We start from the raw sequence: 57671 nt of genomic DNA on the forward strand, positions 1-57671 counted from the left end.
TGCCGAACTGTCGATCAGCCGCGAGCGGACGACCGTCGACCGGATCGCCTTCGATCCCACAGCACCGACCGTCGACAAAGACGTGGCCACTTACCGCATGCTCAAAGGGCAAGGCATGGAGGCTTGGACTCAATACCTGGCTCTGCCCGCCACGTCGACTGAAAGCAGTCTTGCTGCAGCGGTCCGCAAAAGCGAGTCACCGCACGTTTTGCGAGAGCGCGACGGTTGCGCACCACGACAATCACGTCTGCCTCTCCCGCCAGCAGTGGATGTCGCTGCGCGAATCACCGAACGCAGACATATCGGCCAATGAAGAGGGGCTCGTTACGCGCTGAAATAACGGCGAGCACCCTTATGTCCAAGCTTCTCTTCTGCTCGCATCGATTTGTTTTGACGACCCGCACGGGCGCAAACATGGCATTCTCCGGTGGACGGACCGGCCGAGCGCTTTACCACCGTGATACGAGGCGCGCGCTGCGCCTTGCTCCGGCATCTAAAGGTCGATCGCAACCGCAAAGGCAGGCCGGACAGCAGCGCGACCCGATGATCGCGTTCAACCCGGAATGGGCGCCCCGCTCTCAGAGCAGAAATGCTCTGGCGCACGTGCGGCGGAAATGCCGCACGGTCAAACCAACTGCCTTCGCAGTGGAGCATCGCCCGTGCCCGGTTTCAATGACGACGCGTGGGAGACAGACGCCATTTTCCACACTGATTCAGCAGGCTCGGTCGAGCATGACATCAGAGCCCCATGCCGACGAGCGGTAAAGGTAAGTGAACTCTGGTGGTGCCGGGGGCGATGTCCTGGGTTGCGCCTGTCTCGAGTTTCCGGGATGCTCGGGAAAACGGGACCACGCTCCTCAACGGTAGCGGCAAACCGGAATGGCCAAGCTTCGCGATTGATTGGGCAGGAAGCGTCTAAAAAATGCCTCCCATGCATCCAGCCCACCGCTGGTAGCGAACCCAAAGTCAGGACAGCAAAACGGGCAACGGGAACATACGGCGTTCACGACTGCGCAAGGTTTGCATCGGCTCGGCGCCGATACGCCTTGCAAAGGGTAGCGATGCGGCACGCAAAGTGCTCGACTGTTTGCATCGGCTCGGCGCCGATACCGCCTTGCAAAGGGTAGCGATGCGGCACGCAAAGTGCTCGACAACTGGCAACCAGCCCAATCCATTGGAGTCCTCATGTCCCAAGTTCTCAGTATTCAACCTTTGCCGTTCGATCCCGCATTCGAGCAGGTCCCTGACGATGAGCCGGAAACCATCCGTGAACTGGGTGAGGCGATTCGTGTGATTATTGAAACCACGTACAGGGACACCGGTCATGCGATGCGAGGCGTGCATGCAAAAAGCCATGGCCTGCTGCAGGGCGAGATCCAGATTCTCGATAACCTGCCGGCCGAACTGGCGCAAGGTGCATTCGCAAGGCCCGGCGCCTTCCCAGTGATCATGCGCTTCTCCACGAATCCAGGCGACATTCTGGATGACAACGTTTCAACCCCGCGCGGTCTCGGAATAAAAATCATGGGTGTCGAAGGAGCGCGACTGCCGGGCGCCGAGAATCAGGTTACGCAGGACTTTGTGATGCAGAACGCGCCGGCTTTCACTGCGCCGACGCCGAAAGCGTTCCTCAAGAGTCTCAAAATGCTCTCGAAGACAACGGATAAAGCGCCCAGTGTAAAGCGTGCGATGTCGGCGATACTGCGTGGCACTGAAGCTGTCATCGAAGCTGTGGGAGCGGAAAGTCCGACTATCAAAAGTCTCGGAGGGCATCCCGAAACCAACCTTCTCGGCGAAACGTACAGCACGGTGGTTCCATTGCTTTACGGCCTGTACTACTGCAAAGTCACCGTGGTGCCGGTCAGTGCGGAACTCGCCGCGTTGACCGATGCCAAGGTCGACCTGTCCGGCAGGCCCGACGGACTGCGCGAATCGGTCAATGAGTTCTTTGCAACCCATGACGGGGAATGGGAGGTGCGCGTTCAACTCGCCACCGACATTGAAAAAATGCCAGTGGAAGATGCGTCGGCAATATGGCCGGAAGACCTCAGCCCGCCGATTACGGTGGCCCGGATCCGGGTCTCGCCGCAGCCAGCGTGGACCGAGGCGCGGTCCGGCGTAGTTGACGACACTCTGGCGTTTTCCCCGTGGCACGGCCTGGCGGCGCATCGTCCGATTGGCGGTGTGAACCGTTCGCGGAAACCCGTCTATGAAATGTCGGCAGGGTTCCGGGGCACGCGGAACGGCTGCCCGATGCATGAACCGCAAACGCTGGACGGGCTGCTGCCGTAAGCCTGCAACGCGTGGCCGGTTGATCCGGGTACCCTCCTGCTGTTGGGATCGCCGCAGCGATGCGTGTCAGAACATGCTTCGCTGCGGCACGAGGCCGCTGACCGTTGCCAGCCAGCTCGATCAGACGCGATTGTGAGCAAGGGGCATCGACGATACGGCGGGTCAGGTGCTCACACGCCGCTGACCGATGAGCCGGCACCGAGGCCAGCAGCTGGTCGTGCCGCGTGAGGATTCTCGCGAGAATTGGGCTGCTGTGGCGGATGACGGCTATCGCTCGCGGCGTCCAGACCGACGCATGTTGTTACCGGGGCGGCTAGCGGGGCAATGTGCTGACGCGTTATCACCAAACACGCAATTTGAGCACGCCGGCGGACGGGGCGCCCGGAAGGGTGCGTCCGCGACTCATCGCCGGGTGTCGCCACAGCCGGGGTGGGGGTGCGCTCCCTGCCCGCTCCAGCCCCTGCCATGGCGTATCGATGCTACTGCATCAATTGCGCCCGCAGTGGATCCTTCCCGTCGTCCCGGAAACTTGCCGAGACGCGAGGCAAGATCAAAAGGCAGGATCAGCCGGCGGAGGCGCATCGGCCTAGAAAGGCAAAGCGAAACGAGCATCGTGGATCCGGCGGATCATCGGGTCCAATCACTCATGCCAGGCGTGTGCATGATCGCTGGCAAGGATTTCGCGCGCTTTAAGGATTACCGGCGCATCGACCATCTTGCCGTCGATCGCCACCGCGCCGCCCGCGCTTGCATCGATGCCCGCGATGACCCGTCCGGCCCATTCAAGCTCGGCTGCGCTCGGGGCGAACACATCGTGAACGAGTGCGATCTGCTTCGGATGGATGCACAATTTCGCGCGAAAGCCGAAGCGCTTCGCCTGCTCTGTGTCGTGACGTATCTGAGCGACTTCTTCGAAATTCGTCGTGACACCATCGACGGGCGGTGCAAGCCTGGCCGCGCGGGAATGCAGCACGATCATCGAGCGAAAATAGTGAAGCTCCTCGTCATCGGCGCCGATGCGCAGATCGGCTTGCAGATCGAGCGACCCGAAAAGCAGCCGACTCACGCGCGGCGTCTCGCACAATGACCGGATGTTGGCAAAGCCTTGCGCGCTCTCCAGAATCGGCAGGCACTCCGCGCTGCGATGAGCGAACTGGGAGACGAGGTCGATCTGCTCGGGGCGTTCCGCCTTCGGCAAGACGATGCCTCGCACGGTCGCAATGAGTGCGATCTCCCGGACATCGTCCGTGAACCATTCTGTGTCCGACGCGTTGACCCGCACATAAGCGGCACCGCCCCGGGAGAGCCAGTCGTGCACGTGGGCACGGGCGGCCACTTTATCTGCCGGTGGCACCGCGTCTTCGAGGTCGATGACCACTGCGTCGGCGCCGCTGCTGCACGCTTTCTGAAAGCGCTCGGGGCGATTGCCAGGAACAAACAGATACGAACGGGGAAGCGGGAGAGTCATATGATCGCCGGTTGTGCGGTCGCGTGGGATCGAGGACGCCGTGAGGCGCGGTGGTTTTTCTAAATCACGTGATCCGCGCGCATACGCTCGATGTCTGCCGGGGTATAGCCAAGTTCATCGAGAATCGACGCGGTGTGCTCACCGAGCGCCGGCACGCCGTCCATTCTCGGCTGCCAGGCACCCGGTGTGCCCGGCGGCAACAGCGCCGGGATCGGGCCGGCCGGCGTCGCCACTTCGGTCCAGCGTTCGCGGGCAGCCAGTTGAGGATGATTCCATACATCCTTCATCTCGTTCATCTGCGCGCTTGCGATGCCCGTCTGTTCGAGACGCTCGATGACCTGCATCGCCGTCAGCGAAGAGAATGCTTCGGTGACGATGCGGGTTAGCGCGTCGCGATGCTCGACGCGCCGCGGATTCGCGTCGAAGCGCACATCGTTCTCCAGTTCAGGCTGCAGCAGAACGTGTTCGCAGAATGTCTTCCACTCGCGCTCGTTCTGGAGTCCGAGCATGACGGTTTTGCCGTCGCCCGCGCGAAACGGTCCATACGGAAAGATCGTCGCATGCGCGGCTGCGGCGCGGGGCGGCGGCGGCTGATCGTTGATCGCGTAGTAGAGCGGATAACCCATCCACTCGACCATGCTCTCCAGCATCGACACCTCGATTCTCGTGCCGGCGCCCGTGCGTTCGCGTTGCATGAGCGCGGCGAGGATATTCGTATAGGCGTACATGCCGGCTGAGATGTCGGCAATCGAACAGCCCGCTTTCGCTGGAGCGTCAGGGCCGCCCGTCACGGAAAGAAAGCCAGCTTCGCTCTGGATAAGCAGGTCGTAGGCTTTCTTGTCGCGATACGGGCCGTCGTCTCCGTAACCGGAAATGTCGCAGACGATCAGGCGTGGATGATCCGCATGCAACGTTTCGTAAGACAGACCGAGGCGCGCCGCTGCGCCGGGAGCCAGGTTCTGCACGAGAATGTCCGCATCGGCCAGCAACGCCATCAGGACCTCACGCGCCGCCGGCTGCTTGACGTCGAGTGTGATGCTCTCCTTCGAGCGGTTGGTCCACACGAAGTGCGACGCGAGCCCCGATACGCGCCCGTCGTATCCGCGCGCGAAGGCGCCGGTGAGCGGACGCTCCACCTTGATGACTCGCGCGCCGAGGTCGGCGAGTTGCCGCGTGCAAAACGGCGCGGCGATCGCATGTTCGAGCGTAATGACCTTGATTCCATCGAGTGGACGCATCTTCATCTCCGCTCAGAAGGAACGCGGCAAGCCGAGCACGTGCTCGGCCACGTACGACAGGATCAGATTGGTCGAGATCGGTGCGACCTGATAAAGGCGGGTCTCGCGGAACTTGCGTTCCACGTCGTATTCGCACGCGAAGCCGAAGCCGCCGTGAAACTGCAGGCACGCGTTGGCCGCTTCCCACGACGCGTCGGCCGCAAGCAGCTTCGCCATGTTCGCCTGGGCGCCGCAAGGCTTGTGGGCGTCGAAGAGTGCAGTGGCCTGGAAGCGCATCAGGCTTGCCGCTTCGACGTTCACGTAGGCGCGTGCAATCGGAAACTGCACGCCCTGGTTCTGGCCGATCGGGCGGCCGAACACCACGCGTTCATTCACGTAGCGCGATACCTTGTCGATGAACCAGTAGCCGTCGCCGACGCATTCAGCCGCAATCAGTGCGCGTTCGGCGTTCAGGCCGTCCAGAATGTATTTGAATCCCTGACCCTCTTCGCCGATGAGGTTTTCCACGGGAATTTCCAGGTTGTCGAAGAACAGTTCGTTGGTCTCGTGATTGACCATGTTCGTGATCGGCTGAACCGTCAGACCGTTGCCGATCGCTTCGCGAAGATCGACCACGAAAACCGACATCCCTTCGGACTTTCGTTTGCACTGGTCGATGGGCGTCGTGCGCGCGAGCAGGATCATCAGGTCCGAGTGCTGGACGCGCGAGATCCACACCTTCTGTCCGTTCACCACGTAGCGCTCGCCTCTACGCTCGGCGACCGTCTTGATCTTCGTTGTGTCGGTGCCGGTGGTCGGCTCGGTCACGGCCATCGACTGCAGCCGCAGTTCACCACTGGCTATCTTCGGCAGGTACTTATGCTTCTGCGCCTCCGAGCCGTGCCGTAGCAACGTGCCCATGTTGTACATCTGGCCGTGGCAGGCACCCGAATTGCCGCCTGAGCGATTGATCTCTTCCATGATCACGGACGCCTCGGTGAGCGAGAGTCCCGAGCCGCCGTACTCCTGCGGAATCAGCGCGGCAAGCCAGCCAGCCTGCGTCAGCGCATCGACGAATTCGGCCGGGTAGCCCCGTGCTTCGTCAATCTTGCGAAAGTATTCCGCGGAAAACTGGCTGCACAGATCACGTACGGCTTCGCGGATCTCCTGGTATTGATCGTTTGGGTTGTACATCGTGTTATCCATGGTTTCGGCGTTCTAGCGGGAAGAGCGGGAATTGAAAGGTGTTTCGTGCGAGACGCGCGCGGTGGCCTGCATCGTCAACCAGCCTTCGTGATCGCGTGCCCAAAGGTGGATGGTTTCGCCGTCGTCAGCAGGCTTGCCACACACCTCGAATGAGTGACCGACGAACGTCGGCCGTTGTGCCCGGAATTCGAATTCATGCAGCGTTGCGGACGGCATCTCGCGATGCAACAGATCGGCAAGCAGCGTGGCAATCAACGGGCCGTGCACGACCAGACCCGGATAGCCTTCCTCGCGGGTCACATACTGATGGTCGTAGTGGATGCGGTGCCCGTTGAAGGTGACGGCTGAATAGCGGAACAGCATTGTCTCGTCGGGATGAACGGCGTGTCGCCATGCTTCGTCGCGGCGCGCGGCCGTCGGCGGTGGCATCGGGGCATCTGCGGCCTGGGCGTCGCGGTAGACGATGTCCTGCTGCTCGACCATCAGTAGACCCGACGCATCGCGCAGTTCGTGCGTCACTTCGACAAAGATCAGGTGGCCGGAACGGCCCTGCTTCTCGCGCACGTCGGCGATTCTGGACGTCCGCGAAACCTCTGCGCTCACGAGCAGCGGCTGCACAAAGCGCAGACGCCCGCCTGCCCACATGCGGCGCGGCAGCGGCACGGGTGGCAGGAAGCCGCCGCGTGCGGGATGGCCATCCGTGCCGAGTTCGGATTGACGTTGCATCGGATTGAAATAAGCCCAGTGCCACAACGGCGGCAACGCGTCGCCGGGCGCAGGCACCGGACCGGCGCTGTCGAGCGTTGCGCCGAGCGCGGCGGCCTGGCGGGCATCGATGGGTTCGGACACGGTAGACTCCCGCCCGCGCCATTGCTGAAGATGGGACAAATCCACGTATTGCTCCTCAATCGCGATGGGTGTCGTGGGTCGCTAACGCGGTCATCGATGATGCAAGCCGGGAATCAGTCGCGATCCAGCATCGAGTGATCGCGCGTTTCCCGCATGAATCCATAAACCAGCAGCGAACAGAAGATACACCCTGTCACGTACCGGTAGAACCAGCTTTCGTGTCCTGCGTTCTTGAGCCAGAGCGCGAGGTATTCGGTCGTGCCGCCGAACACCGAGACGGCGATTGCATACGGAAAACCTACGCCGAGTGCGCGAATCTCGACAGGGAACATCTCCGCCTTGACGATCGCGTTGATCGACGTATAGCCGCTCACGATGACCAGCGCGGCCATTACGATCCAGAATGCCGTCCAGCACACTTTCAGTCATCGCCGAACGCAGATACAACACGACGACCGAGATGATCGCACCGATGACGAACGGGATCCGCCAGCCCCACGCCTCGAGCTCGGCGGAACTCAGCAGCACCCGTTGCAACAGCACGAGCAACGCGATCGCGACCAACTGGCCCATGATCAGCGTCACGTACTGGAAGCTCGCATAGAAGCCGCGATGCTTCGGCGTGGCCATTTCCGCGAGGTAAGCGGCAGACGTGCCGTATTCGCCGCCGAGGCTCAGGCCCTGCAAAAGGCGCGCGAACACGAGCAGCACGGGCGCGCCGATGCCGATGCTCGCATGCGTGGGACACACTGCGATGATCAGCGAGCCGCCGCACATCATGCACACCGACAGCAGGAGGGCGGCCCTTCTGCCGCGCTTGTCCGCGTAAAGGCCGAACAGCCAGCCACCGATCGGCCGCATCAGAAAGCCGACCGCGAAGATGGCAGCGGTATTCAGCAGCTGTTCGGTGCCACTGCCGCTCGGGAAGAACGACTTCGCGAAGTAGAGGGAAAACGCGGAATAGGCGTACCAGTCGTACCACTCGAGCAGATTGCCGACCGAGCCGCTGAAAATCGACTTGATGCGTTGCGGGAACGTCAGTGTGGATACCGCGGGTCTAGCCGGTACCGCGGGTCTTGCTGCGGTGTCGGTGCTGCTTACGTCCATGTTGCCTGTCTCCTGTGTAACGACCAGCGCGTTTTGCGTCATGGGTCGTGCGTCATCTATCGCGTGTCAGGCGACATTGCCGAGGCAGACGTACTTTCTTTCCGAGTATTCGTCGATCCCGTAGCGCGATCCTTCCTTGCCAAAGCCCGATTCCTTTACGCCGCCAAAAGGGGCGACTTCCGTCGAGATCGCCCCCTCGTTGACGCCGACGATGCCGAAGTCGAGCGCTTCGGTTACACGGATGCTGCGATTCAGATCCGACGTGTAGAAATAAGCGGCAAGCCCATAGCGCGTTGCATTCGCGAGGGTTAGCGCTTCGGCTTCGTCGGTGAACCGGGTGACTGCGACTACCGGGCCAAAAATCTCCTCCTGCGTGATCGACATCGTGTCCGTCACGTCGGTCAGGACCGTCGGCGCGTAGAACGACGGGCCAGCCGGGTGGCGTTCGCCGCCGGCATGGACGCTCGCGCCTTTCGAGCGCGCGTCGGCTACAAGGCGTTCGACCTTGCGAAGCGCGGCATCGTCGATGAGCGGACCGAGCGTCACGCCGTCTTCGGTGCCGTGTCCCATGCGCATTTCGCGCACCGCCTGCGTGAGCCGTTCGACGAAGGCGTCATGAATGCCTGCCTGTACGAGAAAGCGGTTGGCGCACACACAGGTCTGCCCGGCGTTGCGGAACTTGGACGCGATCGCGCCTTGCACGGCCTGGTCGAGATTCGCGTCGTCGAAGACGATGAAGGGCGCGTTGCCGCCCAGTTCCAGCGACACTTTTTTTACCGTCCCGGCGCAGGCGGCCATCAGTTTCTTGCCCACCGCGGTCGAGCCGGTGAACGACAGCTTGCGCACCGTTTCGCTTTCGATCAGTGCTGCGCCGATTTCCACGGCATCGCCGGTGACAACCGACAATGCGCCTTTAGGCAGGCCGGCTTCTTCGGCCAGCACGCACAGCGCGAGCGCGGAGAAGGGCGTTTGCGGAGCCGGCTTGAGCACGACGGTGCAGCCCGCTGCGAGCGCGGGCGCGACCTTGCGCGTGACCATGCCCGAAGGAAAATTCCATGGTGTGATCGCCGCGCATACGCCTACCGGCTGGCGAATCACCGTGATGCGCTGATTGCCGCGCGGCGCCGGGATCGTATCGCCATAGACGCGCTTCGCTTCTTCACCGAACCACTCGAGAAACGACACGGCATAGTCAATTTCTCCCTGGGCCTCGCGAAGCGGCTTGCCCTGCTCGGCGGTCATGATCTGCGCGAGATCGTTCTTGTGTTCGAGCATCAGCGACGCCCACTTGAGCAGCACAGCGCCGCGCGCCTTGCCGGTCCATTGCCGGTATTGCGCAAACGCGGCATTTGCCGAGGCGATCGCTTCCTCGACATTCGCGCGCGTGAGCGACGGCACACGGCCGAGCTGCGCGCCCGTCGCCGGATTGTGTACCGGGACCCACGTGTGACCGTTTCCTGTAGACCATTCGCCGCCGACGTAAGCGGCCTCGCGAAAGAGGTCCGCTCGTTGAAGTTTCAACATATCGGGTTCCTTTTGCGGTTGAGGGTGTCTGGACGCATGCCTCAATCTCCTGAGCGGCCAGCGGCTTGAGCCGGCGCAGCGGGAAGGACGGCCGCGAGGCTTGTCGTCACCTCGATGAAGTACGGCCTCTGCGCGGTGAGGCCGCGTGCGATCGCTGCATCGATTTCATGCGCAGCCGAAATGCGCTCGGCCGTGACGCCGAAGGCGCGTGCGATCTGGATGAAATCGGGGTTGGAGAGTGTGGTGCCGACATGTCTTCCCGGATAGGCGCGCTCCTGGTGGATGCGGATCGAGCCGTAGCAGTTATTGTTCGACACGATGAAAAGGATCGGCAAATCACGCTCGACGGCCGCGATCATTTCGTTGCCTGTCATCAGAAAACCTCCATCGCCGACAAGGCAGATGGTCTTCTGGCGAGGGTTGCGCAACTGTGTCGCGATTGCCGCCGGCGTGCCGTAACCCATCGCGCCGGAGAGCGGCGCCATCAGCCGTTGCGGGTAGCGAAACGGGAAATGCCGGTAGACCGGCGCGGCGAACGTGCCCGCGTCGAGACACACAGCAGCGTCCGCTGGCGCAAGCTTTGCGAGCGAGCGCACGACGTCGGTGAACGGCACGCCATCGTGAGGGTTCTGTTCCGGCCACTGCGCGATGCGCGCTGCGATGGCGCGCACGCTGCGTGACCACTCGGTTCGCTGGGGGGGGGAAGCACGCGATCCTGAGGCTGCAACCAGCGCATCGGCGAGCGCCGCCGGGTCGCACACGGCACCAATATCCGCGGCGAAATGCAGCCCGACGATATGCTCGTCCGGGTAGCAATGCACGAAGGTTTGCGTCGGACGCGGCAGGCGCGGGAAGCGATAGCCTTGCGTCGTGATATCGCCCATGCGCGTCCCGAGCGCGAAGATCAGGTCGCTCGTCTTGAACAGGTTGATCTGGTCCTGCGGGTTGGCGAGGCCGAGGTCGCCGGCATAGAGCGGATGCTGGTTCGGAAAGAGATCCTGCTGCCGGAACGACACAGCAACCGGCACGTGATATTTCTCCGCGAGGCGCAGCAGCGCTTCGCGGCCACCCGGCGCGGCGAGCGCGCCGCCTGCGATAATCAACGGTCGTTCCGCATTGTCGAGGAGCTCCGCGATCCGGTCGACGGTCCCGGGCTGCGGCACGGTCGACGCGAGCGGTACCGCCTGCCATACCTGAGGTTCGACGGCCTGTTGCTGGATGTCTTCGGGAATCACGAGCACCACCGGACCCGGCGTACCACTGGTCGCGATCCGGATGGCCTTGAACGCCGCCGTCGCGAGTTGCTCCGGTTCGGTCACTTCGACGACCCACTTCGCGATCGATCCGTACATCTTCTGATAATCGATTTCCTGGAACGCTTCCTTGCGCAGATCGGCTTTCGGAATCTGCCCAACCACCAGGATCAGCGGAATGGCGTCTTGCTGGGCTGTGTGCACGGCAATCGACGCATTCGTCGCGCCGGGTCCGCGGCTCACCATGACGACACCCGGACGCTGCGTCAGACGCCCATCCGCGCATGCCATAAAGCCCGCGCCTCCTTCATGCCGGCACGTGACGGCGTCGATCTCCGGGAAATCGCCCAGCGCGTCGAGAATGCCGAGATAGCTTTCGCCAGGTACCAGAAAGATCCGGTCAATGCCGTTGGCGGCAAAAACGGACAGAAGTGCGTGTGAAGAGGTAGTCAGTTCGTTGTGCTTCATGACGTGGAGTCGAGGGTTTTGTGCGGCCGGCGCAATTGCAGGGTGGCGGTGAGCTAGCTATGGGGGCATTGTTGTATGATCCCGGATCGATATCAATTAGATAGCTGGCATATCAGCTATGCCGTTCTGGCAGCGGAGGAAAGGTGGATCTACGGCGGCTCGAACTGCTGATGCAGGTGGCGGCGTTCGACAGTTTTTCGAAAGCGGCGACGGTACTGGGCATCGCGCAACCCGCGTTGGGGCGGCAAATCCAGAAGCTCGAAGAGGAGTGCGGCGTACGTCTTTTTTATCGCCACGGGCGGGGCGTGTCGCTGACACCGGAGGGCGAAACGCTGCTCCAGCGGGCGCGCCCGCTCGTGCGCCAGCTCGCGGCGATTCCCGCTGACCTTCAGTCCGAGCGCGACTCTCCATGCGGCCTTGTCACGGTGGGGCTGACGCCGACGGTATGCAACTTGTTCGGCCTCAAGCTCATCACCGCAACACGCGACAAATATCCGCAATTGCGCGTAAACGTCGTGTCCGGGTACAGCGGCTATGTGCACGAATGGCTCGTTGACGGGCGGCTCGATATGGCGGTCCTTCACGATGCACGGCGCTCGTCGACCGTCGCGGTCGATCCGCTCGCGGCGGCCGAACTGTTCTTCATTATGCCGAACGCCGATACGGCCTTCGATCTACCCACCGAGGCGACGCTGTCTGCGCTCAGCGAGGTGCCGCTCGTGTTGCCCACCCGCAATCACGGACTGCGGCGCACCCTCGAATACGCGGCGAGCGACGCGGGCATCGGGCTGAACGTGGAATACGAGGTCGACACACTCGAACTGCTCAAGGAGATCGTGGTCTCCGGGTTGGCGTGCACGGTGCTGGCCAAACCGGCGGTGCTCAAAGAACTGGCGGCGGGTACGCTGGTCGCGCACCGTATCGCCGCGCCGGATCTGCAGACGAAACTGATGCTCGCGACAGCGGTCCGGCGTCCAATCACGCGCGGCATTCGCCTCGTCGAGCAGGAAATCAAGACCCTCGTCACGGAACTCGTCGCGGACAAGGCGGACGGATTCGGGCTCGTCGCGCTGGAGACATAAACGCAAGCTCGATGCCATTTCCGGTTCGCTGGCCGGGCGATGCCATTTTGGCACATCTGCTATAACACCTAAGCCATTGCTGTTTGTCCGGTGTGGGCGAAAGAATACGCTCGCACGAAGACATATCAAAAAAACAGGAGACAGCAATATGGCAACTATCACGACGAGTCGGCCCTCGCTATCGGCGGAGGAGCGCAAAGTCGTTTTCGGGTCCTCGCTGGGGACCGTGTTCGAGTGGTACGACTTCTTCATCTACGGCAGTGTCGCCGCAGTCATCGCGAAGCGCTTCTTTGCAGGCGTCAGTCCCACGTATGGCTTCATCTTCGCGCTGCTAGGCTTTGCGGCGGGTTTCATCGTGCGGCCGCTCGGTGCGATGCTGTTCGGCCGGCTCGGCGACATCGTCGGGCGCAAGCACACGTTCTTGCTGACGATCGTTGTGATGGGCGCCGCCACATTCCTGACGGGCATGCTGCCGACTTACGAGCAGGTGGGTGTGCTCGCTCCGGTGCTGCTGATCGTGCTGCGCATGGTGCAAGGTCTCGCCATCGGCGGCGAATACGGCGGGGCGGCGACCTACGTCGCTGAACACGCACCGAAGGAGCGGCGCGGCTATTTCACGGCGTGGATTCAGACCACCGGCACTGCGGGCATGGTGCTGTCCCTGCTGGTCGTGATGGCGAGCATCAAGCTGAGCGGCCCGGAGTTCGACGTCTGGGGCTGGCGCATTCCGTTTCTCGTATCGGTGATCCTGCTCGGTATTTCGCTCTATATCCGGCTCTCGATGAGTGAGTCGCCGGTATTTGAACAGATGAAGGCGCAAGGCCGCTCGTCGAAAGCGCCGCTCAAGGAGGCGTTCGGCCGCTGGGAAAACCTGCGTGCCGTCCTGCTTGCGCTCTTCGGATTGTGTGCCGGCCAGACGGTCGTGTATTTCACCGGCCAGTTCTTTCCGCTCTTCTTCCTGACGCAGACGCTGAAGGTCGACATCGGCACGGCCAATCTGATGGTGATCGTCGCGCTTGCGGTCGGCTGCCCGTTCTTCCTGTTCTTTGGCTGGCTGTCGGACCGGATTGGACGCAAGCCAATCCTGCTCGTCGGTTTAGTGTTGCCCGCGTTGACGTTCTACCCGATCTACCGCGGTCTCACTCACTTTGCCAACCCGGCGCTTGCCGCGGCGCAAGCCACGGCGCCCGTTTCGGTGCTCGTCGATCCCGATACGTGTTCGTTCCAGATGAATCCGACCGGCACCAAGAAATTTACCAGCTCCTGCGATATCGCCAAGCTCGCACTTGCACAGGCTTCGGCGAATTACTCGACGCAGAGCGCGTCCGCGGGCAGCAATGCGGTGATCGTCATCGGCTCGCAACGTATCGAGTCGTACGACGCCAAGGGGCTGGCGCCTGCCGACGCGAAAGCGAAGGAAGTGGCGCTGAAGTCCGCGCTTGGTGCTGCACTCAAGTCGGCGGGTTATCCGCTGAAGGCCGCGCCAGAGCAGATGAACATTCCTGGCGTGATGACCCTTCTGATCCTGCTGATGATCTACGCGGCCATGAGCTATTCGGTGCTCGGCGCGATGCTGGTAGAAATGTTTCCTGCTCGCATTCGCTATACGTCACTGTCGCTGCCCTATCACATTGCGACTGGCTGGTTCGGCGGCCTGCAGCCTACGGTGTCGTTCGCGCTGATCGCATCGACCGGGAATATCTATAGCGGGCTGTGGTATCCCAGCGTGATTGCCGGGTTCACGTTCATCGTCGCGGCGCTGTTCATCCGCGAGACGAGGGGCGTCGACATCGATGGATGAGCACACGATGACGATGCAGCTCTTCTACAGCCCTGGTTCGCCGTTCGCGAGGAAGGTACGCGTTCTGGCACGGGAGCGCGGACTGCTGAATGTCCTGCGGGAGACGGCGTTGAGTCCGCATGACGATGCGCCCGAATTGTTGGCCGCCAATCCGCTCGGCAAGGTGCCGGCGCTGCGCACGCGTGATACGACGCTCTTCGACAGTCCGCTGATCTGCGAATAGGTGGACATGCTTGGCGGCGGCCCGCGGCTTGTTCCGCCAGACGGCCCGGCGCGGATCGCTGCGCTGCGCGCCCAGGCGCTCGGAGACGGGTTGATGGACGCGGCGGTTGCGTCCGTCCTCGAACTCAGGCGGCCTGAAGCAATGCAGTCGACGCACTGGTTGCGTCGCTGGCGCGCAGTAATCGAACGGGGCGTGACGACGCTGGCGCACGAAGCGCCGCCTTCGGGCTTCGGCATTGGCGCCATATCGATTGCCTGCGCTTTGGCTTACCTCGATTTCCGTTTTCCGGGCATCGCGTGGCGCGCTGCGCAGCCCTCGCTTGCCGCGTGGCTCGACGATGTCTCGGCGCGCGAGAGCATGGTTGCGACCCGGTCGACCGCGTGAACGTCGCTACATCATCCTCTTCTGGTTCAGGCCATGACTGCCACAGACACCACCATGAAAATAGTCGTACTCGATGACTTCCAGGACCTCGTACGCCATCTCGACGCATTTGCGTTGCTGCGCGAACGGCTGCCGCAAGCCGACATCGTTGTTCACCGCGAATGGGCGGACTCCGGCGATGAACTCGTTGCACGCCTCGCGGGCGCCGACATCGCCGTGCTGATCCGCGAGCGGACCCGCCTGACGCGCGAGGTCATCGAACGTTTGCCATGGCTGCGTGTCATTGTGCAGACAGGACGGGTAGCGCGCGACAGCACCGCACATATCGATATCGCCGCATGCACGGAGCGCCGCATTGCGATCATCGAGGGCGAGAGTGACGGCGTCTCGGCTGCCGAACTGACGTGGGCATTGGTTCTCGCGGCTCGTCGACGGCTGCCGCAGTACCTACGATACATGGACCAGGGCCGCTGGCAGTACAGCGGCCTCGAAGATCCTGCGTTTCCACGCGGGTTCGGCATTGGTGTTTCACTGCATGGCGACACGCTGGGCATCTGGGGCTATGGCCGGATCGGCAGGATCCTCGGGCGCTACGGCGCGGCTTTCGGCATGAAGATTCAGGTATGGGGCAGCGACCGATCGCGCGCTGCTGCGCTCGCGGACGGATTCCAGAGCGCGTCTTCGCGCGAAGCGCTGTTCGAACAGTCCGATGTTCTGTCGGTGAATCTGCGGCAAAGCGATTCGACGCTTGCCGCAGTCACGTACGAGGACCTGTCCCGCATGAAGCCGACCAGTCTCTTCGTAAATACGGGCCGTGCGGGCGTCGTTGCGCCAGGGGCGCTCGTGCGCGCGCTCGGGCAGGGTCGTCCGGGCATGGCGGCCCTGGACGTCTACGACACCGAGCCGCTGCCGCAAGACGATCCGCTCCGGCACCTGGAGAACTGTCTGTGTTCGCCGCACCTCGGATACGTGGAGAAGAACAGCTATGAAATCCTGTTCGGCTCGGCGTTCAGAAACCTGCTAACTCATCTGGCCGCCGGTGAGCGAACTGCACCGGAGCGCCTTGATGGAATCACGCCTTGACGGACGCTATACAAGATGCCCGGCTGGCCGTGTTTCGCAGCGACAACCCAATCGCATCACGGATCGAAGCCGGCGAACCGGCTTTCTTCCTGACCAACGAACAGGCGACGCAGCGCATCGTGAACGGCCGAATCCGGATGTTCAGCGGGCATTTGCCGCCGCGCCTCGGCTGGCCGCATAGGGTCGAAATTTGCCTGTCAAGTTGGCTTCCGGGCATTTCACTATTTGAAACCAGCCTCGACATTCGTTTGCGGACACTGGCCCTTATATAAACCGGGTGACGTCGCCGGATCGCACCTGGCGTGACGACGCTGTGCACCGACGGGTAGCCGGCGTGCGCGCAACCGGATCGCCGCGATGCGGCCCGGCCACCGGAGAGCAAGCAGGGCACCGACGCAAAAGGCGCGGACCAGCAGCGGGCGGTCCATCAGACGTACTCGAGGGTGCGCCCGCGCCGGGAGCGGCCGCATTTGCCCGTCGGTGCGTCGCCGGAGTGGGCTGCGCCCGCCTGTTCATCAAATCCATGCCGCTGACACGGGCGATTGGCAGTACCGGAATGAGACCCGATGCGTCGGCCCGGTTTATCGGCGGCGTCATGCACCGCTTACCCATGGGGACATGCGTGCAGGGCATGTGATCGCGGATTAGTCCGGCCGTCGGCTAATTGCGTAAAGGCGCGCGGGTCGGGTAGGGTGGCGACATTCACAACCTTAACGAGGCAAAAACAATGAACAAGCAGGACCTGGTGGATGCGGTCGCCGCGAAGACCGGCGCCAGGAAGGCGGCAACCGGCGAGACGATCGATGCGGTGATCGCGGCCATCATGGGCGAACTGGCGAAGGGCAAGACGGTACAGCTGATCGGCTTCGGTTCGTTTTCGGTGGGCGCGCGCGCGGCGCGGGTCGGCCGCAACCCGGCGACCGGTGCCGAGATCCAGCTCCCGGCCGCAGACCTCGTGCCCGATCATCGGTGCGTTGCTGCGCTACCGGACGCGCATCGGGCGCATCGTGCGCGTCATCGCGGAAGCACGTGGGCAGGGCGCGATGATCGAATCGCTCGACACCGCCGGCAGGACCTTCGTGAGCACCGCGAAGTGGGTCAGCCTGCGTGAGCTGGGTAATCAGCTTTTCTGAGGCTGGCCTCCGTCGCAATGCGACCGGCGACCATTCCGCAATGTCGCGGATCACAACCTGAGCGCCGGCAAGACTGAAAGCGCGGCCCTCGCATGCTGACTGTCGCAGCAAATGTATCTTCCTTATGCACCTATGGCGCCTCAAATTGGCCGCCCTATACTCGCATATTGACCGCAGTCAGGGCAACACAATGCGACGCATTACCGTCCGGAGATCGCCGGTGCACGGCAAGGGTGTATTTGCCATGCGTCCGCTCGCGGCGGGCGAACGCGTGCTTGAGTACAAGGGTGAAATCACGACGTGGCGAAACGCGTTGCGCCGGCACCGGTGTGAAGGCGTCGCAGGACATACGTTCCTGTTCGGCCTCTCGGATGGACGCGTCATTGATGGCAGCCGGGGCGGCAACAGCGCTCGGTGGCTGAACCACGCCTGTACGCCAAACTGCGAAACCATCGAGGATGGCGAGCGGATTTTCATTCACACACTACGGCCGATTGAGACAGGCGAAGAACTGTTCATCGACTATCTGCTGGCCACTGACGATCCTCTGGATGAAGACGTTCGGGGGCAGTACGTGTGTCGATGCGCCGCGGCGGACTGCCGTCAGTCGATGCTGGCGGACGCTGGGTGAACAGGACGCCGCAGGAGGGAAACGGCAGCCTTCCTTTCCCGAGACCCGGCAACGGCCTGGAGCAGGAGAATGATGGCTTTGTCCGGATCGGCGTGGATGTGGTTTTTCATCCCGATGTGCTGAAAACCACCGTTGCCAAAGGGAGATGCACCCGACGGCAATCCTGCGCAAGCACAAAGAAACCGATGTCGCTGGAGCTTGACGATTGGTGGTGACGTCGACGCCAGCGCGCATCTCGACAGATGCGGGGGAGCATCCTTATGCAGAATCGGAAGTTCGCGCGAAAGAGAGCAGGGGAATGAGTCTGCCGGAACTGCTGGACCATTGAACTGGCACTGACGGGGACGCCTGCTCGCATGTCCGTCTGTCGAGCGCTGTCGGATCTGAACCGGCGGCTCGGCCCGACCAGCGAGCAACCTGCTGCACGGCCCAGTAAATCCACGTCCCCCCGCGACGTCGGCACCAAACCGCCGCCGATTTTTTGATGCGATGGCTCAGAAAACGCATCACCGTTTTCAGGAACCACCTCGACAAAGACTAGGAATTTTCAGTAATGGTGCGAAGCGGGAGGTAGCGTGGCATAAGTACCTCGCGACCGTTGGCGCTCGATTCAGCGGTTGGGCGACACGGAACTTCCGTTCTTCTCCTGCTGTGCTGATATGCGGGCTTGTGCGGCGCGCAGTGACTCTGTGTAGTTCGGATCAGAATGGGCAGGGTTGTATCCGGCCTTCTCGAGTTGGGCAAGCTCTTCGCGAACGCTAGCACGTGTAACCGGGCCTGTCGATTCGGCATGGGAAAAGATAGGAGCGCTCAAAATAGATGCGCTGGCGAGCGTAAGAATCACAGATTTCATGGGACATCAAAGATGGAAGGGAGTTGGACGCTAGCGCGTGAACCAACCGGGTCGCAGGACCGTATAGTCCAGGTCCGATTGCTCGATTATTTCCGCGGAGTCCCCATAGGGGGCGAGGATCGCACGATAGCGCTCGCCAGGCACTTCGCCGTAGATACACGCAGTTGGCCGAGCCCGCGGTCTTTGCCCGGTAGCTCGCGCCGCTGCGTGCGTCTGAGTGGGGGGTGTATGCGAAGCGCCCGTTCGCGGGACCGGAAGCGGTGCTCGCGTAGCCACCATATTGATTCGTGGAACCAGTCATGGACGGGCACGACTCAAGTGCGTCAGTTTCGAATTGAGGGCAAGACTCTGTACATAAAGACGCTGCCCGCCAAGAACGCACTCACCGGCAACGCAAGCTCGTCGGTGTTGATCTTGATTGCGGTCGAGTAGACATGTATTCGCGGGGTCTCGTGCATCCACACCTGGTGGAGTGCTTGACCCGCTGTGCCGGAGGTACTTCACTCAGCAGACGACGACTTGCGTCCGATACTGAACGGTGGTTTTGCCGGTTGTGCAGCTTTCTCCCGTTCCTTCGCGACAGTAGCGGAGGGTCAACCGTCGTTTAGTCTTTGTGCTGACCGACGTTCAGGGCAATGTAGCTAATTCACGCGCTGTAATAAATATTTCTCAATGTCGTGCTATAGAGATAGTCATCTCGAAAAAGCACCGACCTATGAATATGATCTTCAAATATAAATTATCCCAATGCAGTCACAATGGATTCGCGACATTAATTAAATTAGTTATTAAAACATCAATATGTATTCCTGATCAATATAAGCCTTTCTGGGCGGGCGTCCCATTGAAATAATCAAAAGATTGAGCGTGTAACGCGTTGCCATCCGATAGGGAATAATCAACAGACAAAACGGCATATACCAAAAAAAGCATCCCACATATTGCATTCGAAAATTGAGCGGTTATGATGGCGTCTCCGTGATTCGATTTCTCGCATGATCGCTTTACGGAGGAGGGGCGGCAGGAATATTTGCCGGGCATTCACGCTGGAGAGGGTCATTAATCCTCTCCGCGCAGACAGACTAAATCGAGGAGACGATATGCTGAGTCCCCATGAATTTGCCACCTTAATGCTCATCAAAGACGCGCCGGACCAGATCGAACTGGGCCGCGCTGAGCTGGACACGCTGTTGGAGCGGCAACTCATATCCCTGGAAAACCTCGCGTCAGGACGCCCACGTCCTCATGTCACAAGCGACGGCGATTCCATTCTCAAGGCCGTCGCCCGGATGCGCTAGACATCTGCGGCGTACACCTCCCGGTCCTGAAGAAATCGCGGCGTTTGCTGTCCCCATGTTCTACATGAGCGCCACTGCATCACACAGCATGCGCGCCGAAGAAACAGCCGTGGCCGAAGCGTCTCAGGGGGTTGGTTTGTAGGTGCTGTTGATGTAACGACCGAGCGAAGTCCTCGCGCCGCGTGTTGCCTGACAGGCGTCCTTGTACTTCGATTTATCCACCATGACGATCCGCCGCAACACACCCGTCCGATCGGGGTTTCGCGCGTTGGACCGAATTTTGAGGAATTCAACAATGGCTCTATTGAGTCCCGAGCAAGTCGCTGCCGCGAAGGTCAACGTCGACGCATTCTTCGGGTTGACCGCGAAGGTCTTTGAAGGCGTCGAAAAACTGGTCGCGCTGAACCTGCAGGTCGTCAGGTCCACGCTGGCCGAGGCGCAGGAGAACATGACGAAGGTGCCCGACACGCCGGATCCGCAGCAGTGGTTCGCGCTGCAAGCGGGTTTCACCGGGCCTTTCTCGGAAAAAACGCTGTCATACGGTCGGCAAGTGTTCGACGTCGCATCGACCACGCAGGCTGAGATAACCCAACTCGCACAGACGCAGTACGAGCGATATAACGCACGCGTGCAGGCCCTCATTGAGGACGCGTCGAAGAGCGCTCCGGCAGGGTCCGAAGCGGCGATCGCTGCGTGGAAATCCGCGATCAGCGCCACCACGACCCTGTACGAAACGCTGCAGAAGACGGGGCAACAGGCCGTGCAGGTTGCCGGGAGCAATCTTGACGCATTCACGGCCACAGCGTCAAAGGCCGCGCGACGCAACGCCGGGCAGGCTCCCGTAGCCGCGGGCGCGAAGGGGTAAGGCCGACGCGGGCAGCGATGCCCGCGTTGCTGTTCTTGTGTTATATGAAGGAATCCTTAAGGGTGGCGGAATCCAGTTTCAAGTACATTTAATTCTTGACTGAAGGCAGCGTTGCTCCAGATGTTTACGAGGCCGATTTTTTTGTGAGGACGATTCGATGGCAAAGCAGATCGCGGTGGTGACGGGTGGTATGGGTGGACTTGGCGAAGCGATCAGCATCAAGCTGCATGACGCCGGGTATGCAGTCGTGGTCACCTGTTCGCCGGGCAACACCGGTGCGAACGAGTGGCTCGCACGGATGGAAGCGCAGAGACGACAATTCCGCGCGTACACGGTCGACGTCGCCGACTACGACTCGTGCGAAAGATGCGCGGCGCAAATCATGACTGAAGTCGGACCGGTCGACATCCTGATCAATAACGCCGGTATCACGCGCGACGCGAGCTTCAGGAAACTGGACAAAGTTAATTGGGACGCGGTAATCCGGACCAACCTCGATTCGGTGTTCAACATGACGAAGCCCATGTGCGACGGCATGGTCGAGCGTGGCTGGGGCCGCATCATCAACGTGTCGTCGATCATCGGCTCCAAGGGTGGGTTCGGCCAGACCAACTATGCGGCGGCGAAGGCCGGTGTGCATGGCTTCACGAAATCGCTGGCGCTTGAGGTGGCGAAGAAAGGCGTCACCGTCAACACGATCTCGCCCGGCTATATCGCGACCAGGATGGTGATGGCAGTGCCTGCGGAAATCCGCGAGACGAAGATCATTCCGCAGATTCCGGTCGGCCGGCTCGGACAGCCCGACGAAGTCGCGGCACTCGTGCTGTACCTGTGCTCGCGCGAAGCGGGCTTCGTGACCGGGGCCAACATTGCGATCAACGGGGGGCAACACCTGCAGTGAACCGGAGAGGTCAGCAATGGAGGTTCCGATGAATGAAGCGGCGGCAATCGTCGTAGGTTCATTCGCGCTCGTGATGGCAGCCGTGTTTGTCGCCGCTCACTATCACCGGGAGCAAATGCGCCGAAAGCGACTCAGACAGATGGTTCGTCTTCACAACGGGCAGGACTGGAGCAGCGCCCGGCATTGAGCTGCTGCGCTCGTTACCCTGTTCTAGCGGTACCGGGGGTGATCGCATCGTTGCCAGAATGGATGTGCACACGCGTTTCATCACGAAACGCACACTGGCAACACCTACGCAATGGTTGCCGCTGCATCGAACGCCGCGGCGGTAAGCATCGATTCGCGCGACGATGAAACGGCGATATTTTTTGATTGGGCTGCTGCATTCTCAGGCGCGGCGGCCGCTCTCGCGCGGCACTGTCACGTTGCGGAGATGGTCGAGTAAGACCGCGTGGTGAAGAATGCAAAATCGCTTGTGCGGCATCGCCTCCATGTTGATCGGCATTCCGACCGGCGTGAAGATCTACGACTGGATGACAACGATGTTTCGCGGCCGGATACGATTTACCGTGTCGACGATCTATTTAATCGGCTTCATGCTTCTCTTCGTGCTGGGCGGCATGAGCGGCATTCCGCTTGCTGACCCCGGGATCGACTATCAGGTGCACAACAGCGTGTTCCTGGTTGCGCACTTTCATAATGTTGCGGTGCCGGGCCTGCTGTTTGGCATGATTGCCGCCTACTACTACTACTACTACTGGTTTCCCAAAGCATTCGGCTCGTCTTAACGAGGTGTTCTGATCTTCGCAATCGCGGGCTCCTGGCGATCGGCTGTGTCCATCGCCTCGAGATACCGGGCGATACTTGACTCAATGTCACACATGCGCCGTTCGAGCTTGGCGCTCGTGAAGTTGCGGTCGCAATGGTTCACCGCCTTGAACTTGCTTCCGTCGATCGCAGCGAGCGCATCTGCGAAGAGGTTCAGACGCTGGCGTAGCATCACGAACTGACGGCAGACGCTGCGGATCGCTTTGCCGTTGTCTTTACGGAACCGCGCAATGGCCTTGAAGCCCGGCGCCAGACGTCCCGTGAGCCACATCAGTTCGACGTTGCGCTGGGCGTCACGTTCAAGGCGACAGCTTGAGTGAATACGGTTCAGGTAACCGTAGCAGATTTTGAGCATCACCTCCGGATGATACGAAGGTCGTCCCGTCAGCCCGGGCTCAACGCCTTAAAACTCGAGCTTCTGAAGATCGAGCTCATCCACAAAAGATGTCCACCACGCGCACAGGATTGGTGTCCGTCACGTAGTCACATCAAGCGCTTCGGGAAGGAGAAAGCTTTGCGTATGTTTATCGCCTTGAACGAATCGCTTCATCTGTCTCATCCTCCGCTATGTGCGCTTGTCTGACCCGAAGACAAACCGCTGCCCGGAAACGCAGCCCGCTCGCGAATCGAAGCTTACATAAGCTCGGCCCCAGGTTCCCTCGATGCGTCAGATAAAAGCGTTGCTGGCGGCGGCCGTGCGGCCGCGCAGCCAGTTAATGCTCGCGAAGAGCAGCAGTGCGAACACAATCAGCATCGTCGCCACGGCGAGAATCGACGGGTCGATCGAGTCGCGAATACCGCTCCACATCTGCCGCGGCACGGTTGTTTGATCCGGGCCGCCGATGAACAGAATGACGATCACTTCGTCGAACGAGGTCGCGAAAGCGAAGACACTGCCGGTCGCGACCGCGGGCGTGATGAGCGGCAAGGTCACGCGCCTGAATGTGACCCAGGGCGGCGCGCCGAGCCCGGAAGCGGCACGCAACAGACTGTGATCGAACGAAAGCAGCGACGCCGTCACGGTAATCACGACGAATGGCGTGCCGAGCGCAGCATGCGCCAGCACCACGCCGGGATATGAGTTCACAAGGCCGAGCGGCGCGAAGATCAGATAGAAGCCCGCCGCGACGACGACGATCGGCACGATCATCGGCGAGATGATGAGCGGCATGATCAGCGAGCGCAGCGGAAACTGCGCGCGCGAGAGGCCCAGCGCGGCGAGCGTGCCGAGACACGTGGCGATCAGCGTCGAAGCCGCGCCGATGCCGATGCTATTCAGCAGCGACCGTTGCCAGTCCGCGCTCGTGAGCGCCTGCTCGTACCAGCGCAGCGAGAAGCCCTGCATCGGGTACGAGAAATACGAGCCCGAATTGAACGAGAGCGGGATGATCGCGAGAATCGGCGCAATCAGGAAAAACAGCACGAGCGCGCTATGCAGCCGAACCCAGCGCGCGGCGATGCGTTCCGTCAGCACCTTGTTGCGTTGAACTTGCATATCCTTCCTTCGTCGTGTGCGTGCTTCGCCCGGGGCTCAACCAAAGCGCAAGCGGTCGATGCCGACGATGCGGTTGAACAGGAAATAAACGATCGCCGTAAAGATCACGAGATAGGCCGAGAGCGCGCCGGCGAGGCCCCAGTTAAGCTGCGTGTTGGTCTGTATCGCGATGAGCTGACTGATCATCTCGTCGCCTGCGCCCCCGAGCAGCGCAGGTGTGATGTAGTAGCCGAGCGCGAGCACGAATACAAGGAAGCAGCCCGCGCCGACGCCCGGCAGCGTCTGCGGCATGTAGATCCGCACGAACGCGGTGAACGGATGCGCCCCGAGCGATTGCGCGGCCCGCACGTACACTGGCGACACGCTCTTCATCACCGAATAGATCGCGAGAATCATGTAAGGCAGGAGCACGTGTGTCATGCCGATCAGTACGCCCGCGCGGTTGAAGATGAGCGGCAGCGGATGCGTGGCGAGACCGAGACCCATCAGCAGGCTATTGATGACGCCGCCCGGTTGCAGCAACACGTACCACGCGGTCGTGCGCACGAGCAGCGAGGTCCAGAACGGCACGATCACCAGGAGCATCAGGCGGTTGCTGCTTTTCGCGGGCAGATTCGCGAGCAGCCATGCGACCGGATAGCCGAGCACGAGGCACAACAACGTGACCGTGGCGCTGATTGAGATCGTGCGCACGAACGCCTGCCGGTAGACGGAAGCGTTGTCCGGGACGAACGCGACCGCGCTTTGCGGCGTCGCTTGCGCATCGACTGCGGCGAGCAGATAGTCCGGCGTCGGCGACGCGGCGGCGCGCTTCAGCAACCGCCAGGTCTCCGGCGAATTCCAGCGTTCGTCGAGTCCGACGAGCGCCGGTTTCCACGCCGGGGGCGCATCGGCGGGCAGTTGGCGTGCGCTGCGCATCAACAGGCTACGAAACTCGGGCTGAGCGAAGTTGAGCCGCCGCGCCACGGTACCGAGCTGTCCGCTCTGCTGAGCCTCTCTGAGCCCAGCAGCGAGCAGGGCGAACGTGTGTTCGTCCGGCACGCCGCGACCGTCCCACGCATTGAGCGCGCGCGTGAGCGCGGGCATGCTGTCGGGCACTTCGGTGTTCTCGACGCTGCGCGCGAGCAACAGCATGATCGGCGCAATGAACGTCGAAAGCAGAAACACGAGCAACGGCAGCGCAAGCAACAGCGCCTGCATCGATGCGCGGCGGCGCGCCTTCTGAAACGACGCGCGGCCGTCGGCTCTCGTCGCAGAGCCCGGGGCCGTGCCTTGGGCGGAAGCGGGCATGCTGGTAGTCAAGTTGGGCTCTCGTCGGATGATGGTGTTACTGCGTCAGCCACACCTGGAAGCGCTTGTTGATCTGGTCCGCGTTGTCGGCCCAGAAGTTCGCGTTGATCTGCAATGCGCGCCTGAAGTTCTCGGGTGCGGTTGGCAGGTCGGCGAGGCGCTGCTTGTCGACGAGCGCGATCGCGTCCTTGCGCGGCGGGGCGTACGCGATGTACTTCGACAAGTCCGCATAGGCCTTCGGCTGCGAAGCGGAGACGATGAATTTCGCGGCGGCGTCGGCGTGCTTGGCGCCCGTCGGAACGCCCCACCAGTCGAAGTCGTAGACTTGCGCGTCCCAGACGGCCTTGAATGGCTTGTTGTCCTTCTTCGCGGCATCGGAAATGCGGCCGTTGTAGGCCTGCGTCATCACGACCGCGCCGTCTGCGAGCAACTGCGGCGCCTGCGCACCTGACTCCCACCACACGATGCTCTGCTTGATCGTGTCGAGCTTCTTAAACGCGCGATCCACGCCAGCGGGTGTAGCGAGTACCTTGTAGACATCCCTCGGATCGACGCCGTCCGCAATCAACGCCCATTCCATCGATACCTTCGGCGACTTGCGCAGGCCACGCTTGCCCGGGAATTTCTGCAGATCGAAGAAGTCGTTGACGGTGGTCGGGGCGGTCTTGAGCTTGCTCGCGTCGTACGCGTAGACCGTGGACCAGACCATGCTCGCGACCGCGCAATCGCTGATCGAGCCGGGGATGAAATCGCTCGTCTTGCCGATCGTCTTCTTGTCGAACTTCTGCAGGAGGCCTTCGTCGCAGGCGGTGATCGCATCGTTGGTTTCGAGGTCGATCAGGTCCCACGTGGTGTTCTTCGCCTGCTCCATCGCGGAGAGTTTCGCGAGGCCGCCGTCATACGATTCGGTCGAGAAGCCGATCCCCGTGGCCTGCGTGAACGGTTCGAAATAGGCCTTTCTGGCCGCCGCTTCGTACGCGCCGCCGAAAGTCACGACGGAGAGCGTCTCCGCTGCCTGGGTGGTCACGGTGGCGAATGCGAGTACGGCGAGTACAGCGCATTGTGCTTTGATGAGAGTGCGCATGTCAGTTGGCTCCTGCTGGTGCGGTCGTGATAATGGAAGGTGAGGGCGGTGTGGATACGTGAATCGCGGGCGCGCTTCGCGGCGCACTCATCGCGAGAATCTTGCAGTCGTCGTGGCGCCATGCGATCTCGATCGCGCTGCCGGGCGAAGGCAGCGCATGGCGCTGCGTGTTGGGCACTTTCACGACGATCGAATCGCGCGAGCCGAGCGTCAGGTGCACACGATGATGATCGCCGCAATACACCAGTTCCTCGACGCGCGCACGCACTACGTTGTTGTGTTCGTCGGCGTGGGTGCCTTCCGCGCCCGGGATATGCGCGCGTTCGGGGCGCAAAGCGAGCATCGCTTCGTCGCCTGCGCGCAGGCCGTGTTCGCAGCGGCCGCGAATGACGCTGCCGTCCGAGAGCGCGAGCGTCGCCCAGCCTTCGCCCGCATTGACGACGCGCCCGGTCAACCCATTGTTCTCGCCGACGAAGTTAGCGACGAACGCGTTCTGCGCGTTCTCATACAGTTCGCTCGGTGTGGCGGCCTGCTGGATACGGCCATCGGAGAACACGGCGACGCGGTCCGACATCGTCAGCGCTTCGGCCTGATCGTGCGTCACATAGACGATCGTGAGCGACAGCTCGCGATGCAGGCGCATGATTTCGTATTGCATGGTTTCGCGCAGGCGCTTGTCGAGCGCGCCGAGCGGCTCATCCATCAGCACGACGCTCGGCTCGAACACGAGCGCGCGTGCGAGCGCCACGCGCTGCTGCTGTCCACCGGAGAGCTGAGCGGGACGCCGGTTCGCCAGATGCGGCAGTTCGATCATCTCGAGCACGCGCTTCACGCGCGTCTTCTGCTCAGCGCGGCTCACGTGCCGCACGGAGAGCGGAAACGCGACGTTCTCCGCAATCGTCAGATGCGGAAAGAGCGCGTAGTTCTGAAACACCATGCCGATGTCGCGTTGATGCGGCGGCTTGTCGTCGAGCCGACCGCCGTCGAGGCGAATCTCGCCCTGGGTGGGCGATTCGAATCCCGCGAGCATCATGAGCGTGGTCGTCTTGCCCGAGCCCGAGGGGCCGAGCAGCGACAGGAATTCTCCCTTGCGCACGTCGAGATTCAAGTCTTCAACGACGTATTGGGCGCCGTCATACGATTTGCTCACGCGCGAGAACGAAATGAAGGAAGGGTTTGACATCGTGATCGCGTCCTGTCGATGGTGCGTCGTAATCAATGTGTGCCGAGCTTCGTCGCGACGATTTTGCCAGCGACATAGCGCGCGAAGTCATAGTTGGGGCGTTCGAGAGGGCTCAGGTGGCCAGGCTTCGCGCGCGGCGCGTGCACGCCGCGAAAGACCGCTTCCACGCCGCGTTTGTCTTCCGCATTCACCTCGTCGAGTAGTTTCTTCAACGTGGTCATGTGCGCGTTCGCCTCGGCGTCCGCGATGAACTCTGGTGCAAGGCCGCCGCCGAAGCGGATATGCACGCGCCCCACACCTTGAGGTTGCAGCACGAGATACCAGAAGTAACCCGGCGTGAGCGTGACGAGATGCGTCGGGTAGATCGCGAGCAGCGCTGTGGTCTTGCGCCAATGTCCCGTGAGACGCGTGTTGTCCGGATGCGCATTGCCGATGGGCAAGGACGCTTCCTTCGTGATCCAGTGATAGTTGAAGGCGGGATAGCCCGGCGGGCATTCCATTTCTTCGAGCCGCGAATGCGGTCCTACCGTCGCGCGATGCAGCATCGGCAGGTGATAGCTTTCCATGAAGTTTTCCGCGAGGATCTTCCAGTTCGTATCCCACACGTGCTCTTCATGGAAGGTTTCGATGTAGTCCGACATGCCGTATGCGCCGATGAGCTCGCTCAAACTGGAAAGCTGCGTATGCACGGGCGGCGCGTTTTCGTCGAGCGTCACGTAGAGCCAGCCTTGCCATTCTTCGCAACGCACGGCGGGCAGCCTGTAGCTTTCCTTGCAGAAGCCCTGTTGCCGGTCCATGAGCGGCGCGCCTTGCAGCGCGCCGTCCAGCGAATAGTTCCAGGCGTGATAGGGGCAGACGATGCGACGCACATTGCCGCGTCCTTCGAGAAGTACCGACATCCGATGCAGGCACACGTTCGACATCGCCTTGAGCTGCATCTGTTCGTCGCGCAAGACGACGATAGGTTGCGCTCCAATGCGCGCCGTCATGTAATCGCCGGGCGCCTTGAGCGCGCTGGCGCGACCGGCGCATTGCCATTCCCGCTCGAAGATATTGCGCTCTTCCAGCAAGAGGAATTCGGGCGACGTGTAGACCCCGGGCGTCATCGCATGCGCATCGCTGAATGATCGTTCGCAACCCGTCTGCAGCTCGTCGACAAGCGCTTGCACTGCGATCGTCCTTGCTGGGTTGGCCATGGTGTCCCCCTGATTCATCACGGTAAGAGCGCGCCGTCGTGAGGCTTTGCGGCGTGGCGCTCAACATGGACATCAATCTATCAAGCCAAATTGCAAGCCAAAATATTGTTTTCGGATACAAAGCAAAGCTTTTACCTATGCAGCGTGCACGGACTTGAAGCAGACGATTGAACGCTTTTGAATCATGCGTCGATGTGCAGTCGCCGGATATAGGTCTCGCAGAACGATGCAAAGCGATGCACAACCTGGCGCGGCTTCATCGTGCGCGATTGCGCGATGCCGAGCATCGTTGCATTGACGTTGTCTTTGAAGCGTTTAATGACGAACTCTTCGCCATCCACGGTGCGATTCGACTTGAGCGGAAAGTTGAGCAGGCTATAGCCGAGACCGTTGGCCACCATGCCGCGCACGACTTCCGGCTGCGACGAACGGAACGCGGGCACAGGGCGGCTGCCCACCGCATCGAAGAGCGCGGCGAAATACTCGCGGCTATGCGGCAGATCGAGCATCACATAGGGCTCGGGCAGGAGGTCTGCGAGCGATACCTTGCGCGCGCGCGCGAGCCGATGCGTCCTCGGCAGGATCGCATAAGGCGGCAGCGAGAGCAGCGGCGTGAAGGCGATGTCCTCTGTCAGGTCGAGGCTGTAGGTGAGGGCGATATCGAGCGAACCGTCGTGCAGGCCACGCAAGAGGCCGTCCTGATGCGCCTCGACGGTGCGAAACGAAATGCCCGCGTGCTCGCTCGTGAAACGGCTGATCAGCCCCGGCATGAGCGGCGGCGCGAGCGAGACGAGACAGCCGAGCGCGATGGCGCCCGTCATGCCGCTATCCATTTCCTTAGCGGTCGCCTGCAATTCCTCCGCGATCTTCAGCAGATTGCGCGCTTGCCCGAGCAGATCGCGTCCCGCTTGCGTGAGCGAGAGACCGCTCGCGTGATGCCGTATGAAGAGTTGCACGCCGAACGACACTTCCAGGTCCGCCAGCGCCGTCGAGATCGACGGCTGCGAGATGTGCAGACGCTTCGCGGCGGCAGTGAACGACAGCGCTTCCGCAGTAACCACGAAATAGCGCAACTGGCGCAACGAATAGCGCAACGGGTGATTCTCCATCGACGACGCTCCATATTCAAGGTCTTCAATGGGCGGCATTGTGAAGCGGCCAAAAAGCCTTGCATAGGTAAATCCGATGCTATGCATTTTTTAAATATATTTTTCAGATTCTGAACGGGCGCGTAGATTTTCACGAAAGACGAGCGGCCCAGGCGGCACACGCATCGGAAAGCACTAATGGGCCGGCTACGGTCGCGAGCACTCGAAGGCCGCGAGGCCGCGATCGAATCGAAATAATCTGCCTCTTCAGAAGGACATAGTCATGACAGTGAAAAGACCGTCAATCGATACGCTGGTGGTCGGCGCCGGTCAGGCCGGCGTCGCCATGAGCGAACATTTGAGCAGGCTCGGTGTGCCGCATCTCGTGCTGGAGCGCGCTCGTATCGCCGAGCGCTGGCGCACGGGACGCTGGGATTCGCTGGTTGCCAACGGTCCTGCATGGCACGATCGTTTCCCCAATCTCGAGTTTGCGGACGTCGACCCGGACGCATTCGCTTCAAAGGAGCAGGTCGCGGACTATTTCGTCGCTTATGCGCAGAAGTTCGAAGCGCCGATCCGCACCGGCGTGGAAGTGACGCAGGTCGTGCGTAATGCGGGGCGGCAGGGCTTTACCATCGAAACGTCGGAGGGCAGGATCGAGGCCAATCGCGTAGTCGTCGCGACGGGACCTTTCCAGCGCCCCGTCATTCCGCCGATTGCGCCGCAAGATTCGAGTCTCACGCAGATTCATTCCGCCGACTATCACAATCCCGGGCAATTGCCCGAAGGGGGCGTGCTGGTGGTGGGTGCAGGATCGTCCGGCGTGCAAATCGCGGACGAGTTGCAACGTGCGGGCAAGCGCGTCTATCTGTCGGTTGGCGCGCATGATCGTCCGCCGCGCGCCTATCGCGGTCGCGATTTCTGCTGGTGGCTGGGCGTGCTCGGCGAATGGGACGCGGAGGTCATGAAGCCCGGCAGGGAGCACGTCACCATTGCTGTGAGCGGCTCGCGCGGCGGTCATACAGTGGACTTCCGGCGTCTCGCGCATCAGGGCATCACGCTCGTTGGTCTCACGAAGTCTTTCGACAATGGCGTGGCCACCTTCGAAGCCGATCTCGCGGCGAACATCGCGCGCGGCGACGAGAACTATCTGTCGCTGCTGGACGCGGCCGACGCGTACGCCGAGCGCAACGGTCTCGATCTTCCGGGAGAGCCCGAAGCGCGCGTCATCCCCGCCGATCCGGAGTGCGTCACTCATCCGTTGCACGATCTCGACCTGGCGAAGGCCGGCGTGACGTCGATTGTCTGGGCGACCGGCTATGCAGTCGATTTCAGCTGGTTGAATGTCAACGCTTTCGATGAAAAGGGTAAGCCGAAACATCAGCGCGGCGTATCGAAGGAGCCGGGCATCTATTTTCTCGGTCTGCCCTGGCTGTCGCGTCGTGGCTCGGCATTTATCTGGGGCGTATGGCACGACGCGAAGCACATCGCCGATCACATCGTCACGCAACGCAAATATCTGGCGTATTACGATGAATCGCAACGCCATGCACCGAGCCGCGACGAGGAAAGCGCTGAAAGTGCCAATGGCGCATCCGCCGGTTCACGCGTCCATAAAGTCAGCGAGACGGCCGTGAATTGATACATACGCCTCTCTAGTCCGCGATCTATTTCTTCCCAGCATTAAGGTGCATTGATGAGCCAACCTACGCATACCCGTATCCGCATGTTCAACACGAAGGATACCTATCCGAACCAGACGCTCGACAACGATCTTTGTCAGGCCGTGCGCGCCGGCAACACGATCTATGTACGCGGCCAGGTGGGTACGGACTTCGAAGGCCGTCTGGTCGGCCTTGGCGATCCGCGAGCCCAGGCCGAGCAAGCGATGAAGAACCTCAAACAATTGCTCGAGGAGGCTGGCAGTGATTTGTCTCACGTCGTCAAGACGACGACTTACCTGACCGACATCCGTTACCGCGAGCCGGTCTATCAGGAAGTCGGAAAGTGGTTGAAAGGCGTATTTCCCATTTCCACCGGCCTGGTGGTGGTCGCGTTGGGTCAGCCGCAATGGCTGATGGAGATCGACGTTATCGCCGTCATTCCGGATGGATGGGCACGGCCGAAAGCCTAAGGAGCGGGACATGACATTCTCTATCGTCGGACGTTGTCCACAATCGGGGCAGCTCGGTATCGCGATCAGTTCTTCGAGCATCGCGGTGGGCGCTCGATGCCCGTGGGTGCGGGCAGGCGTTGGCGCGGTGGCGACTCAGAACGTCACGCTGCCCGCACTTGGCCCGCAGGTTCTCGATCTTCTGAAGAGCGGGCATTTCGATCCCGCCGCAGCATTGGACCGTGCGCTCGGAGCGAGCGAGTGGTGCGAATATCGGCAGGTGACGGTGGTCGATAGCCAGGGCCGCACCGCGTTCTTCAGCGGCAAGGAAGCGCTGGGCACGTATCACGCGGTAGCCGGCAAGCAATGCGTAGCCGCGGGCAACATGCTCGCCGGCGTCGAGGTGATCGAGGCGATGGTTCCGGCGTTCGAACAGGCCTCCGGCGCGCTTGCCGATCGGCTGCTCGCGGCCATGCATGCGGCGATGACCGCCGGCGGGGAGGCGGGGCCCGTGCATTCGGCGGCGCTCAGTATCGTGGGCGACCTGAGCTGGCCGATGGTCGATTTGCGGGTCGATTGGGCGGATGACGATCCCATCGGCCAGTTGGACGGTTTGTGGCACGCGTATCGGCCGCAGATGCAGGACTACCTGACCCGGGCGTTGAATCCGACCGCCGCGCCCAGCTATGGGGTGCCGGGCAATGAATGACAGATCCAGCCGTGCGCTGCTCGAAAGATTGATCGGATTTGCCACGGTCAGCCGCGATTCGAATCTGGACATGATCGAGTTCATTCGACACTACCTCGAGGAACTCGGTGTCGAGAGCGAGCTGTTCTACAACGCCGAGCGCACCAAGGCGAATCTGTTTGCGACCATCGGTCCGCGTGAGCGAGGCGGCATCGTGCTGTCCGGCCATACTGATGTGGTGCCGGTCGAAGGTCAGGCGTGGACCGTCGATGCATTCCGTCTCACCGAACGCGATGGGCGACTGTATGGCCGCGGCACGGCCGACATGAAGGGCTTTATCGCATCCGTGCTGGCGGCCGTGCCGAGGTTCGTCGAGCGGGAGTTGAAGCTGCCGGTGCATCTCGCCTTTTCGTACGACGAGGAAGTTGGATGCCTCGGCGTGCGGCCGATGCTGGCGGAACTCGTGCGGCGTCCGCATAGGCCAGTCCTGTGTTTGATCGGCGAACCGACTGAGCTCAAACCGGTGCTGGGCCACAAGGGCAAGCTGGCGATGCGGTGTCAGGTGAAAGGCGCCCCTTGCCATTCGGCCTATGCGCCGTATGGCGTCAACGCCATTCAGTACGCGGCGCGGATGATCGGCCGTCTGGAAGAGATCGGCGAGCAACTGGCACAGCCCAGGCATCACGACGAGCGATTCGATCCGCCGTTCTCGACTGTGCAGACCGGTGTGATCAAAGGCGGCCGTGCGCTGAACATCGTGCCGGCAGAATGCGAATTCGACTTCGAAGTGCGCGCGCTGCCGGGTTTTGACGCCCACCAGGTGGCCGACGAGTTGCAGACCTACGCCGAAGCTGAGTTGCTGCCGAAGATGCGCGCCGTGAAGTCCAACGCCGACATCCGCTTTCAGTCGCTCTCCGCTTATCCGGGACTGGCTACCTCGCCCCACAGCGAAGCGGCGGGTCTGTTGGCGTTGCTCAGCGGTTCCAATGAGTTCGGCACGGTAGCGTTCGGCACGGAAGGCGGACTCTTTGAGCACGCGGGCATTCCTGCAGTGGTCTGCGGACCGGGCAGCATGGACCAAGGGCATAAGCCGGATGAATTTGTCACCGTCGAGCAATTGAGCGACTGCGATGCAATGCTGGCTCGTTTGGTGGATTACCTTTCAGCCGCTTGTTGAGACGGATGCATCAAGAATGGTGCCGCGGCGGTACGTTATCAGATAGCGAGCTTGCCGGGTCGAGCCGAAGCAGGATGATTCGTAAGCATGGAGCTGGAGTAAGGCGCTAAGGCGTCGACTCCGGTCGACGCTTTGCATGGGACCGGAGTAAGCGCTAAAGCGCTAACTCCGGTCGACGCTTTGCATGGGACCGAAGTAAGCGCTAAAGCGCTAACTCCGGTCGACAAGGAGACGAACTTGAATACTTCGCAACACAACGCTTCGCCGTTGATCGAAAAACACACCATCGGCTACGTGCCGCCTGAAGATCGCCACGGCAAGGTGCGCGATCTGTTCACGCTATGGTTCGGCGGCAACATCGCTCCATTGCCCATCGTCACCGGTGCGCTCGGCGTGCAGATCTTCCACTTGAACTTGCTCTGGGGCATCGTCGCGATCGTCGTCGGTCAAGCCGTCGGCGGTGTGCTGATGGCGCTGCATTCGGCGCAAGGCCCGCAAATGGGCATCCCGCAAATGATTCAGAGCCGCGCACAGTTCGGTTCATGGGGGGCGCTGCTCGTCACCGTGATCGCAGGCGTGATGTACGTGGGCTTCTTTGCGTCCAATATCGTGCTTGCCGGAAAGTCTCTGCACGGCATCGAACGTGGCGTGCCGGTGCCCGTCGGCATCGTGATCGGTGCGATGGGATCGGGGCTGATCGGGATCATCGGCTATCGGTTCATCCATATCCTGAACCGCATAGGAACCTGGGTGCTCGGTATCGGCATCTTCATCGGTTTCGGCTATATCCTCACGCATATCTCCACCGGCGATTTTCTGACGCGCGGCGGATTCAATTTCGCCGGCTGGCTCGCGACCGTTTCGCTGTCGGCGCTCTGGCAAATTGCTTTCGCCCCGTACGTTTCCGACTATTCGCGCTATCTGCCGGAGAACGTGCGAGTCGCATCGACGTTCTGGGCAACCTACCTCGGCTGCACGATCGGCTCGACGCTCGCGTTCGCCTTCGGCGCGGTAGCCGTGCTCGCGGTGCCCCCCGGGGCCGACGCAATGGACGCCGTCAAGCAGGCCACCGGACCGCTCGGGGTGCCGATGCTCGTCCTCTTCCTGTTGAGCGTGATCAGCCATAACGCACTGAATCTCTACGGCGCGGTGCTCGCGGCCATCACGTCGCTGCAGACGTTCGCTTATCGCTGGATTCCTACGGCGAAGGCGCGCGCCGTGCTGTCGATTGCGGTTCTCCTCGCATGTTGCTACGGCGCGATCGGCGCTTCGACGAATTTCGTCGGCAACCTGGTTGATCTCGTGCTCGCACTGCTGGTCGTCCTGGTGCCGTGGACCGCGATCAACCTGATCGACTTCTATGTCATTCACAAGGGGAAATACGACATCCGGTCGATCTTCCAGGTGGACGGCGGCATCTACGGCCGCTTCAATCCACAGGCGCTCATTGCCTATGGGATCGGCATCGTCGTGCAGATTCCGTTCATGAACACGCCGATGTATGCGGGTCTCGTGCCGAAGTATCTCGACGGCGCGGATCTCTCGTGGGTTATAGGTTTGCTTCTGACGTCGCCGCTGTATTACTGGCTCGCGTCGCGGGACACCAACTATCGGCGCAGACAGGCGGGCGCCGGTGTCACGCGTCGCCCGATGAGACAGTCATGACCGCTGGGGTGCTTCCGCATCAAGAATTGCTGGCAAGCGTTGCCGTACTTTCAGCGGCGTCTGGGCAATGACCACGCCGTATTCAGCCAGTAGCCCTCGTACTTGGTTTGATCTGCGCTCTCCGGTCCCGCATCAGCAAGCTGCGGATGCGATGCATGGACTGGATGTCCTGGCGTGTGGTGGCACGGCGACCGTGCGCATATCGACAGCGACGGTTACCGGTACATCCTTGGCCGCTCCGACGACACGCTTAAGATCGCAGGAAAGCGGGCGGGTCCGTCCGAGGCCGAGGCGCTGGTCAGCGCGACGGGCCTCGCGGCCGAGGTCGCCGCGATCGGGGTGCCCGACGTCGTGAAGGGCGAATCGCTGGTGCTCGTGGCGACGCTGATGCAGGGTGTCGCCGCGACGCCGGAGACAGGCAAGAAACTGGCCGATGCGGTTGTTGCCGGTCTCGGGGTGGGGTTCCGGCCGTCGGCGGTGGTTTTCGTGCCGGACCTGCCGAAGACCCGCAACATGAAGATCATGCGCCGCGTTGTGCGCGCCGTCTTCGTCGGTCAGTCGCCGGGGGATATTTCATCGCTGGCCAATCCTGAAGCGATCGAAACGCTGGCCGCTGCCGTGCGCGCGACGCAGGAACATTGAGCGAGAAGGTGCCTCGCGATCCGACATGGGCGCAGGCAGACTAGAGTCACAACGCGAGAGGCCGCGAACGAGACGGTCGCGCACCCATTGTATCGCACAGGACAATCCCGACTAAAAAGCTATTGCGAAATTAGTTGAACAAAGAATTTAGATGCTATGTGGGAGGGCCGCGACAGAAAGTCAATGCGTAAGCTAACGACATAAAGGGCTCATGGATATGAGCATAGCGTTCTTAGGGAATGGTTAGGCGTGGGAACGGTCCCGTTACAAGCTGATCTCCCGATGCTTCAAATTAGAGAAAATGAAAATCATTAGATCAATCCATGAATTGCGCGACCAGTTGCGCGGCCAGAATCGCACCGCCTTTGTACCGACCATGGGCAACCTGCACGAGGGCCATCTGTCGCTAATCATCAGGCCGTCGAGTCTGGAGACGAGGAATAGCTAGGATTCAGGGGAATGTCTGGTGCGTGCCCTTTTTGTCGCCTCAGAGTAGCCTGGAGCCCCCTCAGCTCAAAACTTCCCTCAATCATTTTTGTTCATGCTAATTTAAATAGAAGACGCATCTGTCATGCAGGAATGAATACGAGGCGGGCAATCGACAATGGTCATCGGCAAGCGATTGACTGGCGTTGAGCGTCTCCTGTCGAACACGCTTTGCAAGCGAAAAGGCACAAGCGAGCCGCAGGCCGGCTGCCTTTGAGGAGGGGTTTCGGTGGCAAGTACTGTTTTTGGCGAGAGGGCACCCTCCGCGCGCACCCCGGCGCCGCGCCGGCGCGTCGCGCTGTCAACCCTGGCCGCGCGCACGCTGGTCGTTCTCGTCTATGCCTTCATCCTGAGTCCGCTGGTTTTCGTCATTTGGCTGTCCTTCTTCAAGGACGTCATCATCACGTTCCCGCCGTCCGGCTACACGACAGCCTGGTACCTGAATGCATGGCGCAATGCGGCATTCGCTGACGGCTTCATCTTCAGCATGAAGATCGCGCTGTGCGCGGCGGCGATCGGCGTGAGCCTCGGCGTAGCGGCGGCACTCGGCATCGCGCGGTACCGCTTCAAGGGCGCTCCGGCCGTCAACATGCTGCTGCTCTCGCCGCTCGTCGTGCCCGGCATCGTCGCCGGCGTCGCGGTCTATCTGTTCTATCTGCGCGCGGAAAACGCGCTCAATATGGACATCGTCGGGACGTTCTCAGGGCTGTTGCTTGCACACGTATGTCTGACTATTCCGTGGACCATGCGGCTCGTGTCGGCCGCGATGAGCGGACTCGATACCAGCATCGAGGAAGCGGCCCGCAACCTCGGCGCCACCGCCTCCCAGACCTTCTGGCGCGTCACCCTGCCGATGCTGCGGCCGGCGATCGTCGCCTCCACGCTGTTTAGTTTCATCATTTCGTTCGAGAACCTCGAACTCTCACTGCCGCTCGTCGGTCCTGGCTACACGACGCTGCCGATTGCGATCATGCAATACCTCGAGTTCAATCTTGATCCGACCATCGCCGCAGTCTCCGCCGTGCAGATCGTTCTGCTCGGCATCGTGATGCTGGTCACCGACCGGTTCGTGAAGCTCAGTCAGGTGATATAAAAATGGCGCAGGTCGAGATTCGCAATCTTCGCAAGCAATTCGGGCAGGCCATCGCTGTCGCCGATTTTTCGCTCGACATCGCCGACGGCGAGATGGTCGCCTTCCTCGGTCCAAGCGGTTGCGGCAAGACCACGACGCTGCGGATGATCGCCGGCTTCGTTGAACCGAGCGGCGGTTCGATCGTGATCGGTGGCAAGGACGTCACCCATACGCCGCCCAACCGGCGCAACACCGGCATGGTGTTTCAGCGCTACGCGCTGTTTCCGCATATGACGGTCACGCAGAACGTCGAGTTCGGCCTCAAGATGCGCAAGCTGCCCGCCGTGGAGCGCGACGAGCGCATCAAGCAGGCGCTCGACATGGTGCGCCTGACGGCATTGCACGACCGTTATCCGCGGCAACTCTCGGGTGGCCAGCAGCAGCGCGTGGCCATCGCTCGCGCGCTCGCCATCCGGCCGGAGGTGTTCCTGCTCGACGAGCCGCTCTCGAACCTCGACGCTAAATTGCGTGTCGAGGTGCGCGAGGAGATTCGCGCGCTTCAGCAGCAGCTTGGATTGACCACCATTTTCGTCACGCACGATCAGGAAGAGGCGCTCACCATCGCCGACCGGGTGGCCGTCATGCATGACGGCCGCGTGCAGCAGATCGGCCGCGCCGAGGCGCTTTACGAACGGCCGGCCAATCATTTCGTGGCCGATTTCCTCGGCAAGATGAATTTCTTCGAGGGCGCATTCGATGCCGACGGCCGCTTTGTCACGCATCGCGGTACGCCGATCGGCATCGGCGCGTTGCAGGCCGCGAACCCGGCCACACGCGTCATGGGTTTGCGGCCCGAACGGCTTTCGCTTGGCGACGCGCCGTTGCCCGACACGAATAGCCTCGCTGTCACGATCTCATCGCTGGTCTATATGGGTGCGACCGTGGAAGTGCGGGCCGTTACCGAGCGCGGCGATCTTGTCGTCGCCCATGTGCAGAACAATTTTCGCGGCGACGTCGGCCGCCTGCTTGCCGGCACCAAGGCCTTCGCAAGCTTTCATAGTCAGGACTGTGTTCTTTTCAATTAAACCAACTGCACGGAGTGTAGCGATGACCGACCGAACTGCCCGCCGCAATTTCCTCAAGACTGCTTCGGGCCTGCTCATGGCGCCGTCATTCGGGCTTATCGCCAGCGAGGCGCGCGCGGCTGCGGCGTGTCCGAGCGTGGTGGTCGGAACGTGGGGCGGCGACTATCAGAACCTGCTCGAGTCGAACATCGGCGTGCCGATCATCAAGCCCGAAGGCGGCGAGGTAGTCTATGCCACCGGCGACCAGGTCTCGCGGATGACGAAAATGCGCGCGGAAAAGGGCTCGCGGCGCGGCTCGATGGACGTGAGCTGTCTCGCCGACATCGACATGTACGACATGAACCGCGCCGGCCTGCTTCTGCCGGTTGACGCCGCCCAGGTGCCCAACGTGGCGAACACGTTCGAGTCGTTTCGAAAGCCCTATTCGATCCCGCACATCTACAGTGCGATGGTGATCGTCTATAACCCCGCGAAGTTCAGCAGTGCGCCCGATTCGTTCAACGTCGCGCTCGATCCTCGCTACAAGGGGCGCGTCGGGCTGTCGGACATTCTCTACAACTTCAACGCCATGACGGGGGCGCTCGCCTCCGGCGACCAGACGGGGTCGCTCACGGCGGGTATCAAATTCCTGCGCGAGCTCAAGAAGAATCAACCGAAGGTGTATCCGTCGAACGAGACGGTCGCCGCCGCGCTGAAGACAGGCGACGTGTGGATGACCTGCATGTGGAAGGCACGCGCTATCCAGTGGAAGAAGGCGGGCGTGCCGATCGACTTCGTTTTTCCTCGGGAAGGCGCCGTACCCGCGGTTTTCGAAGCGGCCGTGCCCAAGAGCAGCCGCTCGCCGGCATGTGGTTTCAACTACCTGAACGCGATGCTCGATCCGCGTGCGCAGCTCGGCTTTGCTGAAACGATGGGATACGCGCCGACCGTGAAGAGTGCATCGCTGCCGCCCGACCTGCAGAAGATGGTCGGATTCTCCGAGGCGCAGATCGCAAAGCTGCTGCGGATTGATTATGCGAAGACTGCCGAGCAGAAGCCGGGGCTACTCGACTACTGGAATCAGGACTTCAAGGTCGGCCTGTAGGAGCACGCGATGAACGGCACGCTGGTCGACGATGCGGGACGTGCGGCAGGACGGGAAGGGCGAGGACTTGGGGCGCTACTGGCGTCGCCTGCGTCCCTGGTGGTCTTGCTCGTCATCGTGGTCCCGGCGCTGCAACTGTTCCGCTACAGCCTGAATCACTTCGACGTGCAGGCGCTGATGCAGGCGGCGTGGACACCTGAGAACTACATCAGGTTCTTCACCGACTCCTATTACGTCGACGTGCTCGGCACGACACTCAAGATCGCCGCGCTTTGCACGCTGTTGTCCCTGCTCTTCGGCTTTCCGGTTGCCTATTCACTGGCGAAAAGCCGCAGCCGTTTCAAGAGCCTGCTGATCATCCTGCTGGTGTTTCCTCTGATGGTCGGCAACGTCGTTCGCGCTGCAGGGTGGATGGTGATCCTCGGCAACGCCGGCTTCGCCAATGCGCTGCTGATGCATCTCGGGATTGTCACGCAGCCGGTCCGGTTGCTCTATACGCCGCTTGCCGTGGTGCTCGGCACCACGGGCGTAGTGTTGCCGTACATGATCCTCACGCTGCAGAGCGTACTCGAAGGTATCGATCTGTCGGTGGAAGAGGCGGCACGCAATCTCGGCGCGAGCTTCTCGCAGACCTTCATGGCCGTGGTGTTGCCGATGTCGCTGCCAGGTGTTGCCGCAGGCTCGATGCTGGTGTTCATCCTGTGCATGAATGCATACGCGACGCCGGTTCTGCTGGGAGGCACCGGGCTCACGATGATGACGCCGGCGATCTACGACCAGATCGGTAAGGCATCCAACTGGCCGTTCGGCGCCGCCCTTGCACTCATATTGATGGTGGTGACCCTCGTTTGCGCCATCGTATCGAACTGGATTATCCACCGCCGCTACGCGAAGACGATGCTCGCGTGAGGGCGAATCCCCCCTGCGCCGGATCGGCGGCGCTTATTTTTATCGAGGATTGCGAGCAATGCCCCTATTGACCAGCAAGACACACGCCCACCGGCTGCAGGCGATGCGCGACCTGATGAAGCAGGCGCAAGTCGATGCACTGGTTCTGACGAGTGCGGACTTCTTTCAGTGGGCGACCAACTTCCATGTCGACGTTTTGACGTGGGAGCGTCCGATCATGATGTGCGTACCCGCTTCGGGCGAGCCGTTTGCGGTGATGAACGAGCTGTCCACGCATCATATGCGGCTATCGCAGGAGCGCGGCTCGGTCTGGCTCGACGATATTGCGTTCTATGCCGAGCATCCGAAGACGACCGGGCGTCAGTATCTCGTCTCGCAATTGCCCGAGCTGATCGCCGACCGCCTGCGTCAAGCGGGGCTTGGCCGTGCGCGCCTCGGCATCGATGCTTCGGGCGGCCCCTTCACGCGCGCCGCGGCGCTGTTGCCCGAGGCCAGGTTCGTTCCGCTCACCGCCGAACTGCGCGCGCTTCGCTGGGTCAAGACCGACGAGGAACTGGAGATCATGCGCGCGGCAGCCGGCCTGTCCGACTGGGTGCAGGAGCGCTACCGTGAAAACATTCGCGCCGGCCGGCTGGTCCAGGAACTCGACTGTCAGATGGCCTCGCTCATGGTCGAAGAGGGCGCGCGACGCTTTCCCGGCGAGAACCTCGAAGTGCTGCGCTGCTGGACACTCTCGGGTCCGGCATCCGCCTCACCGCACGGCGATGGCGCCTCGTGCGGGGCGCGCATCAGCGAAGGCGACGTGCTCGTCAATATCGTGATCCCACGCCTGAACGGCATCGTGATCGAAAACGAGCGCACGTGGTTCTGCGGCAAGCCTAGCGCCGAGCAGGCGAAATACTACGAAGTCGCGCGTGCGGCCAACCAGGCGGCGCTCGCGGCCGCGGTGCCGGGCGAACCGGTGTCCGGCATCGACGCGGCCGCGCAGAGCGTGATCGAAAAGGCCGGCTGTGCGGACTTCATCCGGCATCGAACCGGGCACGGCATGGGCATCATCGGCCACGAGTATCCCGAAGACATGGCGTTCAATCATCGGCCGCTCGTCGCCAATGAGGTGTACTCGGCGGAACCGGGCATCTACGTTTACGGACTCGGCGGCTTCCGGCTCGACGACTCGGTGGTGGTCGGCGCGCCGCCCGAAGTGATGACGCGCACACCCAAGACGCTCGAGTACGCAACCGTCGGCTAAACCCGCAGTGGGGCGGCCGCGTGCGCCATAGGGGCGGCACGCGGCCGCCGCTTCGATCGAATAACTGAAGGAGATTCACATGGAAGCCGTGCTGTTCAGAAACGGTGCGCTGCTCGATCCGCTGCGCACGGAGTTGCTCGAAGGCCACGACGTGCTGGTCGAGGACGGTCTGGTGCGTGAAGTGTCGGACCGGCCGATCAAGAGCAGCGCGCGTGTCATCGACCTCAAGGGCAAGACCATCATGCCCGGCCTCATCGACCTGCACGTGCACGTGGTGGCCACCGAACTCAATCTGGCGCGGCAGATGCATCTGCCCAACGTGCTGGTGACCCTGCGCTCGGTGCCGATCATGCGCGGCATGCTGCGCCGCGGCTTCACGACGGTACGCGATGCGGGCGGCGCGGGCTACGCGCATAAGCGCGCGATCGAGGAGGGCCTGGCCGAAGGCCCGCGCCTGTTCGTGTCCGGCCGCGCGTTGAGCCAGACCGGCGGTCACGGCGACATGCGCGAGCGCACGGATTACCTGCAAACGGATGCGCCGTGTGGATGCTGCGTGCGCGTGGGCGCGCTTGCGCGCGTCGCGGACGGCGTCGATGCGGTGCGCCGCGCCGCGCGCGAGGAACTGCAGATGGGCGCCGACCAGATCAAGATCATGGCGTCCGGCGGTGTCGCTTCGCCGACCGACCCGGTGGGCGCGTTCGGCTATTCGGAGGATGAAGTGCGTGCCATCGTCGCCGAGGCGCGCAGCCGTCACACCTATGTGCTGGCGCATGCGTATACGCCCGAGGCGATTCAGCGCGTGGTGCGCTGGGGCGTGCGCACCATCGAGCACGGCAACCTCGCCGACAGTGAAACGGCGCGCGTGATGGCCGAACATCACGCCTATGTGGTGCCGACGCTGGTCACCTACGACGCGCTCTCGAACGAGGGCGCAAGGTTGGGCTTGCCGCCCGAAAGCGTCGCCAAGATCGCGGACGTGCACGAGGCAGGTCTGCGCTCGCTCGAAATTTTCAAGCGCGCCGGCGTCAAGATGGGCTTCGGCTCCGATCTGCTGGGCGAGTCGCAGCGGCTGCAGAGCGACGAATTCCGGATTCGCGCCGAGGTGCTGTCGCCTGGCGAGATCATCGCCAGCGCCACGGTGGTGGGCGCCGAGGTGCTCGGCATGGAGAACCGGCTCGGGCGCCTCGTTCCCGGCGCGTTCGCCGACGTGCTGGTGGTGGACGGCAATCCGCTCAAATCGGTCGACTGCCTGCTCGGCCAGGGTGAGCGCATTCCGCTCGTGATGAAGGGCGGCAGGATTCACTTCGACGAACTGGCGCGCGCATGACCGAGCGGGCCGACGCCGAGCCGAAGATGGATTTCCGCCATATCGATGCCTTTCGGGCGGTGATGCTCGCACGCACGTCGACTAAAGCCGCGCAGCTGATCAACCTGTCCCAGTCCGCGATCAGCCGGTTGATCGCGGATCTGGAACGCTCGACCCAGCTCACGCTCTTTAACCGCGAACGCGGCCGGCTTGAGCCGACCGCCGAAGCCTATTCGCTTTTCGCCGAAGTCGAGCGGCGCTACGCGGGGCTCGACAACATCCGCGAGTTCGCGCTGTCGCTGCGCAGCCCCGAGATGGCGACAATCCGCGTGGGCAGTGTGCTGTCTTTCGGCCTCGGATATTTTGCGCGGGCCATCGCGCGTTTTCGAGAGGTGTATCCGACTGTCAGGATCGGCCTGACGACGGGCTCATCGCAACTGATTCGCGATCAGGTCGTGGCGCGTACGCTCGCGCTGGGGTTGGTGACCGATACCATCGATTTCGCCGAAACCGATGCGGTCTCGTTCTCGAAGCTCGATGCGGTCTGCGCCGTGCCGGCGCATCACCCGCTCGCGAGCCGGCCGGTCATCACGCTCGACGATCTGCGCGCGTGGCCGGTCATTTCCTATGAGCCGTCGGACATGGTTCGGTGGGGCATGGACTGGATTTTCGATCCGGGCAACCTGGGACCGCAGGTTGCAGCCATCGTGCGTTATTCAGTCAACGTTTGCGCGCTGGTCAGGGAGAATGTCGGCGTCGGACTGGTCCACCCGGTGGCCGCCTACGATTTTCTCGACAGCGGCCTGGTGTTCCGTCGCTTCGAGCCGGCGATGACCTTTCACACCTTACGCCTCAAACCACGCAGTCCCGCCGCTTCGACGCATGTGGAAGACCTGATCGCGGTACTGGACGAGACGCTCACGCACATAGTCAGTGAAGTCGAGGCGCGGCTGTAACGGCGGGCGGTAGAAGTAGCGGATCGCGAGCGCGGCCGCCGGACTTCTTGTGCTGGACACCTAATCGTTTATACCGATGTAGGACTGCTGACGCGAATGCTATTGTTGTCTGCGCACCCTTAATTGAGGCAGCGTATCTGTCGCATGTTGCTCCACGATCGAATAAGACTCGGAGACCAGACTATGTCCAGAATAAAAATGTGGCGGGATCTGTATCGCGTCATCCAGACCGGTACGATATTGGCGGCGCTCGGCGTCACGGTCTCGGCACATGCGGCAGGCGATCCCATCAAGATCGGGGTGATCGGCGAGGAGTCGGCTGTGGCCGGCGCGTCCATCACCAAGGCCGCGGAGCTCGCGGCGAACGAAATCAATGCACACGGCGGCGTCGACGGGAGAATGATCCAGATCATTTCCTACGACGACCATTCGTCGGCGTCCGACGGGGTGCGCGCCTTCCAGCGCGCAGCCACTCAGGACAAGGTCGTGGCGGTGATCGGCAGCTACATCAGCGAGGTGGCGCTGGCAATGGAGCCCTGGTCGGCGCGCCTCAAGATGCCGTTCATCACGCCGGGCGCGGCGAGCAACGATATCTCCAAGCATGTGCATGACGACTACGCCCATTACAAGTACACGTTCCACGGCTGGATGACCTCCGCGTTCATTGCACAGTCGATCTGCGATTTCTCGCACGACATTCTGGTCGGTCAGTTCAAGATGAAGTCGACTGTCGTGATGAGCGAGGATGCCGCCTGGACCAAGCCACTCGACGAGCGCTTCCTGGAATGCCTGCCAAAGGCCGGACTCAAGGTACTGGATCACATTCGCTTCAATCCCGATACCTCGGATTTCACACCGATCTTTAACCAGATCGAAAGCAAGCACCCTGATGTGATCACCACGGGCATCAGCCACGTGGGCGTGCAGCCTACGGTGCAGTGGCATGATCAGCAGGTGCCGATCCCGCTGACCGGCCAGAGTTCGCAGGCGACGACCACCAGCTTCTGGAAGGACACCAACGGCGCAACCGAAGGCGTCATCACTGCTTCTGCCGCGGCGCCGGGCGTGGCGATCACGCCGAAGACCGAGCCGTTCATCAACGCCTACACGAAGCAGTTCGGGGTCTCGCCGGCTTATTGCGGATTCACCAGCTACGATCTTGTCTACATCCTCGCCGATGCCATCAAGCGCAACAAGGGCTCGACAGATCCTGACCAGATGGTGGACGCGCTCGAGAAGACCGACTACGTCGGCACGATTGGCCGCTGGCAATTCTATGGCAAGAACGACGAGTTTACTCACGCGCTCAAGTACGGCCCTGGCTACATCACCGGCATCAACCTGCAATGGCAGGATGGCAAGCAGGTAGCGATCTGGCCGAAGGCACTCGCTAACGGGAAGGTCAAGTTCCCGTCCTTCATCAAGCTGCAGCAGGCATCCGCAAACTAGCATCGCAAGACAGAAAGGCGCCGCACTCCGGGATCGCTCCTGATCCCGGCCGTCTCTCATCCAGGGATTCCGGCGGTTCGCCGGGCCAAAGGGTTGGGTATGGTCTGGTTGCAAATTCTCGTCGATGGCTTTGCCATCAGTTCCCTCTACGCACTGGGTGCGATCGGCTTCACGCTGATCTTCGGCGTATCGGGTGTTCTCAATCTTGCTCACGGCGGCGTCATGCTGGTAGCCGCGCTGATGGGCTGGATGTTCGCGGGGGAGGCCGGTCTCGGTACCTATGCCGGCACCCTGTTGGGCGTTCTCTCCGGACTGATCGCGGCCTACGCCACCTACCTGATGGTGGTGCGGCCGATCCAGCGCTCTTCCGCTATCCCCCGCGAGGAGAAAGAGATTTTCGTGCTGACCGGCACGCTTCTCTGGGGCATCATGATCCAGCAGGGCATGGCCTGGCTCTTCACCGACAACCCGATAACGATGCGCCCACTGATCGCGGGCGTCGCCAACATTGCGGGCGTACGCACACCGTTCAATGAAGTGATGATCGCGGTGATCTGCTGGGCCGTCATCGGGTTGCTCTGGCTGTTCGTCAACCGCACGCGCGCCGGCAAGGCGCTGCTTGCTGCGTCGATGAATCCGCGCGGTCTGACGCTACTCGGATTCGAGCTTTCCCGCGTCTACCTCCTCGCGTGGACGATCTACGGCGTGCTCGCGGGCGTCGCGGGAGTACTGCTCGCGTCGTTCCTCGGCGTCAGCTCCAACAATACCGGACAGCTCACGGCAAGCGCTTTCTCGATCGTCGTGCTGGGTGGACTCGGGAGCGTTTCTGGCTCGCTGATGGCTGCTTATGTCGTCGGGTATCTCGAGACCATCACCGCCTATCTCATCGCGCCCACGCTGCGGCCGTTGCCCGCGCTGCTGCTGCTGGTGCTGGTCGTTTATGTCCGGCCGCAGGGATTTCTGGGGCGGCGCTAGCAGGAGACCATCGTGACGAATCTGCTTCGCTCCCGGATACTGTGGGCCGCGTTGCTGCTGGCATTAGCGGCCGCAGCGTTGCCCTTATGGGTGTCCGGCTACATCCTCGGCATCCTCACGGTTGCCTACTACTTCGGCGTCTTCTCGATGGCCTGGGACCTGCTGTTCGGCTTTGCCGGCGAGGTCAACTTCGGTCCCACTTTCCTGATCGGTCTCGGTGCCTACAGTGCCGCCATACTCGACGCCAGGTGGGGACCGCCGATCCCGGTCTGCATCATCGCCGGCGGCCTGGTCGCGCTGATCGGCGGGCTCCTGCTGGCGCTGCCGGCACTGCGTCTGCGCGGCCCCTATTTCGGTCTCGTCACACTCGTCGCAGTGTTGCTGCTGCAGAACTCGATCGTGATCTTCGCGGGCGTCACCGGCGGCGAGATCGGGATGACGGTGCCCGACGTCATGTCGATCAGCGCGGAAAACAACTACTGGTATGCGCTCGCGTTTCTCGTGGTCTGCGCGATCTTGCTGTTCGGCTTGTCGCGCTCGGCCATCGGCCTCATTCTGCAGGCGAGCGGCCAGGACATGGTTGGTGCGCAGGCGCTCGGCTTCAATGTGACCAAGCACAAACTCGCGGCCTTTTGCGTCAGTGCGGTGTTTTCGGGGGTAGCGGGCGCGATGCTGGTCTTTTACCAGGGCACCGCTTCCGTCAGCACGGTGGTTGACTTAGGCGTAGGCGTCCAGATCATTATCGCCGCCGTGCTCGGCGGCCGCCGCACCATCCTGGGCGCAGTGCTGGGCTCGGTGTTCCTGATCGTGGCAGGCGAGTTTCTGCGTCCGCTGGGTCAGATCAACACGTTCGTGGTTGCAGCCGTGGCGCTGGCGGTCATCCTGTTCGTTCCGGATGGGCTGCTGGGCAACCTGCTGCGAGTGAGAGAGCAAAAATGAGCGAAGCCCGTCTAGCGGTGCGCGGCCTGGTCAAGCGTTTCGGTGGCCTTCTCGCGGTCAACGACATCGGCTTCGATATTCAGGCCGGCGAGATTCTTGGGCTTATCGGCCCGAACGGGTCCGGCAAGTCGACCGTGATGAAACTGATCATGGGCATCGAGCGGCCCAATGCCGGCTCCGTCAAGGTCGACGGCGCGGAGATGGCGGGGTGGGCGCCGCACCGGATTGCCCGGGCGGGGGTGGGCATCGTGTTTCAGCACTCGCGTCCGCTACATCGGCAGACAGTGCTCGAGCACATCAAGTTGGCGCTCCTGCCCGACTCGCTGCTCAAGCTTGCCGCCGATCCGCATGTGAACCGCCGGGCCCGCGAAATCGCCGAGCGTGTCGAGCTTGGCGCGGTGATGCACCGCTACCCGGGCACCTTGCCTTTCGCCGATCTGCGCCGGATGGAGATGGCAAAGGCGATCGCGCGGGATCCGAAGGTGGTGCTCGTCGACGAGCCTTTTGCCGGGCTGACCGCAAACGAGTCGGAATCGTTCGCAGCGTTGATTCGTGGGTTTCGCGCCGAGGGCCGCGCTGTGCTGCTGGTGGATCACAACGTCAAGAGTATGGCGGCATTGGCGGACCGGGTGCTCGCCATGTATCTCGGCGAGCATGTTGCCGAGGGCACGGCCGAGGAGGTGATGCAGAACGAGACGGTGCGGCGGGTTTATCTTGGCGGCAAGATCGAGACCCGGGAGCGGGCGCCAGGCGAAGTGAGCAGCAGGCCCGCGATCCTGGAGGTGCAGGATGTCGGTGTGCTGTACGGCAAGGCGCGCGCGCTCGACGGCGTAAGCCTGCATGTGCGCGAGGGTGAGTTCGTTTCGGTGGTGGGCCTGAACGGTGCCGGCAAAACGACGTTGTTCAATGCCATTTCGGGGCTGTTGCCTTACGAGGGCACGATACGGTTCGGCGGACAGGATTTAAGAGGCAAGAGTGGTGCGGCGATTGCGCGCGCGGGCGTGGTGCAATGTCCTGAGAGCCGGGAGCTTTTCAGCGATATGACCGTGCGCGAAAATCTTGATCTCGGTGGGTACCATCTTTCCAACGCTGTGCGTTCGGATCAACTGGCGTGGCTTTTCGAACTGTTTCCGATTTTGAAGTCCCGCCAGGGCCAGGCGGCGCGTACGTTGTCGGGCGGTGAGCAGCAAATGCTGGCCATTGCGCGTGCGCTAATGATGCAGCCCAAGCTTTTGATCCTGGACGAACCGACCTTGGGGCTTGCGCCGGTGATACTTGAGCAACTGTCGAAAGCGATGGAGTTATTGCAACGGACGACGCCGATCACGGTTCTGCTGGGTGAACAGAACGTCACCTTCGCGTTGCCTCATGCAGACCGCGTGTATGTCCTGGAGCATGCCCGAATCGTGTGGGAGGGCGATCCGTCGCGCTTCGAGCGGGAGATGGGTCGCGGCTACCTGGAAGCGGTGGCTGCGGCGCCAATCGACAGTTCGGCAAGCTGACGCTACGCGATCAGGATGGCGCTCGGTGAATGCCTGGTGTTCACCGGATCACGTTGTGCGGGTTATCCACAGAAAATGTTCATATCCTTGTGGACAAGTCCTGGTCAAACCCGCCAAGTGGTTGAGCGCAGAGCGATTTCCTCATTGGTACGGCGAACACGCGCATTCAGGCAGACAGCGGTCTCGCGCCACTCAGTTCACCGGCGAGGCCAGCAGCGACACCGGCACGCCGTGGCAACTCACCTTGGCGACAAGGGCCGCGTCGAGGCCGGCACGCGTTTTTGCGTGAGCATCGAATGACGTCGCTTCCCGGTCGACCCGCAAGATGTTGATCGGCCACGATGCCCGGGCGAGCCGTTCGTGGGAAAAAGCACCGACCCACAGCGGGGTGGTCGACGCGCCGTTTTCCACGGCGTAACCGCTCGGCCAGAAGCGCAGCACGTCGCGTTCGTCGCGAGTGTCGCCGGGACGCATGAAGACCATCGACGAAGGCACGCCGTTGTTCAGCTTCGGCAACACCGGCAGCGACACCGCCGCGACGTTCGGCGAAGCAAGCGAGAGCAGGCTGTGCGGGGACAGGTCCGTTCCCTCTATCCAACCTTGGGCGTGCAGTTGCCCCTTGATCGAATCGAGGCTCGACACCCACTGCAGCGTGAGCGGCTCTTTCCGGTCGCCGCCCATGTCCGAGCGATAACACGGCAATCTTTTCCACAGGGACATCGTCCATTGCGATTGCGTGATTAACACGGGTGGCGGGCGGAGCGTGCTGTCCGGTGGCGGCGCCGGTGGATTGACGCCGAGCTGCACCCCGACACTCACGAGCATCACCACCAGAATCACGACCGGCATGAATCCACGTGTGGGCGGCACTTCCGGATGCCGCAACATCGCCGTCAGCGCAACGATCGCCACCCAGATGTAGGCGAGCGCCGCGCCGCCGATCGCGTCGGAGACCCAGTACCTGCCGAAGTTGAGTCCCGCCAGCGCGACCACGATCACGACGATCGTACTCACGCTCGCCACGAGCAAACCTTCCACCATGCCGACCCGGCGCGCGAGCAGGAACGCGAGGAAGCCATAGACGATCACAGTCGCGGCGACGTGATTGCTCGGAAACACGTAGGCGCCGGACATGAGTTCATTGGGCGGCGCGCGGTGCATCGCGAACTGCAAAGCGAAGATCAGCAATTGGGAAAACACGACTGCGGCGAGCCAGTAACCGACGGTGCGCCAACGTCGTTCCCACAGCATCCACAGCATGACCGTCACGATCAGCGCCGATAGCGTGACGACACTGCCGAGCGTGCCAAGCCCCGCAAGGACGGCGTCGCTCCACGGCGTGCGCACCGATTGCAGGAAGTGATAGACGGACAGATCGACGCGCGTCAGCGGATCGCCGGTGATGACGTCTTCCAGGACCCCGAAGAAGAGGGCGCCCGACACCAGCACCACCAGCGATGTCACGACGATGCTGCTCGCATCCGGCTGTTCGGGGTCCAACAGTCTCCGCGCGAAACGGCCGAACGGGCCGGGGTGACGGCAAGCCCAACTTCCCAGATAACGGCCTGCCGCGTTCGACCAGCCGCTGGCATGCGACAGCAGGAAGCCCGTAGCACGAAAGCTCAACCAGACGATGCCCGTCAGCAGCGCGATGATGACGACGAGGCGGAACGACACTGCGCCGGCCAGCAGTACCGAGGCACCGAATACGACGCCTGGCAGGATATGCGCGGGCGCCCACAGCAGCGCCGACAGGACGTTGATCGCGTAGAAGCGCAGCGGCGGCATGCCCAGCATGCCCGCCACCACCGGCACGATCGCCCGCAAGGGGCCGATGAAGCGGGCGAACACGACGCTTTTTGCGCCGTGTTTCTGAAAGAAGCGGCGTCCTGCGTCGAGAACCTGAGGGTGTTTGCGGAACGGCCGAAGCTGAACGATCCTGTCCTTGTAGCGGCTGCCGATCCAGAAGCTCATGCCGTCCCCGGCGATGGCGCCGGCGATCGCCCACAGGAATATCCAGCCAAGGCTCAGCGAGCCGGTGCCGGCCAGTGCGCCGGCGAGGAACATTGCCGTGCTGCCGGGGATGAAGGTGCCGATAACAGCGATGGCCTCCAGAAACGCCGCAAGAAAGACGACCGTGAGCGTCCATGCAGGATGACCGGCAAGCAGATGCAAAAGGTGGAGGTAGGCGTGCTCCATCGTGCGCGATCAGCCGTTCCGGCGTAACGGTTGGACATAGCGCGCGCGAAATCCGCCCGCGATGTTTTCTAGCACGAGGCGCCCGCCGGTTCGGCGGGCAATCTCCGAGACGATGGAAAGCCCCAGTCCGCTTCCCGATGAAACCGAATGGTCGAGCCGGTAGAACGGCTGCACCACATGCGTGAGTTCGTCGGGCGGAACGCCTGGGCCCGTGTCGGCCACGTCGAAGATCACCTCGTTGCCTGCTTGAATCACCGACACGTCCACCCTCCCGCCCGGAGGCGTATAGCGCACCGCGTTGTCGACCAGATTTCGCAGCACGACCGTGAGCGAGGATACATCGACTACGGCATTGATCTCGTCGCAGTGCTCGACGCCGAGGTCGATATTCCTCTCGCAGGCAAGGCCGATCGTGGCGTTGATGACCTCGGTCGCCACGGCGCGCAGCGAGACCGCGCGGGGTTGCTCCAGCGCGGCCTGTTCGGACCTTGCCAGAGAGAGCAGTTGCTCGACCAGCCGGTGGGTGCGGCGCAATCCCGACTGAAAGGCGGTCAGCCGCTCGCGGGCATCCGGCGACGCAATGGTGGCCCCCAGATTGGCGGCCTGCAACGACAGCGCCGCCAGCGGCGAGCGCAGTTCGTGCGCCGCGCTCGCGACAAACCGGCGCTGCTGACCGATCGCTTCCTTCAGCCGGTCGATCAGTGCGTTGATCGACCGGACAAACGGCAATACCTCGTGCGTAATGCCTTCTTCGGGCAGCGGTTCGAGCGACGTGTCGGTCTGACGATCCACCACGCCTGCAAGGCGCGTGAGCGGCGCCAGTTTCGTCCTGACGATCACCACGATGACGACGAACAGGCCCGGCAGCAGAAGGAGTAGGGGAACGAGCGTTCTCATTGCGCCGTCGTGAGCGATTTCGTCACGCAGTGCGGCGGGTTCGGCTACCGCGATACGCTCGCCGCCGCGCAGCGTTCGGATATTGACGCGCCAGCTCTGCGCGCTGTTTTCCAGGTCATGAAATCCGTCGGTCAGGTTGTCGGGGATCGCGAGTCCGGCGGTTTGCACGACACCCGTCGGCGTGCCGTTCAACCTGTCGATCACCACCTTGACGGCCGCATCCTGTGAGCTCTCGATCGAGGGACGGGTGCCGGTGAAGGCGAGCGCCCCGCTGTCGATCAGCGCCGCGATTTCCCGCAGTTGTCCGTCCTGCAACTCACGCGCTTCCTGATAGGCAAAGAAGAACGACAGACCACAGGCAACGACACCCACTGCCGTGATGACGCACCCAATCCACACCGACAGTTGCAATGTCAGAGAGCTTGACTGCTTTCCTTGTCCACCAACCATCCGACACCTCGTACGTTGCGTATGACAGACGCCCCCAGTTTCCTGCGGATGCCGTGAATCAAGACCTCCACCGCGTTGCTTTCGACCTGCTCCTGCCATGCATAAAGCTTGCGTTCCAGATCGACTCTCGACAACACGGTGCCGGGCTTCATCAGCAGCGCGCTCAGCAGCGAGAACTCACGGCTCGTGAGACGGCACTCGGTGTCGCCGTGCACGGCGAGATGCGTGGCCGAGTCCAGCGTGAGCAATCCGCTCGTCATTTTCGTATCGCCATGATCGCCGAGACGGCGGGTGACTGCACGAAGGCGCGCCAGCAGTTCGCCGATTTCGAACGGCTTGACGAGGTAATCGTCGGCGCCCGCGTCGAGGCCGGCAATTCTGTCCTCGACGCTGTCGCGCGCGGTAAGAATGATGACCGGCGCCTTGCTGCCTTTGGATCTCAGCGACTTCAGCACTTCGATACCGTCGCGTTTCGGCAGATTGAGGTCGAGCAATATCACATCATGCTCCCGGCCGAGCAGGGCGCCGGTCGCCGATTCGGCGTCCTGCACCCAGTCGGCCGCGTAGGCTGCGTCTTTCAATGCCTCGACGATGGCGTCGCCGATCATTTCGTCGTCTTCCACCAGCAGGATTCTCATGCTTGTCACCAGGGTCAATCAGCGTGCTAAGTCAAATCTAAGTCTTGCGAACTAGCATCCGAAGCGTTTTGTGGGGAGCGGAGGGACATCTTGAACCATTTCGCTTCGATAGTAGGTGGCAAAGCACGCTTTCGGCAACAGGCCGGGCGCGCCGCGGCACATTCCAGGGACCTTCAATGAACGCAATGCGCTCGCTCGTTCTTGCCGGCGTGATCGGCAGCGGCTGCATCGTCAGCCATCCGGCGCCAGCCGAAGAGGCTGTGACGATGCCGGCGGTGCAAAAACGGATCGTGGTCTCGGTATCGGCGCCGGCGCGAGTCCAGGCGGCGTCGAGTACGGTGTTGAGCGCCCCTACGGCTGGCATCGTTGCCGGCGTGCGCGTGCTTCCTGGCGAAGCGGTCAGCGCCGGGCAGGCGATCGCGCAACTGGGCGGCCCTACGGTAGCGGCCGAACGCGCGCGCCTTGCGTCCGACCTGAAGTCCGCACAAATCCGGGCATCCGCCGCGGACGAAGCCGCCGCCATCGAGCAACGGAAATTCGCCCAGCAACTCAGCACGCGCGACGCGCTCATCCGCGCTCACGCCGAACGCGATACCGCGCGCGAGCAGCTCGTCGCGGCGCAAGCCGCGCTCAGAAGCTACGCCGGCATGGCAACCATCGCGGCTCCCGGGCGAGGCGTGGTGACCGCGGTCAACGTCGCCGACGGTCAATACGTCAGTGCGGGCCAGGCGCTGCTGACGATGGCGCCCACGCGCGCGCTTCATGTGGTCGCGGATTTTTACGGTGGCGACGCCGCCGCGGTGAGCGCGGGCATGCAGGGAAGGTTTCTCGCCGAAGGCGCCGACGCACCTGTCGACGTGGTCGTGCTGCGCACCTCGTGGAACGTCGCCGCGCCCGGCCAATTGGAGGTCTGGTTCAATGCGGCGGCAGGTCATGTTCTGAGCGCGGGCGAGGTCGGCACGATTTCGTTGACGGTGTCCGGCGACAAACGGCTCGCCATTCCGTCCTCCGCGCTCGTGCTCGATGCCGGGCAATGGTGGGTGCTGGTGCGCGACAAGGGCGGCAGCAGCCGACGACAGGTCGTTCCGGGGCTCGCCGACGGAGGCTGGACCGCGATCATGCAGGGGCTCTCGCCCGGCGAGCGGGTCGTGACACAGGATGCCTATCTGCTGTTTCACGAGGACTTCGCGACACGCTATCAGCAAACCGATTGAGCGTTCCTGCCGGCCATAACATGTTCAAGGAAATCGTCAGAAGGCCACTGCTCTGGATGATGTTTTATGCGGCGCTGATTGCCTACGGCATCTATGCGCTCGTCAACATCCATGCCGAAGTCTTGCCGCAGTTCAACCTGCCGCAGGTGAGCATCGTCGCGCAACTTCCTGGCGCGACCACGCTGGACCTCGAGGGATTGATCGCGCGGCCCCTCGAAGCCGAACTGTCGTCCCTCCAGTCGTTGAGCGACATGCGCGCGCTAATGGGCCAGGGGTCGGTCAGGATCGATACGCGCTTTGCAGAAGGGACAACGCCCGCGAGCGCGTTGCAAGACGTCAACGGTGTGATCGGGCGTATCAACGGTTCGCTGCCGAAAGGCGCGAGCCTGACGACGGAGATCTCCGGCAATGCGATCAACGAGGTAGCGGACTACGCAATCAGGATTCCAGACGGAGTGGATCCTTCACACGTTCAGCGCCTCGTCGAGACGGATTTCGCGCCGCGTATCAGGGCGGTTCCGGGCGTGCAGCGTGTGTCGGTTGCCGGGCCCGGCGCGGATGCGATATGGGTGCGTCCCGACCTGGCGAAGCTGCAGCGCTTCAATGTCTCCGCGACCGCGCTCGCCGCGTCGCTCGATGCATCGACGGCGATGGTGCCGAGCGGATATGTCGAGCTCGGACATCAGGATGTGTTCATCGCCGGCAGAAATCTGCCGGTGAAGCCTTCCGACTACGCCCGCGTGCCGGTGGCGGCGTCTGGCGGGACCGTTCCGCTCGGCGCGATGGCGGACGTCGTGCGCTCCGCGCTGCCGTCCCACCACGCGCTCAAACTCGATAACAGAGCGACCGTCGCGCTCGTTGTATTCAAGCAGCCGGGCGCCTCGACGCTGCCGGTCGTCGATGAAGTCGACAAAACGCTGCGGGAACTCGAATCGCAGTTGCCCGGCGGCGCGCGCCTGGTGCGCATTTACAGCCAGGGGCACATCGTCGGCGTGGTCGCTACCGATCTGACGAGGAATCTTGCTATCGGTGCGGTACTGGCCATCGCGGTCCTGTTCTGGATGCTCGGCGCGAGCCGGGGAATCTGGGCGCTCGCCTTGAGCATTCCGCTTTCCCTTCTGCTGGGCATCGCGGGCCTGTATCTGCTGGGACAGACACTCAATCTGCTGACGTTCGGCGCTTTGTCCGTCGCCGTGGGCCTGCTCGCCGACGACGCCATCATCGTGCTGGAGAGCATCCATCACCGCTGGGAAGCCGGCGACGGCCGATGGGAAGGCGTTGCCCAAGGCTTGCGCGACATCGCCGGCCCCGACATTTCGGGGACCATGACCACGGTTGCGGTGTTTCTGCCGCTGGTGTTCGTGGGCGGCCTCGCGGGACTGTTCTTCGTGCCGTTTTCTCTGGCGATGACAGTGAGTCTGATCGCGTCGCTCCTCATTTCGCTGAGTCTGATTCCGCTGCTGCTGGGTTTCATTGGACCGCCTGTCGAACAGCGCGCGACGTCGGGTTCGCGTGCGGTTGCGTGGCTCAGGAACCAGAACCTGCGCCTGTTCGACTTTGCGCTGCGTCGTCCCCGCACCTCGTTATGGTCTTGCGTCGCGATCTTCGTTATCGCCGTGGCTGGGCTTGTGCTGGTGCCGGTCGATTTTCTGCCGCTGCCGAACGAGGCCGTATTGCTCGAAAGTTTCACGCTTCCGCCCGGCACCTCGCTGCGTGACGCCCGTGATGCAGCGGGCCGCATCACGCAGCGTCTGCTCGCACTCCAACCGGTGGCGCATGTGTTGACGCGCGTAGGCTCCGCGTCCGGAACGTCCTACACCGAGCCTGCCTACGCCGGCGAAATTCAGATCGCGCTAAAGCCCGAGGTGAACGCGAGCAGTCTCGACGAAATCGGCAAGCAGGTTCTCGACGCGTCGAAGATTCCCGCGGTGCTGAGCGTGATCGGTACACCGACGCTGGAGCGGGTGGGCGAAACGCTGTCGGGCTTACCGCAACCGTTCGTGATCGACGTCTATGGCGATTCGATCGATACCCTGCAATCGCTCTCCACAAAAATCACGCACCGGCTCGCGGGCGTATCGGATCTCTCGGGCGTCTTCAACAACGACGCCTATCCGGTGACGGAACTGCGAATCACGCCCAATCCAGACGGTCTTGCGCTGCACGGCATCACGCCCGCGCAGCTTTTTACTCAACTGCACATTCTGCTGGCCGGTCAGACAGTTGCGAGCGTCCCTGAAGGCAATGGTCATCTCGACGTGTTCATCAGACTGGCCGACCCGACGCATCTGTCCATCGAGCAGATCAATCGGATTCCTGTCATGGCAAGCGGCTGGGTCGCCTTGAGCGAGCTGGCCGACGTGCGTCTCGTGACCGGACCCAACCTGCTCAGGCATCTGAACGGCCTGCGCGCCGTGGAGATACTGGCGACGCCGACCGCACCGCTCGGGCAGGTCATGTCGGCCGCCAGGAAGGCGCTCGACACCCTTTCGTTGCCGCCGGGCTACGAAGTGAAATTCGGCGGTCTGTACCCGCAGCTCGAACATGCGGCGCTCAATGTCGGTGTCGCGATGATCGTCGCGTTCGCGCTCATGCTGGGCATCCTGACGCTGCAATTCGACGGATTGCTCGTGCCCGGCCTGCTCTTGCTGCAGATGCCGCTGGCATTTTCCGGAGGCGCGGCCGCGCTCGTATTGAGTGGTGTCGGTCTTAACGCGATCGGACTGATCGCCTTTCTCACGCTCGTGGGCGTGAGCCTGAACCATGGCATTGTGCTGCTGCAATGGATCAAACGAAACGAAGCCGAGGGACTCGCCGTCGTCGACGCTGTCCGCAAGGCAGTCGAGGTCCGCTTCCGGCCGATTCTGCTGACGGTGCTGACGGCGTCACTGGGGCTGGTTCCCACCGCTCTCGGCTTCGGCAAGGGAGCCGCGCCCGAGCAGGGGCTGGCCATCGTTACACTGGGCGGGCTGGTATGGAGCGGCTTGCTCAGCACCAACCTGTTGCCGGCCCTCTACGTGTACCGGCGCACAAAGCAACGTCCGACCGTACTATAGGGATTGCTGCAGGCTGTCGCCGCTTCGCGAGCCGCGACGTGTGTGCATCACGGGCTTCGTGCTGCATCGGCATGCGACAGAGCCGCCATTCAACCTGACATCCAGAATCCAGAGCCCG

The 57671-nt window shown here is 62.2% G+C and carries 50 protein-coding genes and 4 pseudogenes; 36 read left to right on the forward strand and 18 right to left on the reverse strand.

The window, feature by feature from the left end; translation table 11 throughout:
- The coding region (locus ACAX43_RS31145) for a Tar ligand binding domain-containing protein (protein WP_370712186.1) at positions 1-313 on the forward strand (313 nt) is incomplete at its 5' end.
- Between the two features lie 872 nt (positions 314-1185).
- Complete coding sequence (locus tag ACAX43_RS31150; protein WP_370712187.1) at positions 1186-2292, forward strand: catalase family protein; 1107 nt, start codon at positions 1186-1188, stop codon at positions 2290-2292.
- Positions 2293-2932: 640 nt separating this feature from the next.
- On the opposite strand, the gene ACAX43_RS31155 is transcribed toward ACAX43_RS31150, so the two are convergent.
- The 7 genes and pseudogenes from ACAX43_RS31155 to ACAX43_RS31185 all read right to left on the reverse strand — a co-directional run bounded on the left by ACAX43_RS31155 (position 2933) and on the right by ACAX43_RS31185 (position 11384).
- Positions 2933-3760, reverse strand: coding sequence for a CoA ester lyase (locus ACAX43_RS31155; RefSeq protein WP_370712188.1), 828 nt, complete (start codon positions 3758-3760; stop codon positions 2933-2935).
- A 59-nt stretch (positions 3761-3819) separates the two neighbouring features.
- Complete coding sequence (locus ACAX43_RS31160; protein ID WP_370712189.1) at positions 3820-4998, reverse strand: CaiB/BaiF CoA transferase family protein; 1179 nt, start codon at positions 4996-4998, stop codon at positions 3820-3822.
- A gap of 12 nt (positions 4999-5010) precedes the next feature.
- Positions 5011-6171: an acyl-CoA dehydrogenase family protein gene (locus ACAX43_RS31165; protein ID WP_370712190.1), complete on the reverse strand. Its 1161-nt coding sequence runs from the start codon at positions 6169-6171 to the stop codon at positions 5011-5013.
- A 24-nt stretch (positions 6172-6195) separates the two neighbouring features.
- Positions 6196-7032, reverse strand: coding sequence for a MaoC family dehydratase N-terminal domain-containing protein (locus tag ACAX43_RS31170; protein WP_370712191.1), 837 nt, complete (start codon positions 7030-7032; stop codon positions 6196-6198).
- Between the two features lie 113 nt (positions 7033-7145).
- A pseudogene (locus ACAX43_RS31175) lies at positions 7146-8139 on the reverse strand (MFS transporter).
- A gap of 66 nt (positions 8140-8205) precedes the next feature.
- The gene (locus ACAX43_RS31180; protein ID WP_370712192.1) at positions 8206-9663 is read right to left on the reverse strand and encodes an NAD-dependent succinate-semialdehyde dehydrogenase; all 1458 of its coding nucleotides are present in this window, start codon (positions 9661-9663) and stop codon (positions 8206-8208) included.
- A gap of 41 nt (positions 9664-9704) precedes the next feature.
- Positions 9705-11384 (reverse strand): thiamine pyrophosphate-dependent enzyme, encoded by a 1680-nt coding sequence (locus ACAX43_RS31185; protein WP_370712193.1) that lies wholly within the window; start codon positions 11382-11384, stop codon positions 9705-9707.
- Between the two features lie 143 nt (positions 11385-11527).
- On the opposite strand from ACAX43_RS31185, the gene ACAX43_RS31190 reads away from it, so the two are divergent.
- From ACAX43_RS31190 to ACAX43_RS31230, 9 genes and pseudogenes are all read left to right on the forward strand, one after another.
- The gene (locus ACAX43_RS31190) at positions 11528-12466 is read left to right on the forward strand and encodes a LysR family transcriptional regulator (RefSeq protein ID WP_370712194.1); all 939 of its coding nucleotides are present in this window, start codon (positions 11528-11530) and stop codon (positions 12464-12466) included.
- A gap of 148 nt (positions 12467-12614) precedes the next feature.
- Positions 12615-14267, forward strand: coding sequence for an MFS transporter (locus ACAX43_RS31195; RefSeq protein ID WP_370712195.1), 1653 nt, complete (start codon positions 12615-12617; stop codon positions 14265-14267).
- Positions 14268-14274: 7 nt separating this feature from the next.
- Positions 14275-14490: a glutathione S-transferase N-terminal domain-containing protein gene (locus tag ACAX43_RS31200; protein WP_370712196.1), complete on the forward strand. Its 216-nt coding sequence runs from the start codon at positions 14275-14277 to the stop codon at positions 14488-14490.
- 6 nt (positions 14491-14496) lie between these two features.
- On the forward strand, positions 14497-14874 hold the full coding sequence (locus ACAX43_RS31205) for a glutathione S-transferase C-terminal domain-containing protein (protein WP_370712260.1): 378 nt from the start codon (positions 14497-14499) through the stop codon (positions 14872-14874).
- 54 nt (positions 14875-14928) lie between these two features.
- A complete protein-coding gene (locus tag ACAX43_RS31210; protein WP_370712261.1) occupies positions 14929-15957 on the forward strand; it encodes a D-2-hydroxyacid dehydrogenase family protein in 1029 nt (342 codons plus the stop codon).
- Positions 15954-16229 (forward strand): hypothetical protein, encoded by a 276-nt coding sequence (locus ACAX43_RS31215; protein ID WP_370712197.1) that lies wholly within the window; start codon positions 15954-15956, stop codon positions 16227-16229. The genes ACAX43_RS31210 and ACAX43_RS31215 overlap by 4 nt, the downstream gene beginning before the upstream one ends.
- A gap of 428 nt (positions 16230-16657) precedes the next feature.
- A pseudogene (locus ACAX43_RS31220) lies at positions 16658-16915 on the forward strand (HU family DNA-binding protein); the annotation flags it as partial.
- Positions 16916-17280: 365 nt separating this feature from the next.
- Positions 17281-17721: an SET domain-containing protein gene (locus ACAX43_RS31225; RefSeq protein ID WP_370712198.1), complete on the forward strand. Its 441-nt coding sequence runs from the start codon at positions 17281-17283 to the stop codon at positions 17719-17721.
- Positions 17718-17936, forward strand: coding sequence for a hypothetical protein (locus ACAX43_RS31230; RefSeq protein ID WP_370712199.1), 219 nt, complete (start codon positions 17718-17720; stop codon positions 17934-17936). Before ACAX43_RS31225 ends, ACAX43_RS31230 begins: the two co-directional genes overlap by 4 nt.
- Positions 17937-18331: 395 nt before the next feature.
- Here the strand turns inward: ACAX43_RS31230 and ACAX43_RS31235 are convergent, their stop codons facing one another.
- Positions 18332-18574: a DUF4148 domain-containing protein gene (locus ACAX43_RS31235; protein WP_370712200.1), complete on the reverse strand. Its 243-nt coding sequence runs from the start codon at positions 18572-18574 to the stop codon at positions 18332-18334.
- Between the two features lie 1100 nt (positions 18575-19674).
- On the opposite strand from ACAX43_RS31235, the gene ACAX43_RS31240 reads away from it, so the two are divergent.
- The 5 genes from ACAX43_RS31240 to ACAX43_RS31260 all read left to right on the forward strand — a co-directional run bounded on the left by ACAX43_RS31240 (position 19675) and on the right by ACAX43_RS31260 (position 22426).
- A complete protein-coding gene (locus tag ACAX43_RS31240; RefSeq protein ID WP_370712201.1) occupies positions 19675-19872 on the forward strand; it encodes a hypothetical protein in 198 nt (65 codons plus the stop codon).
- 295 nt (positions 19873-20167) lie between these two features.
- Complete coding sequence (locus ACAX43_RS31245; RefSeq protein WP_370712202.1) at positions 20168-20737, forward strand: phasin family protein; 570 nt, start codon at positions 20168-20170, stop codon at positions 20735-20737.
- Positions 20738-20894: 157 nt separating this feature from the next.
- Positions 20895-21638 (forward strand): acetoacetyl-CoA reductase, encoded by a 744-nt coding sequence (gene phbB, locus ACAX43_RS31250; protein ID WP_370712203.1) that lies wholly within the window; start codon positions 20895-20897, stop codon positions 21636-21638.
- A gap of 28 nt (positions 21639-21666) precedes the next feature.
- Complete coding sequence (locus tag ACAX43_RS31255; protein ID WP_370712204.1) at positions 21667-21825, forward strand: hypothetical protein; 159 nt, start codon at positions 21667-21669, stop codon at positions 21823-21825.
- Positions 21826-22099: 274 nt separating this feature from the next.
- Positions 22100-22426: a cbb3-type cytochrome c oxidase subunit I gene (locus ACAX43_RS31260; RefSeq protein WP_370712205.1), complete on the forward strand. Its 327-nt coding sequence runs from the start codon at positions 22100-22102 to the stop codon at positions 22424-22426.
- Here the strand turns inward: ACAX43_RS31260 and ACAX43_RS31265 are convergent.
- From ACAX43_RS31265 to ACAX43_RS31295, 7 genes and pseudogenes are all read right to left on the reverse strand, one after another.
- Positions 22426-23016: pseudogene (locus ACAX43_RS31265) on the reverse strand (transposase); the annotation flags it as partial. The gene ACAX43_RS31260 and the pseudogene ACAX43_RS31265 sit on opposite strands and share 1 nt — an antisense overlap.
- Positions 23017-23133: 117 nt before the next feature.
- Positions 23134-23961: an ABC transporter permease gene (locus tag ACAX43_RS31270; RefSeq protein ID WP_370712206.1), complete on the reverse strand. Its 828-nt coding sequence runs from the start codon at positions 23959-23961 to the stop codon at positions 23134-23136.
- Positions 23962-23997: 36 nt separating this feature from the next.
- A complete protein-coding gene (locus tag ACAX43_RS31275) occupies positions 23998-25251 on the reverse strand; it encodes an ABC transporter permease (RefSeq protein ID WP_370712262.1) in 1254 nt (417 codons plus the stop codon).
- 37 nt (positions 25252-25288) lie between these two features.
- Positions 25289-26335 carry an ABC transporter substrate-binding protein gene (locus ACAX43_RS31280; RefSeq protein ID WP_370712207.1) on the reverse strand — a complete coding sequence of 349 codons (1047 nt, stop codon included), beginning with the start codon at positions 26333-26335 and terminating at the stop codon, positions 25289-25291.
- A gap of 1 nt (position 26336) precedes the next feature.
- Entirely contained in the window at positions 26337-27518 is a 1182-nt protein-coding gene (locus ACAX43_RS31285; RefSeq protein ID WP_370712208.1) for an ABC transporter ATP-binding protein, read from the reverse strand.
- A 32-nt stretch (positions 27519-27550) separates the two neighbouring features.
- A complete protein-coding gene (locus tag ACAX43_RS31290; RefSeq protein WP_370712209.1) occupies positions 27551-28714 on the reverse strand; it encodes an SRPBCC family protein in 1164 nt (387 codons plus the stop codon).
- A gap of 182 nt (positions 28715-28896) precedes the next feature.
- Positions 28897-29823, reverse strand: coding sequence for a LysR substrate-binding domain-containing protein (locus ACAX43_RS31295; protein WP_370712210.1), 927 nt, complete (start codon positions 29821-29823; stop codon positions 28897-28899).
- 262 nt (positions 29824-30085) lie between these two features.
- Between ACAX43_RS31295 and ACAX43_RS31300 the strand changes: the two genes are divergently transcribed.
- The 18 genes and pseudogenes from ACAX43_RS31300 (at position 30086) to ACAX43_RS31385 (ending at position 49099) form a co-directional block, all read left to right on the forward strand.
- Positions 30086-31444: a flavin-containing monooxygenase gene (locus tag ACAX43_RS31300; RefSeq protein WP_370712211.1), complete on the forward strand. Its 1359-nt coding sequence runs from the start codon at positions 30086-30088 to the stop codon at positions 31442-31444.
- 54 nt (positions 31445-31498) lie between these two features.
- Positions 31499-31936 (forward strand): RidA family protein, encoded by a 438-nt coding sequence (locus ACAX43_RS31305; RefSeq protein WP_370712212.1) that lies wholly within the window; start codon positions 31499-31501, stop codon positions 31934-31936.
- Between the two features lie 10 nt (positions 31937-31946).
- A complete protein-coding gene (locus tag ACAX43_RS31310) occupies positions 31947-32624 on the forward strand; it encodes a DUF1028 domain-containing protein (RefSeq protein ID WP_370712213.1) in 678 nt (225 codons plus the stop codon).
- A complete protein-coding gene (gene argE / locus ACAX43_RS31315) occupies positions 32617-33780 on the forward strand; it encodes an acetylornithine deacetylase (protein WP_370712214.1) in 1164 nt (387 codons plus the stop codon). The genes ACAX43_RS31310 and argE overlap by 8 nt, the downstream gene beginning before the upstream one ends.
- A gap of 237 nt (positions 33781-34017) precedes the next feature.
- On the forward strand, positions 34018-35445 hold the full coding sequence (locus tag ACAX43_RS31320; protein ID WP_370712215.1) for a cytosine permease: 1428 nt from the start codon (positions 34018-34020) through the stop codon (positions 35443-35445).
- 174 nt (positions 35446-35619) lie between these two features.
- Entirely contained in the window at positions 35620-36087 is a 468-nt protein-coding gene (locus ACAX43_RS31325; protein WP_370712216.1) for a hypothetical protein, read from the forward strand.
- A 301-nt stretch (positions 36088-36388) separates the two neighbouring features.
- Positions 36389-36499: pseudogene (locus tag ACAX43_RS31330) on the forward strand (pantoate--beta-alanine ligase); the annotation flags it as partial.
- Positions 36500-36871: 372 nt separating this feature from the next.
- The gene (locus ACAX43_RS31335) at positions 36872-37666 is read left to right on the forward strand and encodes an ABC transporter permease (RefSeq protein WP_370712263.1); all 795 of its coding nucleotides are present in this window, start codon (positions 36872-36874) and stop codon (positions 37664-37666) included.
- A gap of 2 nt (positions 37667-37668) precedes the next feature.
- Entirely contained in the window at positions 37669-38730 is a 1062-nt protein-coding gene (locus ACAX43_RS31340) for an ABC transporter ATP-binding protein (protein WP_370712217.1), read from the forward strand.
- A gap of 22 nt (positions 38731-38752) precedes the next feature.
- Complete coding sequence (locus ACAX43_RS31345; RefSeq protein WP_370712218.1) at positions 38753-39814, forward strand: extracellular solute-binding protein; 1062 nt, start codon at positions 38753-38755, stop codon at positions 39812-39814.
- Between the two features lie 9 nt (positions 39815-39823).
- The gene (locus ACAX43_RS31350; protein WP_370712219.1) at positions 39824-40723 is read left to right on the forward strand and encodes an ABC transporter permease; all 900 of its coding nucleotides are present in this window, start codon (positions 39824-39826) and stop codon (positions 40721-40723) included.
- A gap of 58 nt (positions 40724-40781) precedes the next feature.
- Positions 40782-41972 (forward strand): M24 family metallopeptidase, encoded by a 1191-nt coding sequence (locus ACAX43_RS31355; RefSeq protein ID WP_370712220.1) that lies wholly within the window; start codon positions 40782-40784, stop codon positions 41970-41972.
- A 79-nt stretch (positions 41973-42051) separates the two neighbouring features.
- Complete coding sequence (locus ACAX43_RS31360; protein WP_370712221.1) at positions 42052-43299, forward strand: amidohydrolase family protein; 1248 nt, start codon at positions 42052-42054, stop codon at positions 43297-43299.
- Entirely contained in the window at positions 43296-44234 is a 939-nt protein-coding gene (locus tag ACAX43_RS31365; RefSeq protein WP_370712222.1) for a LysR substrate-binding domain-containing protein, read from the forward strand. The genes ACAX43_RS31360 and ACAX43_RS31365 overlap by 4 nt, the downstream gene beginning before the upstream one ends.
- A gap of 183 nt (positions 44235-44417) precedes the next feature.
- On the forward strand, positions 44418-45683 hold the full coding sequence (locus ACAX43_RS31370) for an ABC transporter substrate-binding protein (protein WP_370712223.1): 1266 nt from the start codon (positions 44418-44420) through the stop codon (positions 45681-45683).
- A 99-nt stretch (positions 45684-45782) separates the two neighbouring features.
- Positions 45783-46658 carry a branched-chain amino acid ABC transporter permease gene (locus ACAX43_RS31375; protein ID WP_370712224.1) on the forward strand — a complete coding sequence of 292 codons (876 nt, stop codon included), beginning with the start codon at positions 45783-45785 and terminating at the stop codon, positions 46656-46658.
- Positions 46659-46670: 12 nt separating this feature from the next.
- A complete protein-coding gene (locus ACAX43_RS31380; protein WP_370712225.1) occupies positions 46671-47597 on the forward strand; it encodes a branched-chain amino acid ABC transporter permease in 927 nt (308 codons plus the stop codon).
- Positions 47594-49099, forward strand: coding sequence for an ATP-binding cassette domain-containing protein (locus tag ACAX43_RS31385; RefSeq protein ID WP_370712226.1), 1506 nt, complete (start codon positions 47594-47596; stop codon positions 49097-49099). The genes ACAX43_RS31380 and ACAX43_RS31385 overlap by 4 nt, the downstream gene beginning before the upstream one ends.
- Positions 49100-49291: 192 nt before the next feature.
- On the opposite strand, the gene ACAX43_RS31390 is transcribed toward ACAX43_RS31385, so the two are convergent.
- From ACAX43_RS31390 to ACAX43_RS31400, 3 genes are read right to left on the reverse strand one after another with little or no spacing between them, the layout of a single operon-like run.
- The gene (locus tag ACAX43_RS31390; protein WP_370712227.1) at positions 49292-51298 is read right to left on the reverse strand and encodes a VTT domain-containing protein; all 2007 of its coding nucleotides are present in this window, start codon (positions 51296-51298) and stop codon (positions 49292-49294) included.
- Between the two features lie 9 nt (positions 51299-51307).
- Positions 51308-52594, reverse strand: a complete 1287-nt coding sequence (locus ACAX43_RS31395) for a sensor histidine kinase (protein WP_370712228.1) — start codon at positions 52592-52594, stop codon at positions 51308-51310.
- 14 nt (positions 52595-52608) lie between these two features.
- Positions 52609-53283 carry a response regulator gene (locus ACAX43_RS31400; protein ID WP_370712229.1) on the reverse strand — a complete coding sequence of 225 codons (675 nt, stop codon included), beginning with the start codon at positions 53281-53283 and terminating at the stop codon, positions 52609-52611.
- Between the two features lie 176 nt (positions 53284-53459).
- On the opposite strand from ACAX43_RS31400, the gene ACAX43_RS31405 reads away from it, so the two are divergent.
- A complete protein-coding gene (locus ACAX43_RS31405) occupies positions 53460-54497 on the forward strand; it encodes an efflux RND transporter periplasmic adaptor subunit (RefSeq protein WP_370712230.1) in 1038 nt (345 codons plus the stop codon).
- On the forward strand, positions 54494-57553 hold the full coding sequence (locus ACAX43_RS31410; protein ID WP_370712231.1) for an efflux RND transporter permease subunit: 3060 nt from the start codon (positions 54494-54496) through the stop codon (positions 57551-57553). The genes ACAX43_RS31405 and ACAX43_RS31410 overlap by 4 nt, the downstream gene beginning before the upstream one ends.
- Positions 57554-57671: the final 118 nt, after the last annotated feature.

This window comes from Paraburkholderia sp. IW21 (genome assembly GCF_041321145.1).
Classification (GTDB): domain Bacteria; phylum Pseudomonadota; class Gammaproteobacteria; order Burkholderiales; family Burkholderiaceae; genus Paraburkholderia.

Bases quoted from the DNA above. Each gene is read 5' to 3' on its own strand.
- ACAX43_RS31150 (WP_370712187.1), top strand. From the start codon at position 1,186: ATGTCCCAAGTTCTCAGTATTCAACCTTTGCCGTTCGATCCCGCATTC.
- ACAX43_RS31155 (WP_370712188.1), bottom strand. From the start codon at position 3,760: ATGACTCTCCCGCTTCCCCGTTCGTATCTGTTTGTTCCTGGCAATCGC.
- ACAX43_RS31160 (WP_370712189.1), bottom strand. From the start codon at position 4,998: ATGCGTCCACTCGATGGAATCAAGGTCATTACGCTCGAACATGCGATC.
- ACAX43_RS31165 (WP_370712190.1), bottom strand. From the start codon at position 6,171: ATGTACAACCCAAACGATCAATACCAGGAGATCCGCGAAGCCGTACGT.
- ACAX43_RS31180 (WP_370712192.1), bottom strand. From the start codon at position 9,663: ATGTTGAAACTTCAACGAGCGGACCTCTTTCGCGAGGCCGCTTACGTC.
- ACAX43_RS31185 (WP_370712193.1), bottom strand. From the start codon at position 11,384: ATGAAGCACAACGAACTGACTACCTCTTCACACGCACTTCTGTCCGTT.
- ACAX43_RS31195 (WP_370712195.1), top strand. From the start codon at position 12,615: ATGGCAACTATCACGACGAGTCGGCCCTCGCTATCGGCGGAGGAGCGC.
- ACAX43_RS31200 (WP_370712196.1), top strand. From the start codon at position 14,275: ATGACGATGCAGCTCTTCTACAGCCCTGGTTCGCCGTTCGCGAGGAAG.
- ACAX43_RS31205 (WP_370712260.1), top strand. From the start codon at position 14,497: ATGCTTGGCGGCGGCCCGCGGCTTGTTCCGCCAGACGGCCCGGCGCGG.
- ACAX43_RS31210 (WP_370712261.1), top strand. From the start codon at position 14,929: ATGAAAATAGTCGTACTCGATGACTTCCAGGACCTCGTACGCCATCTC.
- ACAX43_RS31225 (WP_370712198.1), top strand. From the start codon at position 17,281: ATGCGACGCATTACCGTCCGGAGATCGCCGGTGCACGGCAAGGGTGTA.
- ACAX43_RS31235 (WP_370712200.1), bottom strand. From the start codon at position 18,574: ATGAAATCTGTGATTCTTACGCTCGCCAGCGCATCTATTTTGAGCGCT.
- ACAX43_RS31240 (WP_370712201.1), top strand. From the start codon at position 19,675: ATGCTGAGTCCCCATGAATTTGCCACCTTAATGCTCATCAAAGACGCG.
- ACAX43_RS31245 (WP_370712202.1), top strand. From the start codon at position 20,168: ATGGCTCTATTGAGTCCCGAGCAAGTCGCTGCCGCGAAGGTCAACGTC.
- phbB (WP_370712203.1), top strand. From the start codon at position 20,895: ATGGCAAAGCAGATCGCGGTGGTGACGGGTGGTATGGGTGGACTTGGC.
- ACAX43_RS31255 (WP_370712204.1), top strand. From the start codon at position 21,667: ATGAATGAAGCGGCGGCAATCGTCGTAGGTTCATTCGCGCTCGTGATG.
- ACAX43_RS31260 (WP_370712205.1), top strand. From the start codon at position 22,100: ATGCAAAATCGCTTGTGCGGCATCGCCTCCATGTTGATCGGCATTCCG.
- ACAX43_RS31270 (WP_370712206.1), bottom strand. From the start codon at position 23,961: ATGCAAGTTCAACGCAACAAGGTGCTGACGGAACGCATCGCCGCGCGC.
- ACAX43_RS31275 (WP_370712262.1), bottom strand. From the start codon at position 25,251: ATGCCCGCTTCCGCCCAAGGCACGGCCCCGGGCTCTGCGACGAGAGCC.
- ACAX43_RS31280 (WP_370712207.1), bottom strand. From the start codon at position 26,335: ATGCGCACTCTCATCAAAGCACAATGCGCTGTACTCGCCGTACTCGCA.
- ACAX43_RS31285 (WP_370712208.1), bottom strand. From the start codon at position 27,518: ATGTCAAACCCTTCCTTCATTTCGTTCTCGCGCGTGAGCAAATCGTAT.
- ACAX43_RS31290 (WP_370712209.1), bottom strand. From the start codon at position 28,714: ATGGCCAACCCAGCAAGGACGATCGCAGTGCAAGCGCTTGTCGACGAG.
- ACAX43_RS31295 (WP_370712210.1), bottom strand. From the start codon at position 29,823: ATGGAGAATCACCCGTTGCGCTATTCGTTGCGCCAGTTGCGCTATTTC.
- ACAX43_RS31300 (WP_370712211.1), top strand. From the start codon at position 30,086: ATGACAGTGAAAAGACCGTCAATCGATACGCTGGTGGTCGGCGCCGGT.
- ACAX43_RS31305 (WP_370712212.1), top strand. From the start codon at position 31,499: ATGAGCCAACCTACGCATACCCGTATCCGCATGTTCAACACGAAGGAT.
- ACAX43_RS31310 (WP_370712213.1), top strand. From the start codon at position 31,947: ATGACATTCTCTATCGTCGGACGTTGTCCACAATCGGGGCAGCTCGGT.
- argE (WP_370712214.1), top strand. From the start codon at position 32,617: ATGAATGACAGATCCAGCCGTGCGCTGCTCGAAAGATTGATCGGATTT.
- ACAX43_RS31340 (WP_370712217.1), top strand. From the start codon at position 37,669: ATGGCGCAGGTCGAGATTCGCAATCTTCGCAAGCAATTCGGGCAGGCC.
- ACAX43_RS31345 (WP_370712218.1), top strand. From the start codon at position 38,753: ATGACCGACCGAACTGCCCGCCGCAATTTCCTCAAGACTGCTTCGGGC.
- ACAX43_RS31350 (WP_370712219.1), top strand. From the start codon at position 39,824: ATGAACGGCACGCTGGTCGACGATGCGGGACGTGCGGCAGGACGGGAA.
- ACAX43_RS31355 (WP_370712220.1), top strand. From the start codon at position 40,782: ATGCCCCTATTGACCAGCAAGACACACGCCCACCGGCTGCAGGCGATG.
- ACAX43_RS31360 (WP_370712221.1), top strand. From the start codon at position 42,052: ATGGAAGCCGTGCTGTTCAGAAACGGTGCGCTGCTCGATCCGCTGCGC.
- ACAX43_RS31365 (WP_370712222.1), top strand. From the start codon at position 43,296: ATGACCGAGCGGGCCGACGCCGAGCCGAAGATGGATTTCCGCCATATC.
- ACAX43_RS31370 (WP_370712223.1), top strand. From the start codon at position 44,418: ATGTCCAGAATAAAAATGTGGCGGGATCTGTATCGCGTCATCCAGACC.
- ACAX43_RS31375 (WP_370712224.1), top strand. From the start codon at position 45,783: ATGGTCTGGTTGCAAATTCTCGTCGATGGCTTTGCCATCAGTTCCCTC.
- ACAX43_RS31385 (WP_370712226.1), top strand. From the start codon at position 47,594: ATGAGCGAAGCCCGTCTAGCGGTGCGCGGCCTGGTCAAGCGTTTCGGT.
- ACAX43_RS31390 (WP_370712227.1), bottom strand. From the start codon at position 51,298: ATGGAGCACGCCTACCTCCACCTTTTGCATCTGCTTGCCGGTCATCCT.
- ACAX43_RS31400 (WP_370712229.1), bottom strand. From the start codon at position 53,283: ATGAGAATCCTGCTGGTGGAAGACGACGAAATGATCGGCGACGCCATC.
- ACAX43_RS31405 (WP_370712230.1), top strand. From the start codon at position 53,460: ATGAACGCAATGCGCTCGCTCGTTCTTGCCGGCGTGATCGGCAGCGGC.